Consider the following 57,671-nt stretch of genomic DNA (forward strand, 5'->3'; position numbering starts at 1 on the left):
TCACCCGGATGGGCGCCCAGGACACGAGGCTGACCTGGGAGGAGCGCCGGATGCGCCGCGAGGTCCGGGCCACGGCGAACAGGCTGGCGAACTTCGACGACGCGAACCTGCGGCGGTCGGCGCGGGCAGCGGTCGCGGCGGCGGCTCGGGTGGAGCGGGCGCTGGAGATCCTCGGCGACGACGTGCCCGATCATCTCGCGGCCGCGGGCAGCCTGCGGGTGCAGCACCGGCAGGCCTCGCTCGAGGAACTCGGCCAGCTGGCCGACCCGCCGATGACGAAGGACGCGGTCGCGGGCCGGATCCGTCGCCTGCTCTCGATGGCGGACCGCAAGGCGAAGGACACCGGGATCCCGGACACGGAGTCCGCGGTGACCGCCGACCTGCTGGATGAGGCATAGCGAACCTGGTGTATCGAGGTTCACCTCGGGCCCAGTGGGTGATCCATCCCACTGGGCCACCTGTCTTTGCGTCCCGCGCGGAGCACTAGTGTGGGACACACATCTGATCGATGAACACTGAGAATGGTCAAAGGAGCGAATTGTGACTGTCCGGGTAGGCGTGAACGGCTTCGGTCGTATCGGACGTAACTTCTTCAGGGCGGTCGATGCGCAGAAGGCGCTCGGCACCACCGATATCGAGATCGTGGCGGTCAACGACCTGACCGACAACGCGACCCTCGCCCACCTGCTCAAGTACGACTCGATCCTGGGCCGTCTGCCGTACGACGTCTCCCTCGACGGCGAAGACACCATCGTGGTCGGCGATCAGCGGATCAAGGCGCTTGCGCACCGCGGCCCGCTCGACGAGCTGCCCTGGGGCGACCTGGGCGTCGACGTTGTCGTCGAGTCGACCGGCATCTTCACCGATGCGGCCAAGGCCAAGGGTCACCTCGAGGCCGGCGCCAAGAAGGTCATCATCTCCGCGCCCGCCAAGGGCGAGGACATCACCATCGTGATGGGCGTCAACGACGACAAGTACGACGGCAGCCAGAACATCATCTCCAACGCCTCGTGCACCACCAACTGCCTCGGCCCGATCGCCAAGGTCCTCGATGACGAGTTCGGCATCGTCAAGGGTCTGATGACGACGATCCACGCCTACACCCAGGACCAGAACCTGCAGGATGCCCCGCACAGCGACCTGCGTCGCGCCCGCGCGGCCGCCCTGAACATCGTTCCCACCGGCACCGGTGCGGCCAAGGCCATCGGCCTGGTCCTCCCGCAGCTGCTCGGCAAGCTCGACGGCTACGCGCTGCGGGTTCCGATCCCCACCGGCTCGGTCACCGACCTCACCGCGAACCTGCGCAAGTCGGCCACCGCCGACGAGATCAACGCCGCGATGAAGGCCGCCGCCGAGGGCCCCCTCAAGGGCATCCTCAAGTACACCGATGCGCCGATCGTGTCCTCGGACATCGTCACCGACCCGCACTCGTCGATCTTCGACTCGGGCCTGACCAAGGTGATCGACGACCAGGTCAAGATCGTCTCCTGGTACGACAACGAGTGGGGCTACTCCAACCGTCTGGCGGACCTCATCGGTCTCGTCGCGAAGTCCCTCTGATCCACGTGGCTGTACAGACACTGAAGGATCTGCTGGACGCCGGGGTCGCGGGCCGCACCGTGCTGGTGCGCTCGGACCTCAACGTCCCGCTGGACAACGGCACGATCACCGATCCGGGCCGCATCATCGCGTCCGCGCCGACCATCCGCACGCTGGCCGAGGCAGGCGCCAAGGTCATCGTGATGGCGCACCTGGGTCGCCCCAAGGGCGAGCCCGATGCGGCGCTGTCGCTGGCCCCGGTCGCGGCCCGGCTCGGCGAGGAGCTCGGACGCAACGTGCAGCTCGCGGGCGATGTGGTCGGGCAGGACGCGCTGGCCCGTTCCGAGGGACTCACCGACGGTGACGTGCTCCTGCTGGAGAACATCCGCTTCGATCCCCGTGAGACCAGCAAGGACGACGCCGAGCGGGAATCGCTCGCCAAGGCGCTCGTGGAGCTGGTCGACGGCGACGGCGCGTTCGTCTCCGACGGATTCGGTGTGGTGCACCGCAAGCAGGCGTCGGTCTACGACGTGGCGAAGCTGCTGCCGCACTACGCGGGCACCCTGGTGGCCACCGAGGTCGAGGTGCTCCAGAAGCTGACCGAGGACTCCGAGCGGCCGTACGCGGTCGTGCTCGGCGGCTCGAAGGTCTCCGACAAGTTGGCCGTGATCGAGGCGCTGGCCACCAAGGCCGACACCCTGGTCATCGGTGGCGGCATGTTCTACACCTTCCTTGCCGCGCAGGGGGTGTCCGTCGGTAACTCGCTGTGCGAGGAGTCGATGATCGACACCTGCAAGTCGCTGCTCGAGCGGTATGCCGACGTCATCCACATCCCGCAGGACGTGGTGATCGCCGACTCGTTCTCCGCCGACGCGGAGGCGAAGACGGTGTCGGTGCTCGAGATCCCGGACGGCTGGATGGGCTTGGACATCGGACCGGAGTCGGTGGAGCGCTTCGCGGCGATCCTGTCCGGCGCCAAGACGGTGTTCTGGAACGGGCCGATGGGCGTGTTCGAGTTCGAGAAGTTCTCGGCGGGCACCAAGGGTGTCGCCGAGGCGATCATCGGGGCCACCGGCAAGGGCGCGTTCAGCGTCGTCGGCGGCGGCGATTCCGCGGCCGCGGTGCGGCTGCTCGGCCTGCCCGAGGACGGCTTCTCGCACATCTCGACCGGCGGCGGCGCCTCCCTGGAGTACCTCGAGGGCAAGTCCCTTCCCGGCATCGAAGCGCTGGAGGGCTGAGCGATGGCACGTAAGCCGCTCATCGCGGGCAACTGGAAGATGAACCTCAACCACTTCGAGGCCATCGCCCTGGTGCAGAAGATCGCGTTCTCGCTGCCCGCGAAGTACTTCGACAAGGTCGACGTGACGGTGATCCCGCCGTTCACCGACATCCGCAGCGTGCAGACGCTGGTCGAGGGCGACAAGCTCCTGCTCACCTACGGTGCGCAGGATGTCTCCGCCCACGATTCCGGCGCGTACACCGGTGAGATCAGCGGCGCCATGCTGGCGAAGCTGGGCTGCACCTTCGCGGTGGTCGGCCACTCGGAGCGTCGCACCCTGCACGGGGAGTCGAACGAGACGGTGCTCGCCAAGACCAAGGCGGCGCTGAAGAACGGGCTGACCCCCATCGTGTGCATCGGTGAGGGCCTGGAGATCCGCGAGGCAGGCAACCAGGTGGAGTACAACCTGGAGCAGCTGCGCGGGTCCCTGGCCGGGCTGTCCGCGGACGAGATCGCCAAGGTTGTCGTCGCGTACGAGCCGGTGTGGGCCATCGGCACCGGCCGGGTGGCGACTCCGGCGGACGCGCAGGAGGTCTGCAAGGCGGTTCGTGGGGAACTCGCGACGCTGGCGTCGGCCGAGGTCGCGGCGGGCGTTCGCGTCCTCTACGGCGGCTCCGTGAACGCGAAGAACGTCGGCGAGATCGTCGGCCAGCCGGACGTGGACGGCGCCCTCGTCGGCGGCGCCTCGCTCAAGGCGGACGAGTTCGCGACGCTCTCGGCGATCGCGGCGGGCGGTCCGCTGCCCTGACCGGGGCGGCACTGATCTGCTGAACAGGTGAACGCCGGTGGGCGCGTGGTCTTCGGACCCCGCGCCCATCGGCGTTTTTGTGTGTCACGGAGTAACGTGTACTGCAGTCGAGGAGTGTCCGGTGAAGTTCGAGGAGATCCCCGCGGTGAAGAAGATCGGGGTCCAGGCGTTGAAGGCGCATCAGTGGGTCTACGAGCGCACGAACGGCAGGATCGGCCACCGCATCCTCGGGGTGCCCTGCTTGTTGCTCGACACCGTCGGCGCGAAGACCGGGCAGGCGCGGGTCAACAGCCTCACCTATGTGCGCGACGGCAAGGACTATGTGGTGGTGGCCTCCAACGGAGGCGCGCCCCGATCGCCCGGCTGGTACTTCAACCTGCGGGCACGTCCGGACGCCTCGATCCGGGTCGGCACGACCACCGTGCCGGTCACCGCCAGGCTGATCGGGCCGGACGACGCGGACTACGCGCGGCTGTTCGCCGCCGCCGACGCGAACAACGGTGGACGCTACAGCGGCTACCAGCGGCACACCGAACGCCCGATCCCGCTGGTCGTGCTGGCACCGCGGTAGGGAACGCAGAAACGCCGGTGGGCGCGTGGCTTCGGGCCGCGCGCCCACCGGCGTTTTCGGGTTCAAATCAGCGGAGCAGCTTGGCCTTCAGCTTGCCGAGGGTCGCCTGATCCAGGCCGAGGCCGTCGGTCAGGTACTTGTCCACGGTGCCGTAGTCGGCCTTGAGCTTGTCCAGGCCGGACTGCAGGTAGCTGGCCTCGACGCCGAGCAGCGGCTCGAACAGCAGAGCCACCTGCTCGCCCTGGGTGGAGGCGATGTAGGCGCGGGTCTTGGCGGCCCACTCCTTGTTGTACTCATTGGTGAGCAGGTAATCGCTCATGATGGTCTGATCGCTGGCGCCGCCGATGCTCTGCAGCAGCATCGAGGTCCAGCCGGTGCGGTCCTTGCCTGCGGTGCAGTGGTAGACAGCCGGGCCCTTGGTGTTCGCCAGACCGGTGAGCAGCTGCGCGAAGCCCGCCTTCTCGGCCGCGCCGGTGACGAACGCCTGGTTCATCTCCTGCATCATCCGGCGAGCGTCGTCGGGGGACTTGATCTTCCCGACCATGTCGTTGATGTTGCCCGACAGGATCGGGATGCGGACGTACTCCGCGCCCGCCGGGACGATGTCGGCCTTGTCGTGGACTTCCTGGTCGCTACGCAGGTCGTAGACGGCGGCAAGCTTGAGCCCGGCGAGGGTGGCGACGTCGTCGCCCTTCGGCACGATGGCATCCGCGCGATAGAAGACGCCCTTGTTCAGGTTCTTCCCGTGCGCGCCTGCGTAGCCGGCGCCGGTGCCCGCGACATCGCGGAAGTTCGGGATGCTGGCCATCCGCGGAGCGTCCGGCGCGGTCTTGCCAGCGCCGACGCTACCGAGGCCGGAGTTGGGCAGTTCGGCGAGCGCCGGGGGGACGACCGGGTCGGCCTGTGCGAGGCCGACGCCGCTGAAACCGGCGAGCAGCACTCCGCTCGTCACCAGCAGCGATCCCGCGATCCTGGAACCGTGTCGAGACATGAAGAACCTTCCGATCGGATAAAAGAGGTCTGTCGGGAGGCGAAGGTAGTCACGCGGGCGCTCCGCTGTCTCGAATGACGGCCGTTTCTCCCGCTCAGCGGTCACAATCTTGTTGGACGGCTCACAATCCGGTCCGATACGAGGCCCCGGGGTGTCAAACGGTAGGATTGGGCGACTTGTGGCCGTATCCGTCAGCGAAGGCGTGGAGATTACATGGAACTGTTCCTGGACATCCTGCTGGTGATCACCAGCCTGCTGCTGATCCTGCTGGTGCTGCTGCACCGCGGCAAGGGTGGCGGCCTGTCCAGCCTGTTCGGCGGCGGCGTGCAGTCCAGCCTGTCCGGTTCCACCGTCGTGGAGAAGAACCTCGACCGGCTCACCGTGTTCACGGCCGTGATCTGGCTGATCGCGATCCTCGGTATCGGTCTGCAGATCAAGTACAGCTGACGATTCCTCCGGATCTGGAGGTCGTGATCCTGCCGGGACGGGGCTGAGCACCGATACTGGTTCCATGAACCCGTTGCCCGTGCACGAGGGTCCGCGTCCCGATCACCCGGCAGAGCCTCCCCGGGAGGCCACGGAACCGCTGCGCGAGGACATCCGGCTGCTCGGCGGGATCCTCGGCGAGATCATCCGCGAGCAGGCGGGCGACGAGGTCTTCGATCTGGTCGAGCGCGCGCGGGTCGAGTCGTTCCGGGTGCGCCGATCGGAGATCGATCGCGCCGAGCTTGCCGACCTGTTCTCGAGCGTCGACGTCGGCGTCGCGATCCCGGTCATCCGCGCCTTCAGTCACTTCGCCCTGCTGGCGAACCTCGCGGAGGACCTGCACCGCGAGCGGCGCCGGGCCGTCCACGTTCGGGCGGGCGAGCCGCCGCAGGACAGCAGCCTCGCCGCGACCTATCGGAAACTCGATGTGGCGCAACTCGATCCGGCGACCGTGTGCCATGAGCTCGACGGTGCATCGGTGGTGCCGGTGATCACCGCGCACCCGACCGAGACCCGGCGTCGGACGGTGTTCGAGACCCAGCACCGGATCACCGAGCTGATGCGGTTCCGCGAGCGCACGGAGCTGGACCCCGGCGAGCTGGCGGGGGTCGACCGCGATCTGCACCGGCAGATCCTCACCCTGTGGCAGACCGCCCTGATCCGACTCTCACGGTTGCGGATCCAGGACGAGATCGAGGTGGGCCTGCGGTACTACGACGCGGCCCTGTTCGAGGTGGTGCCGAGGATCAACGCCCAGCTGCGCGCGGAGCTCCGGCGCCGCTGGCCGGAGGCGAACCTGCTCGCCGAGCCGATGCTCACCATGGGGTCCTGGATCGGTGGCGACCGCGACGGGAATCCCTTCGTGACGGCGGAGGTCGTGCGCCGGGCGACCAGTCGGGCCGCGGCGACCGCTCTCGAGCACCATCTCGGTCAGCTCGAACTCCTCGAGCGGGAACTGTCCATGTCGGACCGGCTCGTGGACGCCTCGGCGCCGCTGCGGGCCCTCGCGGACGCGTCGGGAGACGACTCGCCGTTCCGGTCGGACGAGTCGTACCGGCGCGCGCTGCGCGGGATCCGTGGGCGGCTGACGGCGACCGCGGTCCGCATCCTCGGCGGGGCCGAGGTCGCGCTGTCGCGGTCCGCCCTCCATCAGGCTGGCCTGGAGCCGTTCGGCACGGCGGCGGAGCTGCTCGCCGACCTCGATGTCATCGATGCGTCGCTGCGCGCGCACGGGGACGAGCTGCTGGCCGAGGATCGGCTCGCGACGATGCGTGAGTCGGTGCAGGCGTTCGGATTTCACTTGGCCGGGCTGGACATGCGACAGAACTCGGAGGTGCACGAGCAGGTCATCGCGGAGCTGTTCGCCTGGGCGGGTGTGCACCCGGACTACCGGTCGCTGTCCGAGCAGGAGCGCGTCGCCCTGTTGACGGCGGAACTCGGGCTGCGGCGGCCACTGGTGGGGCCGGGGGCCGAGTTCGGCGAGCTGACCACCTCCGAGCTGGCGATCCTGGCCGCAGGGGCGGAGGCCGTGCGGAGCATCGGCGCGGGGGCGATCCCGAACTACATCATCAGCATGTGCACCTCCGTCAGCGACATGCTGGAGGCGGCGGTGCTGCTCAAGGAGGTCGGCCTGCTCGATCCGGGGGCGGACGGGTCCGCGCCGTCCTGCCCGGTCGGGATCGTCCCGCTGTTCGAGACCATCGAGGACCTGCAGGGCGGAGCGACCACCCTGACCGCGGTGTTGGACGTGCCGGTGTACCGCGCCCTGCTGAGCGCTCGAGGAGGGCGGCAGGAGGTGATGCTGGGGTACTCGGACTCCAACAAGGACGGCGGTTACCTCGCGGCGAACTGGGCGCTGTACCGGGCGGAGCTGGACCTGGTTGAGGCGGCCAGGGCGGCGGGGATTCGGCTGCGGCTCTTCCACGGCCGTGGCGGCACCGTCGGCCGGGGCGGGGGACCGAGCTACGAGGCGATCCTGGCGCAGCCGCCCGGCGCGGTGGCGGGGTCGCTCCGGATCACCGAGCAGGGCGAGGTGATCGCGGCGAAGTACGCCGAACCCCGTCTGGCGCACCGCAATCTGGAGACCCTGCTCGCCGCGACCCTCGAGTCCACCTTGCTGGACGTGGAGGGGCTCGGCGCCGACGCGGAGCCGGCCTACGCGGTGCTCGACGAGCTGGCCGCCGCGGCCCGCATCGCCTACGGCGACCTGGTGCACGACACGCCTGGCTTCGTGGAGTACTTCACCACCTCCACGCCGGTCGCCGAGATCGGCGCGCTCAACATCGGCAGTCGACCGGCCTCGCGCAAGGCAACCAAGTCGATCGCCGACCTCCGCGCGATCCCGTGGGTGCTGTCCTGGAGCCAGTCCCGGGTGATGCTGCCGGGCTGGTACGGGACTGGCACGGCGTTCGAGGAGTGGGTCGGCGGCGACCCGGCGCGCCTGGCAAGGCTCACGGAGCTGTACGAGCGGTGGCCGTTCTTCCGCACCGTGCTCTCGAACATGGCGATGGTGATGTCGAAGTCGGACATGGGCCTGGCCGCGCGCTACGCGGAGCTGGTGCCGGATGTCGCGTTGCGGGAGAGGGTGTTCGGCAAGATCACCGCCGAGCACGCGCGGACGATCGCGATGTACAAGGCGATCACCGGCAACGACGACCTGCTCGCCGACAACCCGGGCCTGAGAAGGTCTGTGCACAACCGGTTCCCGTACCTCGAGCCGCTCAACCACCTGCAGGTGGAGTTGCTGCGGCGGTACCGATCCGGCGACGACAGCGACCTGGTGCGTCGGGGTATCCAGCTGACGATGAACGGTTTGGCCACGGCGCTGCGTAACAGCGGGTAGCCCATCGGAATTCGGGTGAGGGAGGGGGCGGTCCGTCGGTGGCGACATTCGACATGGCGGTCGAGGACTACGACGCGCGCGATCTGCTCGCGATGTCAGGAGGCCCAGGGTGGACGGTGGACGTCGAGCGGTCGGCAATGCTCGTGCACGACCGCCAGCCCTACTACACGGACGTGCTGGCGCATGGGGTTCGCTCGCGAGTGGTCGCCGAGACCTCGCGGCTGGTGGACTGGGCAGTCGGTCGGGGGGTGCCCGTGATCGGGAGTGCACCCCGCGCGGCTTCGGATCCGGCGCAGCGGGGCCTGCTCGGGGAACTGTGGGGGATGGGTCCGACGGAGCGTCAATCTGCTGAGACGGCGATCGATTCGCTCGAATTCGGCGTGACGTGGGTGAAGAAGCGCAGCTACAGTGCCTTCTTCGCAACAGATCTCGCCGAGGAGTTGCGCCGCACCGGTCGTGATCAGTTAGTCGTCGCGGGTGTCTTCGCGTCGGCGGGCATCCTCGCGACGACCTTCGACGCGTTCGCGCGAGATGTGCAGTGCTTTGTCGCCGTCGAGGCGACCGCCGACCACACGAAGGATCGGCATGCTGCGGCGCTCGAACTCATTACGGAGCTCACCGGCAGGGTGGTGTCGGTCGCCGAGATCGTCGCGAGGTGAGGGTGCGATCGGGTATCCAGATGCGATGTGCGAGAACCCCGCCCCTCACAGTGGCGACGACCTAGGCAGATTCCTCGAAATCGGTGGAACCGCGAGTGCGGTGCTACGTCCCCGTGAACTCGCGTAGGTGCAGACACACCTCGTCGATCGCCTGTTTCGCCTGCGCGAACGTGCCGATCTCGGTGACGAAACCGTGGAAGACGCCGGCATACCTGGTCAGCGAGACGGGGACGCCGTCGCGCCGCAGCCGTGCCGCGTACGCCTCGGCGTCGTCTCGGATCGGGTCGACCTCCGCGGTCACGATCAGGGCGGGCGGCATGCCGCGCAGCGAATCGGCGCGCATGGGTGCCGCGAGGTGGTCGTCCGCCCGGTGTCCCGGGCCGACGTATTGGTCCCAGAACCAGCGCGCGTCCGCGGCACTCAGCAGTGGTGCATCGGCGAATTCCGACCACGACGCAGTGGTGAATGTCCCGTCGACGGCGGGGTAGGCGAGCACCTGGGTCACGGGAAGGGGGCTGCTCTTGTCGCGTCGGTGCAGGCAGAGCGCAGCGGCGAGATTGCCGCCTGCGGAGTCGCCCCCGATCGCGATCCGTCCCGGATCGATGCCGAGCTCCGGTGCGGTCCGGGTCAGCCACGCGTAGGCGTCGATGCAGTCTTCCAGTGCTGCCGGGTACGGGTTCTCGGGAGCCAGGCGGTAGTCCAGGGACACGACCGCCCACCCGGATCCGGCGGCGATCGCGCGGCACAGCTCGTCGGCGCCGTCCAGGGTTCCCAGGACGAAACCTCCGCCGTGTAGGTAGACGAGCGCGGGACGACAGCCGTCCCGGTCGGCCCTGTCCGCGCGGTAGAGCCGAGCCCGGATCGTGCCGTCGCGGGTCGGCACGGTCAGTTGTTCGACATCGGCGAGCGGCGTGATCGGCTCGGCGGGTGGCGCCGTGTTCAAGAGCGCTCGGGTCTGCTCCGGTCCCAGCTCGCTGATGGGTTTGCGCAGGACGTCGGTGATCATCTGGGCCACGGCTTTGGCCTGGTCGTCGAGCAGATTCCACCAGGCTGGAGCGTCGTCGTTCATCTGAAGAAACCTCACAAGTCGTTGACAGGAAGTGATCTGTGCCTCACTATCATAGTCACGTGACCAAGTCGTTTGACTAGAAACTCACGTTCCACCTGGGATCCGCTGCTGACGGTGTACCGCGCACACGATCTCGTCGAATCGAAAGGACAGAAGGATGACCGAAACCACGATCGGTCCCGCGACACGCGGGGCCGACGCGGTCGGCGGGGTCGACATTCGGATCGAGGACGATGCGAGCCCGATCGTCCGGCTGATCGGGCGGACCATCGCCGATTCCCTCCGCGCGAACGGTGCGGCCTCCGTCGTCGCGGCGGCGGCAGGCACAGTCGCCGTCCGCTCCCACGACACCCCGCAGGCTGCGACGATCGGCATCTCCGACGGTGTCGTCGCGGTATCGGGCGGCGTGTTCGCCGAGCCCGACCTCACCCTGACCGTCGACCTGAACGCTCGACTCGCCCTGGTCGGCGAGCCTGTTGTCGCAGGCGACGATGCTGTCGCCGCCGCGGCGCTGGCACTGCTGTCGCCGCCGCTGCCGGACTGGCAGGTCGCCGCGGAGACGTTCTGGTCCGCGGCGCGGTCGGTACCGGGGATCCCCGACGTCCTCGTCGCGATCGCGGACGGCCCCGACGGGTTGACTCAGCTGGTCGTCGGCGAGGGTGAGACCCACTATGTGATCGCCGGCCCCCCGGAGCTGTTGGCAGGCATCTTCTCGGGCGCCGACGACCTGATCGCCGCCCTCTCCACCGGTCTGATCGGCGTGCGCGGCACGCTCTCTCAGCTGTCGGTGCTGGTCGCCGCATCTTGGAAGGTTCGATACGATGTCTGAAATCACTAGCACCGTAAGGGATCTCGACACCCCCGTGCGCACGGTCCGGCTCGAGTCCACCAACCACGACGGCAGCTTCCTCGGCAAGAATCTGGCGCCCAAGAAGTTCACCGCGGGTGCGGGCTCGGGCTTCGCGATGGCCGATCTCCTGTTCGGCCTCGACCTGGGCAATGCGCCGACCTTCGGCTTCGCCTTCCCCGAGTGGCGTGGGCATGTGTCGGACGTGCAGTTCCGGCCCGACATGTCGACGCTGGTGCAGTGGGAGCCGGGCCTGCAGTCCGTGATCGGTGACTACTGGCAGGCGGACGGCACCCCGGTCGGGACCTGTCCGCGCAACCTGGCCCGCAAGCTGGTCGACCGACTCGCATCGCGCGGTTTCACGGCCACCGTTGCGGTCGAGATCGAGGCAACGCTGTTCCAGGAATCCATCCACGAGGCCCGGGCCAAGGGATACCGCGACCTGACCCCGCTCGGCGGTTCCGCCGGCACCGCGTACCACCTCGCGAAGTCGAAGGACTGGGTCGACTACATGTCGGCGGTGGCTCGTCGTCTCGACGAGATCGGCATCGAGTGGGAGGCGTGGAGCGACGAGGACGCGGCGGGCCAGGTCGAACTCAATCTGGTTCCTGGCGATCCGATCTCGGTGTGCGACAACTGGGCTCGTGCCCGGCAGGTGATGCGTGAGGTGGCCTTCGAGCGCGGGCACACCGTGACCTTCATGGCCAAGCCGACGGCCGGGTACGGCCAGGCCTCGCACGTCAATCTGTCTTTGCAGCGCGACGGTGTCAACGCGTTCTACGCCCCTGACGGGCCGTCGGACACGATGCGGCATGCGGTCGGCGGGCTGCTCGCGACGATGCAGGGGGCTGCGTCGGTCATGCTCCCGCAGATCACCTCGTACCGCCGCCTGGTCGACCTGAGTGGCCCGCCGACGACGATCACATGGGGCATCGGTAACAAGAGCACCGCGGTGCGCGCGGTGTGCGGGCACCCGGCGTACTCCCGACTCGAATATCGCGTGCCAGGCGCCGACGCGAACCTGTACCTCGCGGTAGCGGCCATTCTCGCCGGTGTGATCGCCGGCCTCGATGGTGAGATCGAGCCGCCCGAGCCGGTCAGCGACCTGGCGTGGTGTGTGCCCGACCTCGAACGGCTGCCGGACACCATCACCAAGGCGGCCGCCGCGCTCGAGGCGGACCTGATCCTGCGCGAGCAGCTCGGGGACGAGTTCGTCGACTACTGGGTCGGTACGCGGCGCTGGGAGTGGATGCAGTTCCACACCGCGGGTGGTGATCCGTTCGCCGAGCTCTCCGAATGGGAGTCGGCCCGATACTTCGAGTTCCCGTGACCGCGGGGAAGGCGACGCCGGGCTCCGTCCGGCCATTGATCGGTCTCACCGGCCGACGGTTTCGGCTGGGGTTGGTCGACGGTCTGGACACCCGCTACGGTCACCTGTTCGCGGACGCCTTCATGTCCGATTTCTCGGACCGGATCGCCAGGGCCGGTGGCATTCCGGTGAACCTGCCGTACGACGCCGACCCGGAGGCGCTCTGCCACTGGCTGTCGGGCGTGGTCATCACCGGCGGCCAGGATGTTCATCCCGGGTGCTGGGGTGGCGATCCGTCGGTGGTCCGTGACGTGGATCCGCGGGATGATCCGATGGTCCACGATCCCGATCGGGACCGGTTCGAGATCGCGCTCGTGCGTGCGGCTCTCGCCAGGCACATCCCGGTCCTCGGGGTGTGCCGGGGCCTGCAGGTCCTGAACGTCGCTCGTGGTGGCACGCTGATCGCCGACCTCCCGCCCGGCTCCGTCGAGCACCTCTCGGGTTCGGGTCCGCTCACCGACGGTGCTGACGATCACAAGGTGATGTTCGAGCCCGGTTCGATCGCGGAACGACTGTTCGGCGCCAGCGCTGTGACCAACTCATGGCACCACCAAGCGGTCGACCGCTGTGGTACCGGCCTGGTGGTCACGGGGCGCGCGGGTGACGGCGTCGTCGAAGCGGTCGAGCTGCCCGGGGCGCCGGTGCTCGGTGTCCAGTGGCATCCCGAGTGGATGGAGCGCGACGATCCGGCGCTGAGCTGGATCGTCGCCGAAGGCAACCAACGGATCTGACCAGGGAACGACTGTCGGCCGCCACCGAGGGCGGCGGCCGGCAGTGGTCATTCGCGTAAGCCCGGAATCAATCCACGCTCACCCAGGACACCAGCGAACGCAGGGCTTCCTCGGGGGAGACCTTCGCGGGCTTGGCTGCCGGCTTCGCGGCATCGCCGAGGTTGGCGGCCATCCAGGCGTTGAGCACGCCGAGGGTGGTCTCGATCTGCCTCTCCGCCGCAGTGCGGTCGGTGAACACCAGGTAGTTGAGTGCGAATCCGTCGGACAACGCAGACACGGTGTAGGTCAGCTCGTCCACGGTGTCCGGGTCGACCGCCTGGCCGGCGGCGGTGGCAGCGGACTCGAGGATCGTTCGCATGGTTGCGAATGCCTCGTTGTACACCATCTCGGCCTGCTTGCCCTCCTGGCGCTGGGCCCAGCTGATCAGCTCGATGATCGCCGCGCCGAAGTCCGGATTCGCCATGTACCACTCCATCACGCCGTGCAACAGAGCGCGCGCGCTGGTCTCCACGTCGCCGTGGACATCATTGCGCGTCAACACTTCTCGATACTGCTCGGCGACGTGCTCGAAGACGGCCGCGAACAGCACTTCCTTCGTGGCGAAGCAGTAGTGCAGCGTGGCCAGCGGAGCGTTCGCCTCCTGTGCGATGCGGCGTGTGGTTGCGCCGTCCACCCCGTGGGCGGCGATCATGCGCACGGCCGCCGCCACCAGTTCGGCGCGACGTTCAGCGGCGGGAATGCGAGCCATGCGTTCCTCCTGTGAATCAGATATGGACGATTGATCAAGTCAACTCCAACGCTACCAGTCGGACCTGGGGGCGATGGCACGCGACACTCGTCCATTTCGTCCTATCTTGGTCGTAAGACTTGATCAATTGACCCACTGTCGCTACCGTTATGACTGGCATCACATGCCGACTCGCGTTTGTGGCCGTGCCCCCGCGACGACGGCCCCCCCAATCACCGCCCGAGACACCTCGAAGAGGACGACATGACCGAAGTCGAATCAGTACACCGGGAACCCGCGATCGCACTCGATCGAATGGCCATGGACCCGCCGATCGACACCCTTGTCGACTTGCTCGCGAACCGGGCCGTCAGCTCTCCCGACCGCGAGTTCCTCCGATTCGAGGAAGGGTCGTGGACCTTCGGCGAGATCGACGACTGGACCTCGCGCTTGGCGCAGCGCCTGGTCGCGGAGGACGGAGTCCGCGCAGGCGACCGGGTCGCGATCATGCTGCCCAACGTGGTGCAGTGGCCGGTCGCCTGGCTCGCGATCCTCAAGGCCGGCGGCGTCGCGGTGCCGGTGAACTCGTCATACCAGCGCGCCGACCTCGACTTCGTGCTCCGGGACTCGGGTGCCCGGGTGATGGTCACCGACGCTGCGCACACCCCGCTCGTCGAAGAGGTGCGCGGCGCGAACGGCGATCTGGGGGATATCCGGGTTGTCGAGGCCGCGTCGCGCAGCGAGCTCGCGCAGTATCCGCGGGACCGGCCGGGTATCGCCATCTCCGGCGCGACGCTCGCCAACCTCCAGTACACCTCGGGGACCACCGGATTCCCGAAGGCGTGCATGTTGACCCACGATTATTGGGTTCGGCTGGGGTGGATCTGTGCGAGCGCGGCGGGCCTCGGGGCCGACGACGTGGCACTCACCTCGCAGCCGTTCTCGTACATGGACCCGCAGTGGAACACGGCGCTGTGCCTCACGATCGGCGCGCCGCTGGTGGTGCTGCCGCGGTTCTCCGCCTCGGGTTTCATGGCGGACGTCCGCCGACACCGGGCCACGTTCTGCTACGTGCTCGGCTCCATGCCCACGTTGCTGTTCAAGCAGGCGCCGAGCCCGGAGGACCGGGACAACGACCTGCGCCTCGCGCTGTGCTCGGCGATCCCCGTCGCGCTGCACACGCAGCTCGAACAGCGTTGGGGCGCGCCGTGGCGGGAGATCTTCGGAATGACCGAAAGTGGGGTCGACCTGGTCAGCCTCCCCGGCAGCGCGGCCGACGTCGGCAGCGGGCGGCTGGGGCGGCCTGTTCCGACAAAGCAGGTCCGGGTCGTCGATCCGGAGGGCCGAGACGTTGCCGCGGGAGAACCCGGCGAGCTGATCACGTCGGGCAGACCGATGATGCTCGGCTACTGGAACCGGCCCGAAGAGACCGCACAGGTCTTGCGCGAAGGCTGGCTGCACACCGGCGATGTCGCGGTCCGCGAGGCGGACAGCTACCGCCTGGTCGGCCGGATCAAGGACATGGTCCGCCGCGGTGGGGAGAACATCGCGAGCGCCGAGGTCGAACGCGTCCTCGAGCGTGACGACACCGTCATCGCGACGGCGGTGGTCGGCGTGCCGGATGAGCTGTTCGGCGAGGAGGTCAAGGCCTTCGTGCAGCTGGCCCCAGGCGTCGAGGAGAGCCTCGCGACCGCAGAGCGAATCATCGAGTGTGCGCGAAACCAGCTGGCGCGCTTCAAGGTTCCGCGATACGTCGAGTTCGTCGCCGATTTCCCGCGCACCCCGTCCGAGCGTGTGTCGAAGCCGGCCCTCAAGGGGCGCTCCGCCGAGCATCCCGGCACCACCTACGACCTGCAGCCGCCGCGCACCGTAGGCAACGGCAACGGCAGGAGCCAGGCATGACCGACCATCACCTGGATGTGCACATCGACGACGACGTCGCGGTCCTCACGCTGAACCGACCGGCGAGGCTGAACGCGATGGACGTGGCAACGCGGGTGTTGCTCGCGCAGGCGATCCGCCGGTTCGGAACGGGTGATCTCGTCCGCGGGATCGTACTCACGGGCACCGGTCGGGCCTTCTCGGCAGGGGAGGACCTGCAGACGGTGCCGACCGACTACGACGGGATTCGCGAGGCCTTCGCGACCTTCCACGACATTACCCGGGCGATTCTCGAGACGAAGATCCCCGTGATCGCGGCCGTGAACGGGATCGCGGTCGGCGGCGCCTCGGAGATCACGCTGTGCTGCGACTCGCGGATCGGCACCCCCGAGGCCGAGTACTTCCAGCCCGAGAACCATCGCGGGATCATCATCTCGAACGCCTCGAGCCTCCTGATGGGCCGCCTGGTACGCAACCACGCGATGCGGATCATCTTGGGTTCGAACAGGATCGGAGCGGATGAGGCCCTGCGGATCGGGCTGCTCGACGAGATCGTGGCCCCGCAGGCCCTGCTGGGCCGCGCGACCGAGGTGATCACGCAGTGGAACTCGGATCCCCGCACCACCGCGCTGCACCTGGGTCTGCTGCGGCCGCGACTCGAAGACGTCGAGGCCGCGTTCGCCCGTGAAGACGACGCCGCCCGCCGGTCGTGGGAGTCCGGCGCCTTCACCGAGGGCATCGGGGGCTTCCTGTCATCGAAGAACGCGGCGCCGTCGGCACCCGCGCAGAGCAATTGAGATCGGAGACAAAAGATGATCACCACCGAAGCAGCACTTCTCACCGCGCTGAACGAACCGTTGGAATTCACCGAGATCCAGGTCGACGACCCGGAACCCAACGAGGTCCGCGTCGCGGTCTCGAACGTGGGCCTGTGTCATAGCGATCTGCACTACATGACCGGTACCGTGCACGCCGACCTGCCGGTGGTGGTCGGGCACGAGGTGGCGGGCATCGTCGAGTCGGTCGGCTCCGCGGTGACCTCGTTGCGTCCGGGTGACCGCGTAGTCGGCGCCCTCACGCCCTCGTGCGGGTTGTGCCGCAACTGTCAGGCCGGGCACTCGACACAGTGCCAGCGCGCCTCGCAGATCCGGCAGCGGCCCCGCCCCGCTTTCCAGCTGCCGGGAGGCCGGGTCGTCGAGCGGCTCGGCGACATCGGTGCGTTCTCCCGCCACACCCTGATGCGGGAGAACTCGTTGGTGCAGGTGCCCGACGAGGTGGGGCTGCACGTCGGTTGCCTGCTCTCGTGCTGCATCGTCACCGGCGTCGGGGCCGTCTTCCGTGGCGCGCGGGTACGCCCAGGCGCCACCGTGGCCGTGATCGGCTGTGGCGGTGTCGGATCGGCCATCATCCAGGGGGCGCGGCTCGCCGGTGCGTCGGCGATCGTCGCCGTCGATCTCGACGATGCCAGGCTCGCGGCGGCGCGGACCTACGGTGCCACGCACGTCGTGAACGGCGCGACCGATGTCCCCGCCGAGGTCCGGTCGCTGCTCGGTGATGGCGTGGACTACTCGTTCGAGGCAGTCGGTTCCGCGCGTACCGCGGCCACCGCGCTGTCGGTCCTGCGTGCCACGGGTACGGCCTGCCTGGTGGGCATCGCGCCCGACGGCACCGAGCTCACCCTGCCGGCATCGGACTTCTTCTTCGGGGAGAAGCGACTCATCGGCTCCTACATGGGCTCGGGGCAGGCACACGCGGACATCACCCAGTTCGCACGCCTTTACCTGCAGGGGGGCCTGCTGCTCGACGAGATGGTCAGCGATGTCATCCCGTTCCGCGAGGTCAACAAGGGCTTCGAGGCGATGAAGTCGGGCGAGGTGACCCGCATCGTCGCCGACCTCACCGTCTGAGCACACCTCCTCCATCCCTACTCACGCACCGAAGGACGCCGCAGATGTCGAACCCGCAACTGCCCCAGCCGATCAACTACATCGCAGACGAGTGGTCCGAGTGTCGGACGATCCCCGAAGCGTGGAATCTGGACCCCAACACGGGCCAACCGGTCCACCGCGCCGTCACCACCAGCCCGGACGACGTGGAGCGTGCCCTTCGGCATGCCGAGCGGTCCTACGGCTTCGAACGCTGGGACGACGGGGCGAGCGAGGAACGTGCGGCGGTCATCGAGCGCGCGGCCGACATCGTCGAGGCCCGGATCGAGGACATCGCCCGGACCGATGCCCTCACCAGCGGTGTCCCGATCGCGAAGGCTCGGATGGTCGCGCAGTTCCTTCCGCACCGGATCCGTTCGGCGGCTGCGGAGTTGCGCGCCATCCCGCGTCGCACGGCGCTCGCAGCCGGTGGCCGCGACGTGCGGCTGTACAAGGTGCCGTGGGGCCCCGCGGCCATCCTCACTCCGTGGAACGGCCCCAGTTTCATCCCCGCGGCGAAGATGGTGAGCGCGCTCGCCGCCGGCTGCCCCGTCATCCTCAAGCCTTCGGAGCACGCGCCGAGCAGCGCCCAGATCATCGTCGAGTGCTTCGTCAAGGCGGGGCTGCCCGAAGGTGCGCTGCAACTCGTGCACGGCGCGGGTGACGTCGGCGCGGCGATCACCGGTGATCACCGGGTGAAGATCGTCTCGTTCACCGGCGGCCCGAACGCGGGTCGCGCGATCGCCCGCGCGGCCGCGGAGGACTTCAAGGTGCTCCAGTTGGAGCTCGGCGGCAACAACCCCGCCCTCGTGCTGGACGACGCCGACATCGACGTGACCGCCGACGGGATCCTCGACGGGATGACCAAGCTCAACGGTCAGTGGTGCGAGGGACCAGGAAAGGTGTTGGCACACAAGAGCCTCGTCGAGCCGCTCCTGGATGCGCTGCTCGATCGCATCTCCCGCATCGAGATCGGGCATTCGCTCGACGAGGGCACCCAGCTCGGCCCGATTTCGAACGCCCCGCACTTCGCCACGCTGCGCAGCCGCATCGATGGGCTGCGGGCCAAGGGCGCGACGATCCATCAGCCCGCGAAGCTCCCCGCGCTCGGCGGGTTCTTCCTTTCGCCCACCGTCGCTTCGGGAGTCGATGCGTCGGTGGCGACCGCCGAGCTGTTCGGGCCACTCGTCAGCCTGCACGCCGTCGAGTCCGACGAGGACGCGCTGCGCGTTGCCAACGCCAACCCGTCGGGTCTCGACGCGTACGTGTTCGGCGGCGACCTGGACCGCGCCATCGAGGTCGGATCCAGGGTGCTGTCGGGAGAGGTGCGCGTGAACGGTGCCAAGGTCGCCGACCTCGGCGACGATTCGGCGCAGAGCTTCTGGGGCACCTCCGGAATCGGTGGGCACGCGCCCGGCGAGTCCTTCCGGGTGTTCTGCGGCGACCGCGTGGTCGGCGTCGATTCCCCCGACCTTCCCATGTAGCGATCGCGACTGGTTTCGCGTCTCCCCTTGACTGTGACGGGGACCACTGGTCTACTCGACTAGATCGTTTGATCCAGTCAAACGATCAACTCAACGAAAGCGGCAATGCCATGAACTTCCCCTCCACCCCCGAGACCGGGGTCGTCGACGTCATCGGCGTCGGCGCCGGCTTCACCGGCCTCTACCTCTCACACCGGCTCACCAATGCCGGATGGACCTTCGCGGGCTTCGAGGCCGGACCGAGCGTCGGCGGCACCTGGTTCTGGAACACCTACCCGGGCGCCCGCTGCGACGTCGAGAGCATCTACTACTCGTACTCGTTCGACGAGGCGCTCCAGCAGGAGTGGACGTGGAGTCAGCGGTTCGCGCCGCAGGCCGAGATCCTCAGCTACATCGAACACGTCGCCGACCGCTTCGACCTGCGCAAGCACTTCACGTTCGACACCCGCGTGGTCGGCGCGGCGTGGAACGCGACGGACCGGCTGTGGGAGGTGCGGCTGGACAACGGCGAAACGCGCCGCGGCCGCTACCTGATCTCGGGCGCGGGCGGGCTGTCCACGCCCAAGGACTTCGACGTGCCGGGCCTGGAGAACTTCACCGGTCTCCAGGTGTCGACCAGCAGGTGGAACATCTCGCTCGACGACCTCGCGGGCAAGCGCGTCGCCGTGATCGGCACCGGATCCTCGGGCGTGCAGGCTATCCCGCTGATCGCGCAGGTCGCCGAGCACGTCACGGTGTTCCAGCGCACCCCGAACTACGTGATGCCCGCCCGCAACGCCGAACTCTCCCCGGAACAGGTCGAATCCATCAAGGGTGACTACCAGGCGATCCGAGAGGAGTGCAGGCACTCTCTCGGCGGCATCCCCGAGCGCCCCGTGGCCGACAAGGCCTTCGACGTATCGGCCGAGGAGCGTCAGCGGCGCTACGAGGCGGCCTACCAGCTCAGTGGATTCAACGGCGTCGGCGCCGAGTTCGTCGACCTGCTCACCGACGTCGAGGCGAACCGCACCGCCTCGGAATTCATCCACGACAAGATCCGCGAGATCGTGAAGGATCCGGCCACCGCCGAGCTGCTGGTGCCCAAGTACCACCCGCTGGGAGCCAAGCGCAGCTGTTTCGGAACGGACTACTACGAGACCTTCAACCGGCCCAACGTGTCGCTGGTGTCGCTGCGCGACGAACCGATCGAGACGATGAGCGCGAACGCGATCGTCACCTCGAAGGGCACCTACGAGGCGGATGCCGTGGTGCTCGCCATCGGGTTCGACGCCTTCACCGGTCCGCTGTACGGGCTCGGTCTCACCGGCGCATCCGGCCAGAAGCTGCAGGATGCCTGGCAGGACGGCGTTCGCACCTATCTCGGGATCATGACCGCGGACTTCCCCAACTTCTTCATGGTTGCAGGCCCGCAGAGCCCCGCACTCGCCAGCAACGTGGTGATGTCAATCGAGCAGTCGGTGGACTGGATCGCCGACCTCATCGAGCACGCCTGCGACTCCGGCGCGACGCGCATCGAGGCCACCGTCGAGGGCCAGAACGACTGGGTGGACATCACCGAGGAGACCGTCGCCGCCACCCTGTACGCCACCACCGATTCCTGGTACCGCGGCTCCAACGTCGAGGGCAAGCCGAACACCTTCATGGGCTACCTGGGCGGTGTCGGCAAGTACCGCCGGATGTGTACCGAGATCGCTAAGCGCGGCTATCCCGGCGTCGAGATCGACGGCGAAGTGCAGTCCCGCAACCTCGGCCCGATCCACCAGGAGATCTCATGAGTAAGGCAGTCCATCGGCGCTACGTGGCCTTCTCCGACGCGCACTACGCGGGCAATCTTGTCGACGGCGCCTACGCCCTGAAGCTCTTCGGAGACGTCGGCACGAACCTGTCGATCGAGTTGGACGGCCACGAGGGCCTGTTCGCCGGCTACTCGTCCGTCGAGTTCCTCGCCCCGGTGCGCGGCGGTGATGTCGTGGAGGCCGAGGCCCAGCTGGTGAAGAAGGGAAACCGCAGCCGCACCGTCGACTTCGAGCTCCGCGTGGTCTGCCGCGGCTCCGACGACACCGGACGATCGCAGGTTCTGGAGCGTCCCTTGGTCGCGGTGCGCGCCCGCGGCACCGCCGTCATCCCCGCAGAGAAGTAGTGAGTGATCGCCATGCAATTGATCCACGAAACCGGGTGGGCCGCAACGCCCGCCACCGTCGAGCAGCCGCTGACCGGTGACATCGACTGCGACGTGGTCGTCATCGGTGGCGGTGGGGGCGGCATGTCGGCCGCTCTCCGTCTCGCCGAGAAGGGCGTCGACGTGGTGCTCCTCGAGGCGCAGACCCTCGGCTGGGGTGCCACCTCCCGCAATGCCGGGTACATCACGAACTCGATCGCCGCTGATCCGGAGCTGCTGGGTCTGCTGCTCAAGCACGAGCGCCTGCGCGAGCTGTATCGGTACGCCGAGAACGCGGTGCACTTCGCTGAGGACGCGATCGCCCACCACGGGATCGACTGCGGTTACCAACAGGCCGGCATCGTGATGGCCGCCGTCTCCAAGGGGCAGTTGCGGCACGCGCGCCGCAACGCGAAGGTACTGGCCGAGGCCGGATCGTCGGCCGAATTCGTCGAGGGCCCTGAGGCGGGCCTGCCGGAAGGTTTCCTGGGCGGAATGCGTGAGGGCGTCGGCGGCACGCTCAACCCCGGTGAGTTCGTTCTCGGCCTGCGGGCCGCGACGATCGCGTCCGGCGTGCGCGTCTACGAACGCACCCCTGCCCTTGATGTCACCGACACCGGCGACGGTGTCACCGTCGAAACACCGGATGGAACGATCCGGGCTCGCAAGGCACTGCTGACGACCAACGCCTACAGCGCGGGTCTTTCCATCGCGCCGAAGAACCTCGCCACCCCGGTGTGGACCTCCCTGGTCGAGACCGAACCCATCGCACCCGAGCGACTCGACGAGATCGGCTGGACCAGCCGTGCCCCGATGGTCACGCTGCACATGATCATCGAGAGCTACCGCGTGACCCCTCGGGGCACCATCGTGTTCGGCACCCGCCGCGTACAGACTGGGCGGAACCCACTACCGAGCCGCACTCCCGCGCGGAAGGTCGCCGACGACCTCGTCCGTGGTTTCCGCGACCGCTTCCCTGGCCTGCGGGACATCAAGCCGCAGCAGGCCTGGGGCGGCTGGATCGGGATGAGCTCCACCTGGCTCCCCGTGGCCGGCGAGGCCTCCGACAACGTGCTCTACTCGCTCGCTTGCAATGGCCACGGCTTCGCCCAGACACAGTACGTGGGCCACCTGCTGGCGGACCGCATCGGTGGCGCGCCGCTGCACGACGACCTGGCGGCGATCTGGCACGGCCGCAAGCGCTTCTGGCCCAGCCTCGTCGGCGCCCCCGCGCTGTACGCGGCTTGGCTCGCCGACCGCGCCTCCGACCGCCTGGCGGCCCTCACGAATTGACCATCGCCGCCGCGCTGCGCCGATGTCACCACCCAAGGAGGAACCATGTCCATCAAAGAACTGCTCTTCGCGGTCGCGGACGTCTGGATGATCGCCGTCGGATTCACCTGCGGGATCAAGTTCATCCGGAACCACAAGAACTACCTGCTCGGCATCGAGTGGATCGTTGTCGCGACCTCGGGTTCGAACTTCCTGATCTACGGCCTCGTCAAGGCCGGCCACGACAGCCCGATGTACGCCGCCGCGTCCTTCCTGGATGCCTTTTCCCGGTCGATCGGTATCACCCTGATCCTGGTCCTCGGGCTGATGAGGGTCACCCACCGGTACAAGCCGTCCCTGGCGGTGGACATCGGCGTGTTCGCTCTCGCGGCGGTGGTGGGCTTCGCCCTCGTCGGGTACGCCGAGACGATCGGGACCCCCGCCAAGATCTTCTTCATCGTCGTCAACGTGCTCACCACGATCTTCCTGCTCTACTTCGTCAAGCGACTGTGGGGCATCGACGAGCGCGGGCACGCCGTGTGGACCTCTCTGGCCACCGCCTGCGGATTCGTCATCGCATCGATCTACGACTTCGTCCACATTCCGGGCGACGACTCGGAGCACACGATCTTCTACATTCTCGCGCTGTCCACGTGGGGCCTGCAGATGTTCGTGTACTACCGCGCCTACCGGGCATTCGACACCTACAACAAGCGCGTCGACGCCGAGACGATCAGCGGCGCCGCAGTCACGGTGTGACCGGCGGAATTCCCAGAAACCTATGGGGTAGTGCCGATTTGACGCGATTCCCTGTGGTTGATCCAGAGTCAGGAAACGAGAATGACAACGCACGAAGTACATGAAGAGACCACTGAGGTGGTCGTCGTCGGTGCCGGAATGGCGGGGCTGATGGCGGCGACCACCCTGGCGCCGACAACCGACGTGGTGGTGCTCGAATCCGCCGATCGCACCGGTGGACGAGTCGAGACCGTCCGGCAGGGCGACTACTGGATCAACGTCGGCACCCAGTTCACCGAGGGCACCGGCACGCTGATCGATGCCCTTCACCGAAACGACATCGAAATGGGCTCGCTCGCGGCCAAGAGCGTCGCCCTGTACCTGAACGGCAGGTTGGTCGACACCTCGAACCCTGTCGCGCTCATGTTCCGCACACGGATGACCATGATGGACCGCCTCGGCATGGCCATAGTCGGTGCGCGGATCCTCTCGGTCATGCCGTTCCTGGAGTCGCAGAGCCGTGTCGCGCAACGGGTTCGCGCCAAACTCGACACCAAGTTGGCGTCGTACCTGCTCAAGGGCGTCCGGTCGGAGCTGGCCGACGCCGTAGTCCGGTCGTGGTCGGCGCAGTGGATGGGATGCGATGTGGAGGAGACAGCCGCCACCCAGTTCGTCACGTCGGTGGGCATCGCGCTGGCCGACCCGGAGAAGGTCCCGAACTTCTCGCTGCCCGTGGGCGGCAACCAGACGTTGACCGACGTTCTGACGGGGGATCTCGGTGGCCGGATCCGGCTGAACGCGACGGTGCACTCGGTGCGGCAGGACGGTGACGGCGTGGTCGTCGACTACCACGACGGTGACCGTCCGGTGCGGCTGCGGGCCAAGCGTGCGATCGTGACTGTGCCGGGCGATATCGCCGAGCGGATCCTCCCGGATCTACCGGAGCAGCACCGGAACGCTTTCGACGACATCGCATACGGCCGGTACGTGGTGGTCGGGTTCTTCACCGACGAAGCCGGGCCGCAGCGCTGGGACGACTATTTCGCCGTCTCGACGCCGCAGTTGTCGTTCCAGGCGATGTTCAACCACGCCGCAGCGATGCGGAACGGCGGCGAGCGTAGGCCGGGTGGAGCACTGGCCTGTTTCGCCGGCGGCAGTCAGGCCGACGCGTTGTTCGACCTGTCCGACGAGGAGATCGTGTCGCGGTTCACGAAGGACCTGGTCGCCGTGTTCCCCGAGATGGAGGGGAAGCTGGGCGAGGGCATCGTGCGGCGGCACCGTCGGGTCGTGCCGTTTTGGGCGCCCGGGGGGAGGAACTCGCTTCCGACGCTGCGTGATCCGCTCGGATCCGTCTACCTCGCCGGCGACTATCAACTCGATATGCCGTCGCTCGCCGACGCGGCCACGTCGGGCGAGCGAGCGGCGAAGGCGGTACTGGCGAGCCTGGGCGAGGCCGCGATGGACGGGGACCCGACGGTCCAGCGTGTTCGTCGTCGAGAACACCGAGAGGAAGACAATGCGGAACTCGTGGTCCGACCGCCCCTGTGATCAACGACTACGCGAAGCGCGGGAGCTCACGGCTTTCGCTGAGAAATGGCACCCCTTCGGGAGAATCGACGTAGAGGAAGTGATGCCGACCTTCGGATTGACTCCGGCGCGCTTTCACGCCCGGCTCGGGTATGTTCTCGACCTCTTCAGCAGTGATCAACTCGATCTATCTCCTGAAGTCCACCGCCGTCTGCGGACATACTGCCTGAACGTGGCCCGCAATCAGCGGCTGGCACGAATCGACGGGTAGGCGACCGGGGTGATGCGGGTCAGTCCTGTCTCGACGCCGGTGCGTGGCGACTACGACGATTGTCCTTCGTCGACGACCCAGGCCGCGACCTGTGCTCGTGAGGTGAAGCCGAGTTTGCTGAGTATGTGCTCGACGTGGCCTTCAGCGGTGCGCTGTGAGATGACGAGGCGGGAGGCGATGTCCTTGTTGGTGAGGCCCTCGGCGATCAGTGCTGCGACCTGCTGTTCGCGTTTCGTCAACCGGCCGGACCCCGGGGGTGTCGGTGCCGGGGGGCTCTCGCCGAGTGCATAGGAGACGGCGGAAGCGAGATCCATGGCCCTGCCGCGCTCCCAGGCCTTCTCGAAGGCGAGTTCGGTGAGCGTCCGGCGGGCGGCCCGCTCGCACTCTTGGTGATGGACGAGCAGATCGGGAACGAACACCGGGGGGCTCCCGGCGGCACGACCCAGCACTTCGGCGGCTCCCATCAGTGTGCTGGCACGGGTCGCGTCACCGCTTCCGGCGATCCAGGCCAATACTTCGATGCAATTCGCGCAACTGACCGGGTCGTCGATCAATCGGGAAAGTCGCAGGCCCTCCTGGATCAGTTCGACTGCGCAACTCTGTTCACCCAGTCTCCATCGGGCGACGGCCATTGCCCACAGAATGTAGGACCGATAGACGGATTCACCGTGGGCTTTCGTGATCGCGAGAGCTTCCTCGTAGCATTCGATCGCCCGGTGGGGTTCCGTGTCGAGCAGCTGATACGTCAATCCCAGCATGGTCAGGGACTCGATCCGGAGGGCGAGGTCGTTCTCTGTCCTCCGGAACACTGATTGTGCTCGCCCCAGACCCGAAGCAGCTCTGGTGAGGTCACCGGTGAACAACCCGAACAGGCCGTCCGTGTGGTCGACGATTGCGTGGGCTACCGGGGCGGTGATCTGATCGGCGAGGGTGTGCGCTTGCGCGACCAGAGCGGCGCCCCTTCGATGGTCGCGCTGTTGTTCGGTCATCAGGCAGTCGGCGTACAGCGCTCTGATGGTGTCGACGGTCGGGTGTTCTCCCTGGCGTGACAGTAATTGGTCGAGCCAGCGCCTCGCCTCGGTGAGCTGGCCGCGTGACCCCCACAGCTGCGACACGGGCACGGCGATCTGCAGACCGGCCTCGGCCTCGTTCTCGGCGAGGCAGAAGTCCATGGCGTTCCGAAGATTCGGCTGGTCACCACTGAGTCGCGTCATCCACTCGATCTGCCGGGGACCTATGAACTCGTCTTCTGTTCGGCGGGCGAGTTGCCGAAACCAATCTCGGTGTCGACGACGCAATTCGTGGTCGTCGCCCTGTTGCCGTGCCTTCTCGCGACCGTAGGTGCGCAGGGTCTCGAGCAATCTGAAGCGGACCGCCGCACTGTGCTCTTCACGGATCAGGATCGACTTGTCGACGAGGGAGGCCACTGAGTCCAGCAACTCTTCCGGCTGTATGTCTTTGTTGCACACGAATTCTGCGGCATCCAGATCGAAGCCGCCGGTGAACACCGACAGTCGCGCCCAGGTCAGTTGCTCGATCGGGGTGCACAGGTCGTGACTCCAGTCGACACATGCCCGGAGCGTCTGTTGGCGCGAAGGTGCGCCTCGGCTCCCGCGGGTCAACAGCCCGTAACGGTCAGAAAGCCGTTGCAGGATCTGTTCGGGTGACATCGCACGTACCCGCGCCGCCGCCAGTTCGATCGGCAGCGGCAACCCGTCCAGCATGTGACAGATTCGGGTAACCGCGGATTTGTTTGTGTCGGTCAATCTGAAGGTCGGTACCGCGGTGGTGGCACGCTGGGTGAACAGTGACACGGCGTCGTACCGGGGGAGACCCAGGAGTGACGGCTCGCGATCGGGGTCGGGGGCGGGGAGTGGGGGAACGCGCAGTGTCGACTCTCCGGCTACCGTCAGTGGCTCGCGGCTCGTCGCGAAGATGCGCAGATCGGGGCTGTGTTTCAGCAAAGTTGTGGCGAGGTCGGCCACAGCATCGACCACCTGCTCGCAATTGTCCAGAACCAGCAACAGTTTTCGTGAGGACACGAAGTCCAGCAGTGTCTCGCGCAGCGACCGGTCCGTTCGGTCCCGTAGCCCGAGGGTGGCAGCCACCACGTCGATCAAGCGAGACGAAGTGCGGACCTCGTCGAGCTCGACCAGCCATACCCCGTCGGTGAACTCGCGCTGAATACTCGTCGCGAGTCGTAGTGCGAGACGTGTCTTCCCCACGCCGCCGATCCCGACCAATGTCAACAGTCGTGACGATGCGAGCAGATTCCTCGCTTCGGCGATTTCGTTCCTGCGACCGACGAAGCTGGACAATTCCAGTGGCAGGTTTCCCTGCTCATGATGGGAAGAGTCGGGTTGAAACTGGCCATGCGATACCGGTTCTGGTTCCGGTGTGGCTCGCGCATCGAGCGCCATGTCGTCTGCGGGTCGTCCGCTGTCGTGTTGGATTTTGCGTAGGTGCTCGCCCAGCGCGGCGGCAGAGGGTTGCCGGTCCTCCGGGCGACCGGACATCGCCCGCTCGATCACGGTCGCAACATCATCCGAGAGGCCTTGATCCCGCAGGTTCGGAATGGATTCCGTTGTGATTCGGATGAATTGGGCTACCAACTGTTCGCCGCTGTGGCGTTCGAATGCGGCGTGTCCGGTGAGTGCGCAGAACAAGGTGGCTCCGAGTCCGTAGATGTCCGAGGCGGGGCTCGAGGCAGCGCCGCCGAGGACCTCGGGCGCGGTGAACGCGGGTGAACCGGTGACGAGTCCGGTGGCAGTCTCGAACCCGCCGGAGATATGGGCGATCCCGAAGTCCGTGAGCGCCGGCTCGCCATAATCGGTGAGGAGTATGTTCGCCGGCTTGACGTCGCGGTGGACGATGCCCTGGCCGTGAGCGGCCTCCAATGCGCCGGCAAGCTTCACACCGAGCCGCAACACTTCCTCCACGGGCAGCGGGCCGTGCTGCCTGATCCGGGTGTCAAGGGAGCCTTGCGAGTGGTACGGCATCACGATGAATGGTTGGCCGCTGTCTGTGACACCGACCTGAAGCACATTGACGATGTTCGGGTGGCCGGTGAGACGACCCATTGCGCGCTGTTCCCGAAGAAATCGTTCCCGGTTCTCCTCCGAGAAGTCGTTGGTGAGCACCTTTACCGCAACGGTCCGGTCGAGCGAGGTCTGTGTGCACCGATACACGACACCGAAACCACCACGCCCGATCTCGCGGGCGTTGTCGAATCCGTCAGCCCTCAGCTCGGACGTGACGGACGGGGTGACGTCGCGTTGGGTCTCGAACGGACCGGTATCGGGCATTGTCCAGGTCGATTCATCCGGTCCGCGATACATTCGATGGAATCCGCACGATCAGCCTCTCGACGACGTATTCCCAGGATATCGCTCTCGGCTGGTCGCGGGCTGCGGGCAAATTCGCCAGCCGAACGGGACCAGCCGGTCGCTTCGTCTCGGTGAACACCCTCGGTCTGCTTCACCGGTGCAGACGGAACGTGAGGCGACCGGAGCTCTCGGTCCAACTCCATAGCCGACCTAACGGTGGAACCGCGGCGCCCGCCCTCGCGTCAAACTCCCCAACGGCCGCAACAGGCCGAGGAGGGAGTCCCGTGATGACCGACTGTGCAGGAGCGGCAGCGTGGCGCGGGGGTATCGACAAGCGGTCGCGGCGGCGGCCCGCGATCAGATCCGGCTGCAGACCGACCGGATCGTGCGAGGCATGGGGAACCCCCGAGGCGTACCCGGTCCGTCCTCCCGTGACCGAGGACGAACCGGATGAGGGCTGAGCGTCAGCTCGCGGACAGGTTCGCCGCCGCGGCCTTGTCGAGCATCCAGATGGTCGACTCGGAACCGACGGCACCGGCAGCCGGGATGTCCACGGGCCTCGCGCCGGTCAGCGCAGCGGACACGGCCTCGGCCTTGTCCGCGCCTGCGACCAGCAGCCACACGCGTTTGGCCCGCCGCACACCCGGCAGCGTCAGGGTCACCCGCTGGGCGGGCGGCTTGGGGGAGTCGGTGACCCCCACGACGAACCGCTTGTCCTCGCGGACGGCGTCGGTGTCCGGGAACAGCGAATTGATGTGGCCCTCGCCGCCCATGCCGAGCAGGTGGACGTCGAACTCGGGGATCGAGTTCGACCCGGCGTGCGCGCTGAGCAGGTGGCTGTAGGCGACGGCCGCGGCATCGGGGTCGCCCGCGTACAGCCCGTCGCCGTACGGCATCGGGTGCAGGCGCGCAGGGGTCACCGGTACGTGGTCGAGCAGCGCCTCGTGCGCCTGCACCTCGTTGCGGTCCGGATGGCCCCGGGGCAGGAATCGCTCGTCGCCCCAGTAGAAGTCGACCTTGGACCAGTCGACTGCGCCGGGGTTCTCCCGAACCTTGCGCAGCAGCCCGATGCCGTTCCCGCCACCGGTGAGCACCACCGCTGCTTCGCCGCGTTCGGCCTGCGCGGCGACGATCACGTCGACGAACTGGGCGGCAGCGGCCGTCACCAGTTCTTCGGAATCGCCGTAGGTCTGCACGCTCACTTTGTCACTCATAGTTCACCTTCGTCAGGCCGGCGAGCGCCGCGTGGTAGATCTCGTCCGGGTCGAGGCGGCGCAGCTCCTCGGCCAGGCAGTCACGGGTTTCACGACGAGCAAGTGAGACAAGGGAATCCGGTGCGCCCAGTCGGCTCAGGGTCGCGGTCTTACCGGTCTGCGGCCTGCTGAGGGTCACCGACCCGCTCTCACGCTCCAGCACGACCGTCAGCGGGCCTGCCACCCGGCGGACCGGTCCGTCGATGCGACTGGCCAGCCACCCGGCGATCATGTCGACGGCGGGTTCCTCCGCGAGGCCGGACACCGTCGCCGAGACGATCCGCTCGTACGGCGGTTGATCGAGCGCGGAGGTGAGCAGCGCCCGCCAGTAGGTGATGCGACTCCATGCGAGGTCGGTGTCGCCCGCGGTGTACGACTGCAGCCGGGACTTGATCGTGGCCTGCGGGTCAGGCGCCCCGGTCGCATCGGTGATGCGACGGATCGCCAACCGCCCCACCGGATCCTGCGCGGGGAAGGGCGGACTCTTGTCGGGCCACCACGCCACCACCGGGGTGTCGGGGAGCAGGAACGGCACGACCACGCTGCTCTCGTGGTCGGCCAGCTCTCCGTGGAGCCGCAGCACCACGACCTCCGACGCGCCCGCGTCGCCGCCGACCCGGATCTGGGCGTCGAGCCGGGTCTCGCCGGATCGGTCGCCACGCGCGACCACGATCACCCGACACGGGTGCTCGCGGCTCGCCTCGTTGGCCGCGTCGATCACGTCCTCGGCGTTCTCGCTGTCGAGGGTGCAGACGACCAGGGTCAGCACCCGGCCGAGGGTTACCGCGCCGCCGGTCTCGCGAACCTCGACGAGCTTCTTGTTGATCTTCTCGGTGGTCGTCGAGGGGATGTCGATGATCACGGCCTTCTCCATTCACGTCCGGTGCGACGGAGCATCTCCTGCGCCGACTCCGGACCCCAGGTGCCGGCCTCGTACGGTTCGGGCTTGCCGGACTCGGCCCAGTGCTCGAGCACCGGGTCGAGGATCTTCCAGGACAGCTCGACCTCGGCGTTGACGGGGAACAGCGACGGTTCGCCGAGCAGCACATCGAGGATCAGACGCTCGTAGGCCTCGGGGGAGGACTCGGTGAACGCCTGGCCGTAGCTGAAGTCCATGTTGACGTCGCGGACCTCCATGGAGGACCCGGGCACCTTGGAGCCGAACCGCATCGTGACGCCCTCGTCCGGCTGCACCCGGATCACCAGCGCGTTCTGGCCGAGTTCCTCGGTCATGGTCTTGTCGAACGGCAGGTGCGGTGCCCGCTTGAACACCACGGCGATCTCGGTGACCCTGCGGCCCAACCGCTTTCCGGTGCGGAGGTAGAACGGGACACCGGCCCATCTGCGGGTGTCCACCTCGAGGGTGATCGCGGCGAAGGTCTCGGTGGTGGAGTCCTTTGAGAAGCCCTCCTCGTCGAGCAGGCCGACCACCTGCTGGCCGCCCTGCCACCCGCCCGCGTACTGACCGCGCGCGGTGGTCTCGTCGAGGGGCTCCGCGAGCCTGGTCGCGGAGAGCACCTTGATCTTCTCGGATTGCAGCTCCGAGGGCTCGAAGCTGACCGGCTCCTCCATGGCGGTGAAGGCGAGCAGCTGCAGCAGGTGGTTCTGGATGACGTCGCGCGCGGCACCGATGCCGTCGTAGTAGCCGGCCCGGCCGCCGAGCCCGATGTCCTCGGCCATGGTGATCTGCACGTGGTCGACGTAGTGCGCGTTCCAGATCGGGTCGAACAGCTGGTTCGCGAACCGCAGCGCCAGGATGTTCTGCACCGTCTCCTTGCCGAGGTAGTGGTCGATGCGGAACACCGAGTCCTCGGGGAAGACCGTGTTGACGACCGCGTTGAGCTCCTTGGCGCTCTCCAGGTCGTGCCCGAACGGCTTCTCGATGACCACCCGCCGCCACTGGTCCTCCACCGGCTGCGCCAGCCCGGACTTGGACAGCTGTTCGCACACGGTGGGGAACGCGGCGGGCGGGATGGCGAGGTAGAACGCGTGGTTGCCGCCGGTGCCGCGTTCCTCGTCGAGCTCTTTGAGGGTCTTGGTCAGCTCGACGAACGCCGCGTCGTCGTCGAAACTGCCCTGCACGAAACGGATTCCCTCGGCGAGCCGCTCCCATATCTCCTCACGGAAGGGGGTGCGGGAGTGCTGCTTGACCGCGTCGTGGACGACCTTGCCGAAGTCCTCGGCCGCCCAGTCCCGGCGGGCGAACCCGACCAGGGCGAAACCGGGCGGCAGCAGGCCCCGGTTCGCCAGGTCGTACACCGCCGGCATCAGCTTCTTGCGTGCGAGATCGCCGGTGACCCCGAAGATCACCAGTGCGCACGGGCCCGCGATACGCGGTAGTCGTTTGTCCCTCTCGTCCCGGAGTGGGTTGTCCCACCGCGGCGCGGAGCCCGTGCCCGGCACCGGCTCAGCCCTTGTCGGACGCGGCCGCGAGCTCCCCGGAAATGGCTTCGAGCAGCTCATTCCAGGAGACCTCGAACTTGTCGACTCCTTCGGTTTCCAGCTTCTCGAAGACCTCGGGAAGCGAGACGCCGGCCGCGGCGAGTGCATCGAAGACCTGCTGCGAGGCGGCGGCGGTACCGGTGATGGTGTCGCCGGTGATGACGCCGTGATCGGCCACCGCCTCCATCGTCTTCTCCGGCATGGTGTTCACCGTGTTCGGTGCGACCAACTCCGTCACGTAGAGCGTGTCGGAGTACTCGGGGTTCTTCACGCCGGTCGAGGCCCACAGCGGACGCTGCACACGGGCACCCGCGGCAGCCAGCGCCGCGTAGGTGCTGCCGCCCTCGAAGACCTCCTGGTAGGCGGCGTAGGCGAGGCGCGCGTTCGCGAGCCCGGCCTTGCCGCGCAGCGCCAGCGCCTCCTCGGTGCCGATGGCCTCGAGGCGGGCGTCGATCTCCGAGTCCACGCGGGAGACGAAGAATGAGGCGACGGAGTGGATCTGGGAGAGGTCGTGGCCCGCTGCCTTCGCGGCCTCGAGGCCGGCCAGGTACGCGTCCATCACCGCCCGGTGCCGCTCCACCGAGAAGATCAGCGTGACGTTGACGCTGATACCCTCCGCGATCACCCGGGTGATCGCGGGCAGCCCGGCCAGGGTGGCCGGGATCTTGATGAGCAGGTTCGGGCGGTCGACGATCTTCCACAGCTCGATCGCCTGCGCGACGGTCGCGTCCGTCTCGTGGGCCAGACGCGGATCGACCTCGATGGACACTCGGCCGTCCACCCCGGCGCTGGCCTCGAACTGCGGGGCCAGCACGTCGCAGGCGTCGCGGACGTCGTCGGTGGTCAGCGCGCGAACCGTGTCGTCCACGTTGGCGCCCCGGCCGGCGAGCTCCTTGAGCTGGATCGTGTACTCGTGACCCTTGGTGATGGCGCCCTGGAAGATCGTCGGGTTGGTGGTGACACCGACGACGCTCTTCTCCCGGACCAGTGCCGCGAGGTTGCCGGACTCGAGGCGGCCGCGGGACAGGTCGTCGAGCCACACCGACACCCCGGCCTGCGACAGCGCGGCGAGGTTGGCGTTCTGTACTGATTCGCTCATCGAGGTCATCCCTTCACTCGGTCGAGGGTGCGGCGGGCCGCGGCGGTGATGGCCTCGGCCGTGAATCCGAACTCGCGGAACAGGGTCTTGTGGTCGGCGGACGCACCGAAGTGCTCGATGGAGACGGCCTCACCGGCGTCGCCGATGATCCGGTACCACGGCATCGCGATGCCGGCCTCGACCGAGACGCGGGCGCGGACCGCGGGCGGCAGCACCGAGTCGCGGTACTCCTGGTCCTGCTCCTGGAACCAGTCGAGGCAGGGGACCGAGACGACCCGGGTACCGATGCCCTCGGCCTCGAGCGCCTCCCTTGCCTCGACGGCCAGGTACAGCTCGGAGCCGCTGGCCAGCAGGATGACCTCCGGGGTACCGGTGGAGGCCTCCGCGAGGACGTACGCGCCGCGGGCGACGCCGTCGACGGATCCGGCCTTGGTGCCCTCGAGCACCGGGATGTCCTGGCGGGTCAGGGCGAGCGCGGTCGGCCCGGTCTTGTTCTCCAGGGCGGTCTTCCATGCGTGCGCCGTCTCGTTGGCGTCACCCGGACGGATCACCGCGAGGTTCGGGATCGCGCGCAGCGCGGCGAGGTGCTCGATCGGCTGGTGGGTCGGGCCGTCCTCGCCGAGGCCGATGGAATCGTGCGTCCAGACGTAGATCGCGGGCGTCTTCATCAGCGCGGCCAGCCGGACGGCCGGACGCATGTAGTCGCTGAACACCATGAAGGTGCCGCCGTACGGGCGGGTCGGGCCGTGCAGCGCGATGCCGTTGAGGATCGAGCCCATCGCGTGCTCGCGGATGCCGAAGTGCAGGGTGCGGCCGTAGGGCTGCGCGGTCCAGTCCTTCGTCGAGATCGACGCCGGGCCGAAGGAATCCGAGCCGTCGATGGTGGTGTTGTTGCTGCCCGCGAGGTCGGCGGAACCGCCCCACAGCTCGGGCAGGATCGGGCCGAGCGCGTTGAGCACCTTGGCCGAGGCCTTGCGGGTGGCGGCGCCCTTGGCGTCGGGCTCCCAGGTCGGCAGGATGTCGGTCCAGCCCGCGGGGAACTCGCCCGCGTGCAGGCGGTCGAAGAGCGCCTTGCGCTCGGGCTCGCGACCGGCCCACGCCGCGAACTCGGCCTCCCAGGCCGCACGCGCGGCGGCGCCGCGGACCGCGACCTCGCGGGCGTGCGCCAGCGCGGCGGGATCGACCTCGAACGACTTCTCGGGATCGAAGCCGAGCGCGACCTTGACGCCCGCGACCTCGTCCGCGCCGAGCGCCGCGCCGTGCACGTCGCCGGTGTTCATCTTGGTCGGGGCGGGGTAGCCGATGATGGTGCGCAGCACGATGATCGACGGCTTGTCGGTCACGGCCTGCGCGGCGGCGACGGCGTCGAGCATCGCGGAGACGTTCTCGCCGCCCTCCACGCGCTGCACGTGCCAGCCGTACGCCTCGTAGCGCTTGGCGACGTCCTCGCCGAACGCGATCGCGGTGTCGTGCTCGATGGAGATCTCGTTGTCGTCGTAGAAGACGATGAGGTTGCCGAGCTGCTGGACGCCGGCGAGCGAGGAGGCCTCGGAGGTGACGCCCTCCTGCAGGTCACCGTCGGAGGCGATGACGTAGATGTTGTGGTCGAACGGGCTGGCGCCCGCGGCGGTGTCCGGGTCGAACAGGCCGCGCTCGCGGCGCGCCGCCATCGCCATGCCGACGGCCGAGGCCAGGCCCTGGCCGAGCGGTCCGGTGGTCATCTCGACGCCGACCGTGTGGCCGTACTCGGGGTGGCCGGGGGTCAGCGAGCCCCAGGTGCGCAGAGCTTCGATGTCGGACAGCTCGAGGCCGTAGCCCGACAAGTAGAGCTGCAGGTACAGCGTGAGGCTGCTGTGGCCACAGGACAGCACGAACCGGTCGCGGCCGACCCACTCGGCGTCCGACGGGTCGTGCCGCATCACACGCTGGAACAGCGTGTACGCGAGCGGCGCGAGGCTCATCGCGGTGCCGGGGTGGCCGTTCCCCACCTTCTGCACGGCGTCGGCGGCGAGGACACGGGCGGTGTCCACGGCCTTGGTGTCTAGCTCCGTCCAGTCGGTGGGGTGCACCGGCTGGGTGAGGACGCGGATCTCGTCTGTGATCGACACGAGCAGAAGTCTCCTGACAGTGGGGTACGGCGACGCGGTAACGCCAAGGGTAGTTCCGCGACAACACTAGTGCTCGGGCGCATCCCGGTCGATTGGACGACGGGTCGTGTCGAGACCGGCCGGTATGTGCTGGAACCGGCTAAGTGCGACCTGCGGTTCGGATCTGTTCGCCGTGCCGTCTACCATCTTGTGTAGTAGTGCGAAGTCAGGCGCGCAGCGGTGCGCGACAGGATCAGGTGGTCACTCGCGTGTCGCAAGGAGAAATGGTGCGGATTGTGGAGCATGGCGGACACGGTCTCGCTGGTGGCTCCGAGCCCGCCCAGGTGAACAGGCCCGACACCCTCTTGGGTCGGGCGATCGGGAAGGTTCTCGCCTATCTCGCCCTGACCAAGCCGCGGGTGATCGAGCTGCTGCTGGTCGCGACGATCCCGGCGATGCTGCTCGCGGATCGCGGCAACGTGAACTTCCCGCTCATCCTGAGCACGCTGTTCGGCGGCTGGATGGGTGCGGCCAGCGCCAACACGCTCAACTGCGTGGTCGACGCGGACATCGACAAGATGATGAAGCGCACCGCCCGCAGGCCGCTGGCCCGCCTCGCGGTGCCGACCTCGCACGCGCTCGTCTTCGGGCTGCTCCTCGGCGCCGGCTCCTTCGCGTGGCTGTGGTGGGCGACGAACCTGCTGGCGGCCGTGCTGATCGTGCTGACCATCGCGTTCTACGTGCTCGTGTACACGATGGTGCTCAAGCGCCGGACCTGGCAGAACGTGATCTGGGGCGGTGCAGCGGGCTGCATGCCGGTCATGGTCGGGTGGGCCGCGGTCACCGGCTCGATCAGCTGGGAGCCGATCGTGCTGTTCCTGGTGATCTTCTTCTGGACGCCGCCGCACACCTGGGCGCTCGCCATGCGCTACAAGGAGGACTACAAGGCGGCGGGCGTGCCGATGCTCCCGGTCATCGCGACCGAGGAACGCGTCACCAAGCAGATCCTCGTCTACACCTGGCTGACCGTCCTGACCACGCTGGCCCTCGTGCCAGCGGCCGGTGTCGTCTACGCCGCCATCACCCTGGTCGCAGGCGCCTGGTTCCTGCTGATGGCGCACCAGCTGTACGCGGGCGTGCGCCGCGGCGAGCCGGTGAAGCCGCTGCGCCTGTTCCTGCAGTCGAACAACTACCTCGCCGTGGTGTTCTGCGGGCTCGCGGTGGACTCGGTGCTCGGCATGAACACGATCGGCTCCTTCTTCAGCTGATCGCGGGACGCTCGCTTCGTCCCTTCACTCACCTTTCCCGGGTCCCGTTGACTCGGTGAACTGGCGTGCCTCCCGTTGCGCCGGTTGTCGACGCCGTTCCGAGTTCGGCGGCCCCGACCAGCAGGCCGTCCTGCCGAAGGTAGATCGCCCACAGGCACTCGGCCCACGAGGTCACCGTCGCGCACCCCAGCCCGCACCCAGCCCTGGGTCGGCGGGCGGTTCGGCCTGCGCCCGGTCGTATAGGTCCACCAGCCCGCACCTGCTCGGGACGTCGGTGGCTGGCGTCCGCCGTTGCGGCGCGATCGAGCGAGCAGAATCGCTCTGACCTGCAAATACGCTCTCCGGCAATGATTGCTATACGGCGTATAGGCGATCACTTTACGTCGTATGGAGATAGCGGGGCCCTGTGTCGCGGCGATGCTCGACGGGTCTCGCGGGTGCGGCGCGGCGTCAATCTTTGAGAGGGTTCATTGACAATTGCACTCCCGTGGCCGAAAGATGACGTCGTCGATGTAACGCAGATAACACTCGGGAGGAAATGTGACGCACGCGGTGCCGCCGGACGACATGAAGATGCAGCGAACGAGCCGGGACATGACCGTCGTTCCGGCCGCCCTGGCCGGATGGCTGGGCGCGTTGCTCCCCGCGGGGGCGGAGCCAACCGTCTCCCTGCACTCCGGGATCGACGCCAACGGCATGTCCTCCGAGACCCTCGTCTTCGACGCGTCCTGGCGGGAGGACGGCGAGGAGCGCACCGCCGAGTACGTGGCCCGAGTGGTGCCGTCGGCCCGGGACTTCCCGGTCCTGGAGAACTACGCGCTGCAGGACCAGTACGACACGATGCGGATCATCGGCGAGCTGAGCGACGTCCCCGTACCGCGGGTGGGTTTCATGGAGCCGTCGGGTGACGTGCTGGGAACGCCGTTCTTCCTGATGGATCGCCTCGCCGGTGTCGTCCCGCCCGACGTGATGCCGTACAACTTCGGCGGCAACTGGCTCTTCGACGCGTCGCCAGAGGATCAGCGGCGCCTGCAGGACAGCACGGTGAAGGCTCTCGCGGGTCTGCATGCGATCCCGGCTGCGGACGAGACCTTTGCCTTCCTCGACCCGAAGTACCCCGGCGCCACCGCGTTGCAGCGCAACCTCGCCCGCACCCGCGCCTGGTACGAGTTCGCCGTCCGCGACCTCGAGCGCTCGCCGCTGATCGAGCGCGGCCTGAGCTGGCTCGAGTCCAACCTGCCCGACACCGCCGAGGCTGTGCTGACCTGGGGGGACGCCCGCCTCGGCAACGTGATGTACGTCGACTTCGAGCCGGTCGGGGTCCTGGACTGGGAGATGGCGAGCATCGGCCCGCGCGAGCTGGACCTGTCCTGGCTGATCTTCGCGCACCGGGTCTTCGAGTCGATGACCACCCGCTTCGGCATGCCCGGCATGCCGGACTTCATGCGGGAGGAGGACATCGTCGCCCGGTACACCGAGCTCACCGGCGCCCCGGTCGGCGACCTGCTCTGGTACCACGTCCACAGCGCGGTCAGCTGGGGAATCCTGTTCCTGCGCACCGGCGCGCGAGCCATTCACTTCGGGGAGGCCGAACGCCCCGACGACATCGAGTCGTTGCTGCACCACAGGCCGCTGTTCGAGAGCCTCCTCGACAGCCTGGAGGTGGCGGCCCCGTGAGTGAGCAACTGAACGAGCTCGGCTACTACGCCGTGACCCGGCACCCGGCGGACGCGCGGGTGGTCCTGCCCGAGGCCCGCGCGGCGGAGGAGCTCGGTCTGGGCTCCTGCCACATCGGCGAGCGGTTCACGGTCAAGGACGCCGGGGTCCTGTCCGGCGCGGTGGCGGGTGCCACGACCAGCCTGGGTATCGCCCCGTCGACCAACCACCACACCCGGCACCCCACCGTCACCGCGACCATCGGATCGACGATGCACGCGCTGACCGAAGGGCGTTTCTCCATGGCGTTCGGCCGGGGGATGGCCGCCTACTGGCAGGCCGTCGGCCTTCCCGTGGTGACCGAGGCCCGGCTGCGCGACTTCATCGGCATCCTGCGTCGGCTGTGGGACGGCGAGACGATCCTGAATCACGACGGGCCCGCGGGGAAGTGGCCGGTGCTGCGCCACGTGAACGGGTTGGCGGACGCGCCGCCGATCGGCATGGTCGCGGTCGGCCCCAAGACGATGGAACTCGCGGGCGAGATCTGCGACTACGTCATCCTGCACACCTTCTTCTCGGACGAGGCGACGGTCGCCTCGGTCGAGGCCGTGCGTCGCGGTGCCGAGCGGGCGGGCAAGGATCCCGACAGCGTCCGGATCTGGGCCTGCCTGGCGACGGTCAGCGACACCCTGGCCGAGGAGGACCGCCTGCGCCGCCGGGCCGGGCGGCTCGTGACCTACCTGCAGGCCTATGCGGACGTCCTGATCAACGCCAACGGCTGGGACCCCGCCGTGTGGGAGCGGATCCGCCAGACCGAGCTGTTCACGAACGCGGCGGCCGTTGGTCCCATCGACGCCAGCGCATCGGTCGAGACCCTGGAGCAGCTCGACGCCATGATGCCGGCCGAATGGCTGGCCTCGGCGGCCTCGGGATCGCCCGAGGACTGTGCGAAGACCATCGCCAGGCAGTTCGACCTGGGCGTGCACTCGGTCATCATGCACGGGGCGAGCCCCCAGGAGCTCGCGCCGGTCGTGGCGGCCTACCGCGCCGATCGGCCGACGCTGCGCCGGGCCGTCGCGGCGAATGCGGGACGGTTCGCCTGAGCGGCCGCCGGTAAACTGCGCGCGAGACCGGGGCGCCGAGCCCGGTCTCGCGCGCACCCTTCACGTAGGACGGACCTGGTCATGACGAGCGAGTCTCCCCAGGCGGCCCGTGCGCTGGAGCAGTGGCGGGTGGCGGTTCCGTCCCAGGTCACGCTGTCGGCCGCTGGGACGCGGCTGAACAAGCGCGGACTCGAGACCAGGGCGCGGCTGCTCGATGTGGCCATCGCCTGCCTGGCCGACGGCGGCAGCGAGCCGGTCTCCGCGAATCGCGTCGCCAAGGAGGCAGGCGTCACCTGGGGCACGGTCCAGCACCAGTTCGGGGACCTGGACGGCCTGTGGGTCGCCGTCGTCACCGAGATCCATGCACGCAGCTGGGCCAAGCTCCCTGGTCCGTGGCCCGCACGGAGCGGTTCGCTGCGTGAGCGTGTCGTGGGAGCCATCGACTCCGTGTGGACCTACCTCGACACGACAGAGGGGCGGGCGCTCACCGCGCTGCGCACCCTGCTGCCCCCGCGACGCTCGGACATCGCCGCCGAGTACCCGAGGACGGCGGCGGCCCTCGCCGCCCGCGAGCACGACTGGATTCAGGGCTTCGACTACCTGATGGAGGGCCTCGACCTCGATCCGGACAAGCTGTACCAGGTGCGCTGCCTGCTCCCGGCGGCCGTGCGAGGCCTGAGCAGCGAGCGCCAGCTCGGCTTCACGTCGGAGCTCGATGTCGCCCGTCGGGCGCTGGCCGAGACCCTCGTGGCCTTCTTGGCCCGAGGCTAGGGGACCAGCACGATCGACCCTGTGGTGCGGCGGGCCTGCAGGTCGCCGTGCGCCTGCTCGGCCTGATCGAGTGGGTACTGCGCGCCGACCCGGATCTTCACGGAGCCGTCCCGGATCGCCTCGAACACCTCGCCCGAGCGCCACAGCAGTTCGTCGCGGTCGCGGGTGTAGTGCGCGAGGGTCGGGCGGGTCAGGAACAGCGAGCCCGCCGGGTTGAGCCGCTGCGGATCGAACGGCGGCACCGGTCCGCTGGCCGCCCCGAACAGTGCGAGCGTGCCCCGGATCCGGACCGACGCGAGGCTGGCCTCGAAGGTGTCCGCGCCGACGCCGTCGAACGCCGCGGCCACGCCCTCCCCGTCGGTGAGCGCCCTGACCCGCTCCGCGAGGTCGTCGGTGTAGCGCAGCACCTCCGTCGCGCCTGCCTCCCGAGACAGCAGCTCCTTCTCGTCCGAGGACACGGTGGTGATCACGCGCGCGCCCCGCGCGACCGCGAGCTGCGTCAGCACCAGGCCGACCCCGCCCGCGCCCGCGTGCACCAGCACGGTGTCGCCGGGCTCGACGTAGTAGACCGAGTTCATCAGGTAGTGCGCCGTCATGCCCTGCAGGAGCACCGAGGCGGCGACGGGGGCGTCGACGCCGTCGGGCACCGGCACCGCCACCGCGGCGGGCACCACGACCTTCTCCGCGTAGCTGCCCGGTGCGGAGGACCATGCCACCCGGTCGCCGACGCGGACGCCAGCGACGTCGGAGCCGACGGCCTCGACGACGCCGCTGCCCTCGAGCCCGGGGACGTACGGCAGGTCGACGGCGTAGGCGCCGGTCCGGTAGTAGGTGTCGATGTAATTCACACCGATCGCGTCCGTGCGGACCAGCAGGTCGGCATCGCCCGGTACCGGGTCGGGGATCTCGGACATTCGGAGTACCTCGGGGCCGCCGAACTCGGTCACGGTGATTGCGCGCATGACCCTATTTCTACTCTCCAGTATTCTGACGCCATGACTGTGGACACCCAGGACTCCGGCGCGAGCGCTCCGGCCGTATCGCTGCCGCCGCGGACCCTCGCCGCGGTGAAGAAGTTCGTCGCCGAGCACGGCGGATCGGCCTCGGCGGTGATCCAGCCGGTCGGCCTCGACGGCGTGCGCATCACCCTCGTCGGCGCCGACGGCGTCCTCGGCGATCAGGTGGTCGACGACCTCGCGACCGCGAACGCCGTGGTGGCCGCTGTCGACAACGTGACCGCAGCCGAGTGGGAGCGCTCCATCACCAGCATCGCCACCCCGCGCGCCGGGCACTGGCGGAAGATGGCCGGCTGGGTGGCGAACCAGACGCGCTTCCCGAAGGCGCGCAACGGCCTCGGCTGAGCCAGACACAAACGAACGCGGGCGTCCCGGTCACTTGACCGGGACGTCCGCGTTGTCGTCTGGGGTCTGTCGACGGGTAGACCTACCAGATCAGGGAACGAAGAAGGTCCCGAAGCCTGGCGACGCGATCGCCTGTGGGTCGACGATGGCAACCACCTGACCTGCACCCGGATGGATGGTCACGGGCGCGGCGTTCAATGTCGGAAACGACGCGGATCCGGATGCGCCGGTGGCGAGACTGACCCAGTGGACAACCGCGCTGTGTGGGTTTCCGGATTCGGGAGTCCTGAGCACACTCAAGGTGGCGACGCCCGGTTGTTCGCCCACTGTCGCGGCGAGCCTGGGAGTGGGCAGCTCGACCAGCGGGATGAAGGGACTGACCTGGAACGGAATGGTGCTCGGCGCAGCTGCCGCGGGAGCAACCGCCAGCAAACCGACGGTCGAGAGGGACAAGGCTCCTGTGACAAGGACGCGTCTGACTCTTCTGGATGCGGTCATGCGGATTGACGCTACCCGCGGGACCGCCTCCCGTCGTGACCTACAACGGGTCCGTTGTTTCCTCGCTTCACCGTTCCTTCGGCCGTGATCAGCTGGATCTCGACTTCAGGGGCTCCCGCTCGACCGGGGCGAGCTCGCGGACCCGGCCCGCGGCATAGAGCGCGGCGGTCGCGGCCGTGCAGGCGCCCGCCAGCGCGACGTGCACCGTCACCAGCACGGCGGGGACGTGGGTCCAGAACTGGACCAGGCCGACGCAGGCCTGCGCCACCACCACTGCCACGACGACCTTGAGCCGAAGGGTCACCGCGGCCCTCGCGCCGACCGCGTACAGCCCGAACCCGAGCCCCACCAGCAGGGCGAGGTAGGCGACCAGCAGTTCGGCGTGCAGGTGCACCAGATTGGTGATGTCGAGGTCGAGCCGCTCGACCGTGCGCTCGGGGTTCTTGTCGCCCGCGTGCGGGCCCGCGCCCGTCACCATGGTGCCCGCGACCAGCGTCCCGGCCAGCGCGACGCCGGTCAGCGCGGTGAGCCAGCGCAGCTGCTTCGGCACGGTGATCACCTCGACGCCGTCGTCGGGCTGGTCGATCTTGTGGTACAGGATCACCGACAGCCAGACCATCGCCATCGACACCAGCAGGTGCACCGCGACGGTCCACCAGAGCAGTCCGGTCAGCACGGTGATGCCGCCGATCACCGCCTGCGCGACCGTCGAGAGCGGCATCAGCCAGGCGTAGGCGAGCACCTCGCGGCGCCGCGCGGCGCGGGTCACCGCGAGCACGACGGCCGCGGCCGTCGCCACCACCAGGAACGTCAGCAGCCGATTGCCGAACTCGATGGCCTGGTGGAACCACGGTGCGGTCGCCGTCCCGGTGGGCACGAAGCTGCCGGGGTGGCATTGCGGCCAGGTGGTGCAGCCGAGGCCGGACGCGGTCACCCGGACGACGGCGCCGGTCACGGCGATACCGCCCTGGGTCAGGATCACCGCGACGGCGATCCATTTCTGCACCGCCAAAGAGGGGAGCGGCAGACGGTTGACCAGGCTCAGGAACCCTCGATACAGCACGCCCCCGATGGTAGATGCCCGTCAACTACAGAGCGTCGTTGGGTCTGGCCGCGCCCGGCCGGCCTCAGCTGCCGGAACTCCCCGAACTGCCGAGGCTGCCGGAGCCGTTCGCCCCGACCTTGAGGATGCCGGTGATCGTGCCCTGCAGGTAGTCGCCCTGCGCGGTGATGAGCGCCGACATCTGCAGGGTGTCGTTCGCCGTGGTGCCGGGAAGTCCGGTGCGGCGCAGGATCGAGCCGGTGTTCGGGTCGACGACGGCGAACGCGTAGCCGTCGAGGGGTCCGCCGGTGCCGTCCCGCAGCACGGTGTAGAGGTGGCCGTCCGCGGTCGACAGGTGCGGCACCGCGGAGCTGCGCAGCGTGTTGTCCCACACCTGATGGCAGCCGGCGCCGTCGAGGTCGACGCGCGTCATGCCGCCGGTGAACGGTGCGGACGCGGGCACGGCCGGTCCGGCGCCCTCGGGCACCTTCGGGTAGGGGTAGCCGTAGGTGCTCGCGACGAAGACCGAGTTGCCGACGCCGATCGGGGAGTTCTCGCTGCCGGGTCCGCCCGAGCCGAGCACGGGGATCTTGCAGACCTCCTGGCCCGTGTCGGTGCGGTGCACGAGCAGGTTCACCCTGGTGTCGGCGCTGTCCACGATCGCGACGTACTCGTAGCCGCTGGTGGGGCCGAAGTAGGTCGGTGTTGACCCGGTGCCCCAGCTCAGCTGGCCCGGCTTGCGGGCCGATCCGCGGTCGTAGGTGCGGCGCCAGTCGATCTTCGGGGTGCCGTCCGCGGCGAGGCTGAGCTGGTACAGGGCGTGGGTGGTGGCCACCGAGGTGCCTGCCGGGGAGGTGGAGATGCTGTTCTGCACCTGCTCGCTGGCTGGGACCGCGACGGTCCTGGCGACCCCGGCCGAGTCGACGGAGCCGATCACCCCGCCGCCGGTCGCGAACCAGACGTTGCCCTGCCAGTCCGGCGTCAGCCCGGTCACCGCGTCGCCGTCGGGGATGGCTCCAGACAGGTCGACGGTGGAGTCTATGAACAGCGTGTTGTTCGTGTGGCCGACCCGCCGGAGCTTGCGTTCACCGTCGACCGCGACGAGCCGGTTCTGGTTGTCCAGGAACGCGTACACCCCGCCGAGGAGGCTGCCCTTGGCCAGCTTGAGCTGGGCGAGCGAGCCGCCGACCGGGACCGCGGGGGCGGCCGGATCGATCAGGTGCACCGTCGGGTCCTGGCCCAGCACGGAGGTGCAGAGCGCGACCACCAGTCCGTCGGAGCCCTGCAACACGGTCGGGCACGCGGCGAGGAGGGGGTACGAGGTCACGCCGACCGCTCCGGCGCCTGGCCCTGCCAGCGGCGTCGCGTCCGAGGAACCCGCGTCGCCGTGCATCGTCGCGGTGCCCGTCGGCCCGAGGAACGGATTGGGCTGTGCGAGCGGGCCCCATGCGGGCTGCGCGGAGGCGAGTCCGCCGCCGAGGGTGATCGCGGAGACGGCGGCCAAGGAGGCGAGGACGCGGAGTGTTTTCGGCACGGTTCCGCATACTGCCGGTTTTCGACGGAAATGAATACGTTTTGGAACTGATCCGTATCAGGTGAACTTGAACAGCCTGGTCGCGAGCCATGCCGCGACCGAACCCCAGACCACCAGCACCGCGACAGCGAACAGGTCGATCGACCCGCCGATCGCCTGCTGCAGGGCCTCGGCGAGGGCGCCGGAGGGGATCATCCGGGCGGCCGTGTGCAACGGTCCCGGGATGTCCTCGGCGAACACCACCGAGCCGATGCCAGCCATCACGAACCAGAGGACGTTCGCCAGCGCGAGCACGATCTCCGCCCGGAGGGTGCCGCCGAGCAACAGCCCCAACGAGGCGAACGTGACGGTTCCGAGCGCGATGATCAGCGCGCCGAGCAGCAGGCCGGTCGGCTCGGGCCGCCAGCCGAGCGCGTAGGCGATGCCGCCGAGCAGGACCGACTGCATCGCGACCACGATGATGACCGCGGCGCTCTTGCCCGCGATGATTCCCCAGCGCGGCAGCGGGGTCGCACCGAGCCGCTTGAGGGCGCCGTAGCGCCGGTCGAAACCGACAGCGATGGCCTGCCCGGTGAACGCGGTGGACATGATCGCCACCATCATCACGGCGGGCAGCACCGTGTCGACCCGGGGGTCGCCGAGGTCGCCGAACGGCAGCAGGCACAGCCCGATCAGGAGGGTGATCGGGATGAACATGGTGAGCAGCAGTTGCTCACCGTTGCGCAGCAGCAGCGTGAGCTCGAGCCGGGTCTGGGCCGCCAGCATGGGCAGTGGGGCACTCGGCCTCGGATCGGGGGTGAAGGTCCCCGCCTCGAACCTGTTGTCGGCGAGCCGGTCTTGCACGTTCATCCCCTCAGATCCCGTCCCGTGAGGTCGAGGAAGACGTCCTCGAGCCTGCGCTGATCGACCCGCAGTTCGGTGGCGAGCACGTCGAGCTCGGCACACCACGCGGTCACCGTCGCCAGCACCTTCGGGTCGACGACACCCTCGACCAGATACGAGCCGGGGGAGACCTCCCGTGGGGTGAAACCGGAGGGCAGTGCGGCGCGCAGCCCGCTCAGGTCCAGGTTTTCGGGCGCGAGGAACCGCAGCTGTCCGGCCGAACCGTGTCGCGTCAGTTCCGTCGGCGTGCCCTCGGCGACGATCCGGCCGTGGTCGATGATGATCAGGCGGTCGGCAAGTGCCTCCGCCTCGTCCATCAGGTGCGTGGTCAGCAACACCGCGACGCCGTCCCGGCGCAGCGCGTCGATGAGTTCCCAGACCAGGAGCCTGGCCTGTGCGTCGAGACCCGCGGTCGGTTCGTCCAGGAACACCAGCTCGGGCCTGCCGACGAGCGCGCAGGCCAGCGCGAGGCGCTGCTGCTGGCCGCCCGAGAGCCGGCGGTACGGGGTTCGGGCGGCGTCGGTGAGGCCGAGGGTCCGCAGCAGCCACGCCGGGTCGAGGGGATCGGCCGAGTACGCCGCCACCAGGTCCAGCATCTCGCCCGCCCGTGACCCCGGGTAGGCCCCGCCGCCCTGCAGCATGACGCCGACGCGGGCCCGGACCGCTCCGGAATCCGCGATCGGGTCGAGGCCGAAGACGCGCACGGTGCCGCTGTCGGGGCCGAGGAAGCCCTCGCACATCTCGACGGTGGTGGTCTTGCCGGCGCCGTTGGGGCCGAGCAACGCCAGCACCTCGCCGCGGTGCAGGGACAGATCGAGGCCGTCGACGGCCGTGACGCTGCCGAAGGACTTGACCACGCCGTCGAGGCGAAGAACCGGATGCGCCGTGGCGGACGCGGAAGAGCTCACGGGGTCCCAGCGTATTCGGCGGCCGATCCACTGCCGTTCGGTGCCCCGGTCCCGGCCCGCCACGGCAGCCGGTCGCGGGTGAGGAACATCGCCAGTCCCACCACGAGGATGGTGGCGACGGCGGCCTGGACGATCATGAACGGCTGGTATTCGCCGCCGTTGGGCATCACGATCAGACTCACCGCCGACGAGAAGACGATGGCCGGGATGCGGAAGACCGGCCGGGTCGCCCATGCGGCCAGCGGGATCACCGCCCACAGCAGGTACCACGGCTGGACCACGGGGAAGAGCAGCACCAGGACGCCGAGGGAGACGCCCAGCGCGCCCACCGGGTGCACCCGCCCGACGAGAACGGCGACGAGCATGCGCAGCGCGACGAAGGCCGCCGCGAGCGAGGCGATCGGCCGGGTCAGGTTGAGGACGGCGGTGGTGTGGTCGCCGAGTCCGAGGAACACCCCGGCCAGGCCGGTGCCGAGCCCGAGCAGCGTCGGCAGCGACATCCAGCTCCGCACCTCGTTCGCGGTGCCGAGGGTGCCGGGGGAGAGCCAGCCGAAGCCGAGGCCGCTGGCCAGGCTCACCACGAGGATGACAACCGCGGTCACCGCCATCAGTAGTCCGGCGGCCGCCAGCACGGACCGGACGGTGCCACCCCAGCGCCGCGCCAGGGCCATGCCGATGAACCCGAGCGCCAGCAGCGACGGGATCTTGACCGTCGCGGACAGCGCGATCAGGCCCGATCCGGCCAGCAGATACAGCAGGTTCCTGCCGCCCGCGGTGGCGCCGCGGGGGTCGAAGCGGATCGGGTCGGCGCTCTCGACGGCGCGCAGCGCCAGCTCCATGCCCGCCAGCATCAGGCCGAGCATCAGTGCCTCGTTGTGGATCCCGGCGACCAGGTGGAACAGCAGCAATGGGTTGGCGGCGCCGAGCCAGAGCGCGGTCACGCTCGCGACGCCGCACCGACGCGCCAGCCGGGGCAGCGCCCAGACGATCAGCGCGACGCCCACGAGTGCGAGCAACCGGTGCAGGAAGATGCCCGCGACGATGTTCTCGCCGGTGAGGGCGGAGATGCCGCGACCGATCCAGAGGAACAGCGGTCCGTACGGCGCTGGTGTGTCACGCCAGATGGTCGGCACGGTCCTGGTCAGGACGTGGTCGACGCCGAGGGCCTGTGCCGGCCCGATCGCATACGGGTCGAGTCCGCGCGCGGTGATCTCGCTCTGCGCGAGGTACGAGTAGACGTCCTTGCTGAACATCGGTGGCGCGACCGTGAGCGGGATCACCCACAGCAGCAGGGTGCGGTCCAGTTGGGAGCGGGTCAGCCGTCGGGGCGCGGTGCCCTCCCCGCGGTACCGGCCGATCGCGAACCTGCCCAGCAGCAGCCACGCGAGCACCACCATCACGCTGCCGGTCATGGTGAGTGTGAGCGCTGTCGCGCCGAGGCGCGCGGGCAGCCCGAGGATCCGCAGGCCCTGGACCGGGTTCTGCAGCACCGGCTGCGCGCCTGCCCCGAGTGCGCCGATCGCCATCAGGACGGCCCCTGTCGCGCCGAAACGCCTGATCCCGCGGAGCTGACCGGTCTCGCGCTTGTTGAGTCCGGGGGCCTCGGTCTCGTCGCCGTGCAGGCTCGACACCTCGAAGCCGTGGTGCGGGCCGTCGACGCCCAGCCCTCGCTTGGCGAGCGTCACCGCCCGTTCGCGGAATCGGGTCGCCGGGCCGGCGCTGGGGGTGTCACCGGAGTCCGGTGCGTCGTCGGTCTGCGGCACATGGGGCAGCGTAGCGGTGTAATACAGGGCACCCTTGGTGGACCAGCTCCGATAATTCCGTCACACTTGTGTTGTGAAATCGGCACCGGCTCGGGACGCGCGAAGTGAAGGCGCAGGTCATGCACCTGTTTCGCCTGCACTCAGCGGTGCCCCGACCGCGACCGTGGTGAGCCATGACGGGCACACCAGGGCCGCCGTCGTCCAGCTTCTCCTCGAACAGGGCCCGATCACGGCCCCCGAGGTCGGCGCGAAGCTCGGTCTGAGCGCCGCGGGTGTCCGACGTCACCTCGAGGCGCTGATCGACGCGGGCGAGGCACGTTCCTCGAACGCCGCGAGCTGGCAGCACAAGGGCCGCGGTCGCCCGGCGAAGCAGTTCCAGCTGACCGCCGCAGGCCGTTCGCGTCTCGGTCACTCCTACGACGATCTCGCCGGTGCGGCCATGCGGCACCTCCGCGAGGTCGGCGGTGAGGAGGCGATCGTCGAGTTCGCGCGGCGCCGGGTCCAGACGATCGTCGCCGACATCGATCCCGTCGCACCGCACACCCCAGGCGAGGTGGTGGACACCGCCGACGCCATCGCGGATGCGTTCACCTCGGCTGGCTTCGCGGCCACCACCCGGCCGGTGGGCAACGGCGTCCAGATCTGCCAGCACCACTGCCCGGTCTCGCACGTCGCCTCGGAGTTCCCCGAGCTGTGCGAGGCGGAGACGCAGGCCTTCGCCGAGTTGCTCGGCACCCACGTGCAGCGCCTGGCGACCATCGCCAACGGTGACTGCGCCTGCACCACCCACATACCGATAGCTCCACCAGACGAGCCTCGCTCGTCGTCAGACGCATCCCCGAAGTAAGCACCACCCACGCCGATGCCCAGCCCGCACCGGTACGCAACAAGACTCCGGAAGGAGCTCGCATGACAGTCACCCAAGATCAGGCAGCCGGCAGCACGGAGAAGTCGCCCGCACTGACGCAGGACGAGGCCATCGCCTCGCTCGGCCATTACGGCTACGGCTGGTCTGATTCCGACGTCGCGGGCGCCAGCGCGCAGCGCGGGCTGTCCGAGGCCGTCGTGCGGGACATCTCCGCGAAGAAGAACGAGCCCGAGTGGATGCTCGACATCCGGCTCAAGGCGCTCAAGACCTTCGACAAGAAGCCGATGCCGCACTGGGGCTCCAACCTCGAGGGCATCCACTTCGACAACATCAAGTACTTCGTGCGGTCCAGCGAGAAGCAGGCGGAGTCCTGGGAGGACCTGCCCGAGGACATCAAGAACACCTACGACAAGCTCGGCATCCCGGAGGCGGAGAAGCAGCGCCTGGTCGCCGGTGTCGCCGCGCAGTACGAGTCCGAGGTCGTCTACCACTCGATCCGTGAGGATCTCGAGAAGCAGGGCGTGATCTTCCTCGACACGGACACCGGGCTCAAGCAGCACCCGGAGCTGTTCAAGGAGTACTTCGGCTCCGTGATCCCCGCGGGCGACAACAAGTTCTCCGCGCTCAACACCGCGGTCTGGTCGGGCGGCTCCTTCATCTACGTGCCGCCGGGCGTGCACGTGGACATCCCGCTGCAGGCCTACTTCCGGATCAACACCGAGAACATGGGCCAGTTCGAGCGCACCCTGATCATCGTCGACGAGGGCGCCTCGGTGCACTACGTCGAGGGTTGCACCGCGCCGATCTACAAGTCCGATTCGCTGCACTCCGCGGTCGTGGAGATCATCGTGAAGAAGGGCGGCCACTGCCGCTACACGACCATCCAGAACTGGTCGAACAACGTCTACAACCTGGTGACCAAGCGCACCAAGGTGGACGCGGGCGGCTCGATGGAGTGGATCGACGGCAACATCGGATCCAAGGTCACCATGAAGTACCCGGCCGTGTGGATGATGGGCGAGCACGCTCGCGGCGAGGTCCTCTCGGTCGCGTTCGCCGGCGAGGGCCAGCACCAGGACACCGGCGCGAAGATGCTGCACCTGGCGCCGCACACCTCCTCGACCATCGTCAGCAAGTCGGTGGCCCGCGGCGGCGGCCGTGCCTCCTACCGTGGCCTGGTCCAGGTCAACAAGGGCGCGCACGGCTCCAAGTCGACCGTCAAGTGTGACGCCCTGCTGGTCGACCAGATCAGCCGTTCCGACACCTACCCCTACGTGGACATCCGCGAGGACGACGTGTCGATGGGTCACGAGGCGACCGTGTCGAAGGTCAGCGAAGACCAGTTGTTCTACCTGATGAGCCGCGGCCTCACCGAGGACGAGGCAATGGCCATGGTGGTGCGCGGGTTCGTCGAGCCCATCGCCAAGGAGCTGCCGATGGAATACGCCCTCGAGCTCAACCGCCTGATCGAACTGCAGATGGAAGGGGCCGTGGGTTAGTGGCCAACGCAAACGAGGCGACGACCGGGGTCAAGGCCGCCGTCGCCGGTGAGAACATCGTGCCCGCCACCAACAAGGGCGAGGTGTTCACCTCATACGACGTCAACGCCTTCGAGGTCCCCGCGGGACGCGACGAGGCGTGGCGCTTCACGCCGCTGCGCAGGCTGCGCGGCCTGCACGACGGCACCGCGGTCCGCTCCGGCGCCGCGACCGTCGAGGTCCAGGCGGTCGAGGGTGTCAGCGTCGAGACCGTCGGCCGTGACGATGCCCGTCTCGGTCAGGCCGGTGTGCCCGCCGACCGCATCGCCGCGCAGGCGTACTCCGGCTTCGAGTCGGCCACGGTGATCACCGTGGCCAAGGAGCACGAGGTCGCCGACGCCGTCAACGTCGTCGTGACCGGTCCCGGCGTGGACGAGGTGGCCTACGGCCACATCCAGGTCCGGCTCGAGGCCTTCGCGAAGGCCACGGTCGTGCTCGACCAGCGCGGCAGCGGCACCTACGCGGAGAACGTCGAGTTCATCGTCGGCGACAGCGCGAAGCTGACCGTGGTCGCCGTGCAGGACTGGGCGGACGACGCCGTGCACGTCGCGGCGCACCACTCCCGGCTCGGCCGCGACGCGGTCCTCCGCTACACCTCGGTGAGCCTGGGCGGCGACCTGGTGCGGCTGACCCCGATCGTGAAGTACGACGGACCCGGCGGCGACGCCGAGCTGCTCGGCCTGTACTTCGCCGATGCGGGCCAGTTCTTCGAGCAGCGCCTGCTGGTGGATCACTCGCAGCCGCACTGCAAGTCGAATGTCGTCTACAAGGGCGCGCTGCAGGGCGATCCGCACTCCGGCAAGCCGGACGCGCACACCGTCTGGGTTGGCGACGTGCTCATCCGCGCCGCGGCCGAGGGCACCGACACCTTCGAGCTCAACCGGAACCTGGTGCTCACCGACGGCGCCCGCGCCGACTCGGTGCCGAACCTCGAGATCGAGACCGGCGAGATCGTCGGTGCGGGCCACGCCAGCGCCACCGGCCGGTTCGACGACGAGCAGCTGTTCTACCTGCGTTCGCGGGGCATCCCGGAGGACCAGGCCCGTCGCCTGGTGGTCCGCGGGTTCTTCCACGAGATCATCAACCGCATTGCCGTCCCGGAGGTGCGCGAGCGCCTCGAAGCAGCCATCGAGGTCGAGCTCGCCGCGGTCGGCGTCTGAGATCGCCGCCGACAACACACTTCTCTAAGGAACATTGAATGACTACCGCTGAAAACTCCGTTCTCGAAATCAAGGACCTGCACGTCAACGTCGCGACCACCGACGAGAACGCCGAGCCGATCAACATCCTCAAGGGCGTGAACCTCACGGTCCGCTCGGGGGAGACCCACGCGATCATGGGCCCCAACGGCTCCGGCAAGTCGACCCTGTCGTACGCCATCGCCGGCCACCCCAAGTACGAGGTGACCTCCGGCAGCATCACCCTCAACGGCGAGAACGTGCTCGAGATGAGTGTCGACGAGCGGGCCCGCGCCGGCCTGTTCCTGGCCATGCAGTACCCGGTCGAGGTGCCCGGCGTCTCGATGTCGAACTTCCTGCGCACCGCAGCGACCGCGGTCCGCGGCGAGGCCCCCAAGCTCCGGCACTGGGTCAAGGAGGTCAAGGAGTCCCTGACCGAGCTCGAGATCGATCCGTCGTTCAGCGAGCGCAGCGTCAACGAGGGCTTCTCCGGCGGCGAGAAGAAGCGCCACGAGATCCTGCAGCTGGGGCTGCTCAAGCCGAAGATCGCGATCCTCGACGAGACCGACTCCGGCCTCGACGTGGACGCGCTGCGCATCGTCTCCGAGGGCGTCAACCGCTACAAGGAGCGCGAGCACGGCGGCGTCTTGCTGATCACGCACTACACCCGGATCCTGCGGTACATCACCCCGGAGTTCGTGCACGTCTTCGTCGGCGGCCAGATCGTCGAGTCCGGCGGCGCCGAGCTCGCCGACGAGCTCGAGGAGAACGGCTACGTCCGGTTCACGCAGGCTGCAGCGACAGGAGCCTAGTTCCATGACCACCTCGGTGAAGGAACTCGACATCACCAGGATCCGGAAGGACTTCCCGATCCTCGGCCGTACGGTGCGCGACGGTAAACCGTTGGTGTACCTGGATTCCGGGGCGACCTCGCAGCGCCCCGTCCAGGTGCTCGATGCCGAACGGGAGTTCCTCACCACCTGTAATGCGGCCGTGCACCGCGGGGCGCACCAGCTCGCGGAGGAGGCGACCGACGCGTACGAGGGTGCGCGCGCGGCGATCGCCGACTTCGTTGGGGCCGACGCCGACGAGCTGACGTTCACCAAGAACGCCACCGAGGCGCTCAACCTGGTGACCTATGTGCTCGGCGACCAGCGATTCGAGCGGCACCTGCGCCCTGGCGACGAGATCGTGATCACCGAGCTCGAGCACCACGCGAACCTGGTGCCGTGGCAGGAGCTGGCCCGGCGGACCGGTGCGACGCTGCGCTGGTACGGGGTGACCGACGACGGCCGCATCGACCTGGAGTCGCTGGAGCTGACCGACGCGGTGAAGGTGGTCTCCTTCACCCACCAGTCGAACGTGACGGGCGCCGTGGCGCCGGTGGCCGAGCTGGTCCGCCGGGCCAGGGCCGTCGGCGCGCTGGTCGTGCTGGACGCGTGCCAATCGGTGCCGCACATGCCGGTCGACTTCCACGCGCTGGACGTTGACTACGCGGCGTTCTCCGGGCACAAGATGCTCGGTCCGTCGGGTGTCGGCGTGCTCTACGGCAAGCGCGAGCTGCTCGCGTCGATGCCGCCGTTCATCACCGGCGGCTCGATGATCGAGACCGTCACGATGGAGGCGACCACCTACGCCGCCCCGCCGCAGCGTTTCGAGGCGGGCGTGCCGATGACCTCGCAGGTCGTCGCGCTCGGTGCGGCCGTGCACTACCTGAACGAGCTCGGCATGGACTCCGTCGCCGCGCACGAGCACGAGCTCACGGCGCTGGCGCTCGAACAGCTCGGTGCCATCGACGGCGTGCGGATCATCGGTCCGACCACCCCGGTGGACCGCGGCGGCGCGGTGTCCTTTGTGGTGGACGGCATCCACGCGCACGACCTCGGCCAGATCCTCGACGACGAGGGCATCGCGATCCGGGTCGGGCACCACTGCGCCTGGCCGTTGCATCGGCACTTCGGGGTTGCGGCGACCGCCCGTGCATCGTTTGCCCTCTACAACACCACCGACGAAGTGCACGCCCTGGCGGCGGCCATCCGTCGCGCGCAGGAGTTCTTCGGGGTGACGCCTGCCGCCGAGCCGGTCGTCGACGAGCCGGAGACCGCACCGATCGACGGGGCGTCGTAGACCATGCGGATGGAGCAGATGTACCAGGAGGTCATCCTGGATCACTACAAGCACCCGCACGGTCGGGGGCTGCGGGAGCCGTTCGGTGCCGAGGTGCACCACGTGAACCCGACCTGTGGTGACGAGGTGACGCTGCGGGTGGCACTGACCGACGACGGCCGGGTTGGCGACATCTCGTACGACGGGCAGGGCTGCTCGATCAGCCAGGCGTCGACCTCGGTGCTCACCGACCAGGTCGTCGGGTTGAGCGTGACCGAGGCGCTCGCGACGGTCGACGCTTTCGACGCGATGATCACCAGCCGCGGCAACATCGAGGGCGACGAAGACGTGCTCGGCGACGGGATCGCGTTTGTCGGCGTATCGAAGTACCCGGCCCGCGTGAAGTGCGCGTTGCTGGGATGGATGGCATTCAAGGATGCCGTTGTTCAAATAGTCGACGGCGCCGACGCTGCGCCGACGAAGAATGTCATCGGCACCGCAGTGCCGGTTCAGACCGGAGGATCGTCATCATGACCGAGACCCAGGCAAACGCCGAGTCCACCGAGGGCCAGGCCGTCCCGGAGTCCGCGCCCGCCGCCGATGAGCAGGCCGTGCTCGAGTTGACGCCCGAGCAGCAGGCCGTGATCGACGAGCTCGAGGAAGCGATGCGCGATGTCGTCGACCCCGAGCTCGGGATCAACGTGGTCGACCTCGGGCTGGTCTACGGCATTGCCGTGGACGACGAGGACATCGCCACCGTTGACATGACCCTCACCTCCGCCGCCTGCCCGCTGACCGATGTGATCGAGGAGCAGGCGCGCGGCGCGCTCGTCAAGAGCGGCCTCGTGAACGACCTGAAGATCAACTGGGTCTGGATGCCGCCGTGGGGCCCGGACAAGATCACCGAGGACGGCCGCGAGCAGCTGCGGGCGCTCGGCTTCACCGTCTGACCCGAACGTGACAGAGAAGGCGCCAGACCCGAGTGATCGGGTCTGGCGCCTTTGTCATGCGGTCACGCGGATCAGTTGACGTGCACCGTACCGGTGCAGGACGTGGTCGGGATGGCCCACAGCGCATTGCGGTTGACGGCGCTCCTGGTGATCTCGACGTCACCGGGGCCGCTGTTGAGCCGCAGGTTGACGGCGCTTCCCATGCCGATCGGCGTGGTGGCGGTGAGCGTGCCGGCCGCTCCGGTTGTCTTGTTGCGCCAGTCGAGGCGGGTGTCGGACAGGTAGGCGGGGGCGAAGAACCAGAGGCTCGACACGTCGGCGAGGGTGACGGTGCCGGTGCCCGGTCCGTCCTGATTGAAGAATGCCCTGCTGGCGATATAGGGCTGGTCGACGATGTACGGGCTCAGGCCGAAGCACGTGCTCATGGGTACAACCTGTGTCTCCGCTGCTGCGGAACCCGCGCCCGCGACGAGGCCCCCCGCGATGCCGGCCGATACGACGGCCGTGGTCGCCATGCGTCGAAAGGTGTTGCCGTTCATATGCGTTTCTCCCCTGTTTGTTGAAACTAAACGTTTCCGATCATGTCAGTCCTCCGATTCGATCCGGGGCGCCGACACCTGAAAGTCGAAAGAAACCGACAATTCGTTACGTGGAAGGCCGGAAAGGTATGCGGGGCCGGGACCGCGATGGGCGCGGCCCTCAGCCCCTGATCAGCAGGTACGCGGCCACGACGGACCCGACCGCGGCGCCCCCGTAGCACGCCACGGTGACGGCACCCCTGGCCCTCTGGAGCCGGAGTCCGTGCCAGAGGGTGAAGCGGAGCCGGTGCGCGGCGTGGAACAGCGCCAGTACGCAGAGGCCGATCAGCACGACGACGGTGATCGGGTGGCGCAGCACCGAGTGCAGGTGCGTGTACTCGGGGGCTGCGATCCAGCCCAGCGGAATCGCGATCCCGAACAGCAGGATGAGTACCGGGATCAGCAGGGCCGCGGCCATCCCGCCTGCGCTGAACGCCAGCCACGCCAGCGGTTCCGCAGTCGGCCTGCGGCTTTCGCGCCTGCTGGTCGTCATCGCAGGATCACCCACGCCGCGATCGCCGAGCACGCGGCCCACAGCGCGTAGTGCGCGGCGAGCACCGCGGCAGGCGGAACGGACCGCTTCCCCAACCGGACCACGATTGCCTTGGGCGCCAGGTTGAACCAGGTCACGGCGTGGAGCAGGACGAACGCCGTCGCAATCACGTTGAGCGCGATCACCCAGGGGCGCGCGCTCCAGTCGAGGAAGTCCCGGTAGGCGCCAGGGCCGTCGCCGACCGCCACCACCAGCAGGAGCGCCAACATGACGAACCACGCCACGAACAGGCACGACAGCTCGCGCAGCATGAACAGGAGGTACGACCTGCGCCGCAGCCACCACAGCCGGGGCACCGGCGGTCGGTAGGGACGCGCCGCCACAGTGCCTGCGGAACTCATCGCGCACCCCTCGGGAGCAGGAACTCCTTCAACGACCTCGACGCCGCCGTCAGCTTGTAGCGCTGGATGGCGCCTGCGGGGTCGACGCCCTTGGGGCACGCCACGCTGCATTCGCCGACGAAGGTGCAGGCCCACGCGCCCTCCGCCGAGGCCAGCACATCACGCCGGTCCTCGGCGCCCTCGTCCCGCGAGTCCAGGTTGTAGCGCTGGCCCAGTGCGATCACCGCGGGGCCGAGGAAGGTGGGCTCGAGCGCGTACACCGGGCAGGCCGAGTAGCACAGCATGCAGTTGATGCACATGCTGTACCGCTTGTACGCCTCCATCTCCTCCGGCGTCTGCGGGTACGCGCCCTCCTCGGGCTCGGACTCGTCCGAGCGGATCAGCCACGGTTTGACCTTGGGCAGCTTGGACATGAAGTCGCTGATGTCGACGACGAGGTCGCGGATCACCGGGAAGTTCCGCAGGGGCTCGACCCGAATCGATTCGGGCGCATAGTCGGTCAGGAACGTCGAGCAGGCCAGCTTCGGCTCGCCGTTGACCGTCATGCCGCAGCTGCCGCAGATCCCCATTCGGCAGGACCACCGATAGGAGAGCGTTCCGTCCAGCTGGTCCTTGATGTGGTTGAGGCCGTCGAGGACGGTCCACTCCTTGCGCAGCGGGACCCGATAGCACTGCGGTGCGGGCGTGGACTCCTGCTCCGGCCGGTACCGCATGACCTCGACGGCGATGGTGTCGTGCTCGGGCATCGCTCACCTCCCGTAGACCCGTTGGCCGGGTGGCCAGCGGGTGATCGTCACCGGCAGGTAGGTGATCCGGGCCTCGCCGCCCGGTTGCCTGTGGACCAGTGAATGAGCCAGGTACCTGTCGTCGTCGCGGTCGGGGAAGTCGGTGCGCTGATGCGCGCCGCGGGACTCCTCCCGCCGCAACGCGCTGCCGACGATGCACTCTGCGACGTCCAACATCCCCGAGAGCTCGAGAGTGGCGATCAGCTCGGTGTTGAACGTCCGGCTGTGGTCATCGATGACGGCGGCCGCGTAGCGCTGCTTCAGTTCTCGGATCCGATCGATCGCCGTGCGCAGGGTGCGCTCGTCCCGGTAGATGCCGGCACCGGCCTCCATCGCCTCCTGCATCCCGGTCCGGATGTCGGCGATGCGGTCCGGCCGTGCCCCGCCTGCGCCGTCGTGACGGGCGAGTTCCCGTTCGAGCCGGCGTTGCTCGTCGCGTCCCTGTGCCTCGATCGCCGCGGTGGGGCCGGAGGAGTGAGCTGTCGCGGCGTAGGTGGCGGCGGCCTGTCCGGCGCGGGCGCCGAAGACGAGCAGTTCCGGCAGCGAGTTCGAACCGAGACGGTTGGCGCCGTTGATGCTGACGCAGGCGACCTCGCCCGCGGCGTACAGCCCGTCCAGATCGGTGGCTCCGTGTAGATCGGTGTGGATCCCTCCCATCATGTAGTGC

53 protein-coding genes (2 of these 53 running past the window's edge) are annotated in these 57,671 nt (G+C 68.4%); 32 read left to right on the forward strand and 21 right to left on the reverse strand.

Annotated elements, in window-relative coordinates; translation table 11 throughout:
- The 5 genes from whiA to BR31_RS0103275 all read left to right on the forward strand — a co-directional run.
- A protein-coding gene (whiA, locus tag BR31_RS0103255; RefSeq protein ID WP_027499697.1) for a DNA-binding protein WhiA crosses the window boundary here: on the forward strand, positions 1–398 show its 3' end. 586 nt of this gene lie to the left of the window's left edge; the window shows 398 of its 984 coding nt (coding positions 587–984); its start codon lies beyond the left edge, outside the window; the stop codon is at positions 396–398.
- Between the two features lie 142 nt (positions 399–540).
- Positions 541–1,560: a type I glyceraldehyde-3-phosphate dehydrogenase gene (gene gap / locus BR31_RS0103260; RefSeq protein ID WP_027499698.1), complete on the forward strand. Its 1,020-nt coding sequence runs from the start codon at positions 541–543 to the stop codon at positions 1,558–1,560.
- 5 nt (positions 1,561–1,565) lie between these two features.
- Positions 1,566–2,777: a phosphoglycerate kinase gene (locus tag BR31_RS0103265; protein WP_027499699.1), complete on the forward strand. Its 1,212-nt coding sequence runs from the start codon at positions 1,566–1,568 to the stop codon at positions 2,775–2,777.
- A gap of 3 nt (positions 2,778–2,780) precedes the next feature.
- The gene (gene tpiA, locus BR31_RS0103270) at positions 2,781–3,566 is read left to right on the forward strand and encodes a triose-phosphate isomerase (protein WP_027499700.1); all 786 of its coding nucleotides are present in this window, start codon (positions 2,781–2,783) and stop codon (positions 3,564–3,566) included.
- A 121-nt stretch (positions 3,567–3,687) separates the two neighbouring features.
- On the forward strand, positions 3,688–4,137 hold the full coding sequence (locus BR31_RS0103275; protein ID WP_231496349.1) for a nitroreductase family deazaflavin-dependent oxidoreductase: 450 nt from the start codon (positions 3,688–3,690) through the stop codon (positions 4,135–4,137).
- 67 nt (positions 4,138–4,204) lie between these two features.
- Here BR31_RS0103275 and BR31_RS0103280 read toward each other — a convergent pair whose 3' ends face one another.
- Complete coding sequence (locus BR31_RS0103280) at positions 4,205–5,128, reverse strand: tyrosine-protein phosphatase (RefSeq protein WP_027499702.1); 924 nt, start codon at positions 5,126–5,128, stop codon at positions 4,205–4,207.
- 213 nt (positions 5,129–5,341) lie between these two features.
- Between BR31_RS0103280 and secG the strand changes: the two genes are divergently transcribed.
- The 3 genes from secG to BR31_RS27315 all read left to right on the forward strand — a co-directional run bounded on the left by secG (position 5,342) and on the right by BR31_RS27315 (position 9,115).
- Positions 5,342–5,575 (forward strand): preprotein translocase subunit SecG, encoded by a 234-nt coding sequence (secG, locus tag BR31_RS0103285; protein ID WP_027499703.1) that lies wholly within the window; start codon positions 5,342–5,344, stop codon positions 5,573–5,575.
- A 64-nt stretch (positions 5,576–5,639) separates the two neighbouring features.
- Positions 5,640–8,456 (forward strand): phosphoenolpyruvate carboxylase, encoded by a 2,817-nt coding sequence (gene ppc, locus BR31_RS0103290; protein ID WP_051636908.1) that lies wholly within the window; start codon positions 5,640–5,642, stop codon positions 8,454–8,456.
- A gap of 116 nt (positions 8,457–8,572) precedes the next feature.
- Positions 8,573–9,115, forward strand: coding sequence for an isochorismatase family protein (locus tag BR31_RS27315; protein WP_197023532.1), 543 nt, complete (start codon positions 8,573–8,575; stop codon positions 9,113–9,115).
- Between the two features lie 103 nt (positions 9,116–9,218).
- On the opposite strand, the gene BR31_RS0103300 is transcribed toward BR31_RS27315, so the two are convergent.
- The gene (locus BR31_RS0103300; RefSeq protein WP_027499705.1) at positions 9,219–10,184 is read right to left on the reverse strand and encodes an alpha/beta hydrolase; all 966 of its coding nucleotides are present in this window, start codon (positions 10,182–10,184) and stop codon (positions 9,219–9,221) included.
- Positions 10,185–10,341: 157 nt separating this feature from the next.
- Here BR31_RS0103300 and BR31_RS0103305 point away from each other — a divergent pair, with 157 nt between their 5' ends.
- From BR31_RS0103305 to BR31_RS0103315, 3 genes are read left to right on the forward strand one after another with little or no spacing between them, the layout of a single operon-like run.
- Entirely contained in the window at positions 10,342–11,013 is a 672-nt protein-coding gene (locus BR31_RS0103305; protein WP_027499706.1) for a hypothetical protein, read from the forward strand.
- Positions 11,006–12,361, forward strand: coding sequence for a glutamine synthetase family protein (locus BR31_RS0103310; protein WP_027499707.1), 1,356 nt, complete (start codon positions 11,006–11,008; stop codon positions 12,359–12,361). Before BR31_RS0103305 ends, BR31_RS0103310 begins: the two co-directional genes overlap by 8 nt.
- Positions 12,358–13,131, forward strand: a complete 774-nt coding sequence (locus BR31_RS0103315) for a gamma-glutamyl-gamma-aminobutyrate hydrolase family protein (RefSeq protein WP_027499708.1) — start codon at positions 12,358–12,360, stop codon at positions 13,129–13,131. Before BR31_RS0103310 ends, BR31_RS0103315 begins: the two co-directional genes overlap by 4 nt.
- Before the next feature lie 67 nt (positions 13,132–13,198).
- Here BR31_RS0103315 and BR31_RS0103320 read toward each other — a convergent pair whose 3' ends face one another.
- Complete coding sequence (locus tag BR31_RS0103320) at positions 13,199–13,879, reverse strand: TetR/AcrR family transcriptional regulator (protein WP_027499709.1); 681 nt, start codon at positions 13,877–13,879, stop codon at positions 13,199–13,201.
- A gap of 243 nt (positions 13,880–14,122) precedes the next feature.
- Between BR31_RS0103320 and BR31_RS0103325 the strand changes: the two genes are divergently transcribed.
- The 9 genes from BR31_RS0103325 (at position 14,123) to BR31_RS27320 (ending at position 24,864) form a co-directional block, all read left to right on the forward strand.
- Positions 14,123–15,760 (forward strand): class I adenylate-forming enzyme family protein, encoded by a 1,638-nt coding sequence (locus tag BR31_RS0103325; protein ID WP_027499710.1) that lies wholly within the window; start codon positions 14,123–14,125, stop codon positions 15,758–15,760.
- Positions 15,757–16,536: an enoyl-CoA hydratase/isomerase family protein gene (locus BR31_RS0103330; protein ID WP_027499711.1), complete on the forward strand. Its 780-nt coding sequence runs from the start codon at positions 15,757–15,759 to the stop codon at positions 16,534–16,536. The genes BR31_RS0103325 and BR31_RS0103330 overlap by 4 nt, the downstream gene beginning before the upstream one ends.
- 15 nt (positions 16,537–16,551) lie before the next feature.
- A complete protein-coding gene (locus BR31_RS0103335) occupies positions 16,552–17,646 on the forward strand; it encodes a Zn-dependent alcohol dehydrogenase (RefSeq protein WP_027499712.1) in 1,095 nt (364 codons plus the stop codon).
- A gap of 44 nt (positions 17,647–17,690) precedes the next feature.
- Entirely contained in the window at positions 17,691–19,148 is a 1,458-nt protein-coding gene (locus BR31_RS0103340) for an aldehyde dehydrogenase family protein (protein WP_027499713.1), read from the forward strand.
- A 110-nt stretch (positions 19,149–19,258) separates the two neighbouring features.
- Positions 19,259–20,923 (forward strand): flavin-containing monooxygenase, encoded by a 1,665-nt coding sequence (locus BR31_RS0103345; protein ID WP_027499714.1) that lies wholly within the window; start codon positions 19,259–19,261, stop codon positions 20,921–20,923.
- Complete coding sequence (locus BR31_RS0103350; protein WP_027499715.1) at positions 20,920–21,288, forward strand: hotdog fold domain-containing protein; 369 nt, start codon at positions 20,920–20,922, stop codon at positions 21,286–21,288. Before BR31_RS0103345 ends, BR31_RS0103350 begins: the two co-directional genes overlap by 4 nt.
- A gap of 12 nt (positions 21,289–21,300) precedes the next feature.
- A complete protein-coding gene (locus BR31_RS0103355; RefSeq protein ID WP_027499716.1) occupies positions 21,301–22,599 on the forward strand; it encodes an NAD(P)/FAD-dependent oxidoreductase in 1,299 nt (432 codons plus the stop codon).
- A gap of 45 nt (positions 22,600–22,644) precedes the next feature.
- Positions 22,645–23,337, forward strand: a complete 693-nt coding sequence (locus BR31_RS0103360; RefSeq protein ID WP_027499717.1) for a hypothetical protein — start codon at positions 22,645–22,647, stop codon at positions 23,335–23,337.
- A gap of 81 nt (positions 23,338–23,418) precedes the next feature.
- Positions 23,419–24,864 carry a flavin monoamine oxidase family protein gene (locus BR31_RS27320; protein WP_051636910.1) on the forward strand — a complete coding sequence of 482 codons (1,446 nt, stop codon included), beginning with the start codon at positions 23,419–23,421 and terminating at the stop codon, positions 24,862–24,864.
- A gap of 300 nt (positions 24,865–25,164) precedes the next feature.
- Here the strand turns inward: BR31_RS27320 and BR31_RS0103370 are convergent, their stop codons facing one another.
- From BR31_RS0103370 to tkt, 6 genes are all read right to left on the reverse strand, one after another.
- The gene (locus tag BR31_RS0103370; protein ID WP_027499718.1) at positions 25,165–28,419 is read right to left on the reverse strand and encodes a protein kinase domain-containing protein; all 3,255 of its coding nucleotides are present in this window, start codon (positions 28,417–28,419) and stop codon (positions 25,165–25,167) included.
- Positions 28,420–28,904: 485 nt separating this feature from the next.
- A complete protein-coding gene (gene pgl / locus BR31_RS0103375; RefSeq protein ID WP_027499719.1) occupies positions 28,905–29,654 on the reverse strand; it encodes a 6-phosphogluconolactonase in 750 nt (249 codons plus the stop codon).
- Entirely contained in the window at positions 29,647–30,555 is a 909-nt protein-coding gene (gene opcA, locus BR31_RS0103380; protein WP_027499720.1) for a glucose-6-phosphate dehydrogenase assembly protein OpcA, read from the reverse strand. The genes pgl and opcA overlap by 8 nt, the downstream gene beginning before the upstream one ends.
- Positions 30,552–32,156 carry a glucose-6-phosphate dehydrogenase gene (zwf, locus tag BR31_RS0103385; RefSeq protein WP_442970181.1) on the reverse strand — a complete coding sequence of 535 codons (1,605 nt, stop codon included), beginning with the start codon at positions 32,154–32,156 and terminating at the stop codon, positions 30,552–30,554. Before zwf ends, opcA begins: the two co-directional genes overlap by 4 nt.
- On the reverse strand, positions 32,101–33,234 hold the full coding sequence (gene tal / locus BR31_RS0103390) for a transaldolase (RefSeq protein ID WP_037175484.1): 1,134 nt from the start codon (positions 33,232–33,234) through the stop codon (positions 32,101–32,103). The genes zwf and tal overlap by 56 nt, the downstream gene beginning before the upstream one ends.
- 5 nt (positions 33,235–33,239) lie before the next feature.
- Positions 33,240–35,342: a transketolase gene (gene tkt / locus BR31_RS0103395; protein ID WP_027499723.1), complete on the reverse strand. Its 2,103-nt coding sequence runs from the start codon at positions 35,340–35,342 to the stop codon at positions 33,240–33,242.
- A gap of 263 nt (positions 35,343–35,605) precedes the next feature.
- On the opposite strand from tkt, the gene BR31_RS0103400 reads away from it, so the two are divergent.
- The 4 genes from BR31_RS0103400 (at position 35,606) to BR31_RS0103415 (ending at position 40,119) form a co-directional block, all read left to right on the forward strand.
- Positions 35,606–36,589, forward strand: a complete 984-nt coding sequence (locus BR31_RS0103400; protein WP_037175270.1) for a heme o synthase — start codon at positions 35,606–35,608, stop codon at positions 36,587–36,589.
- A 594-nt stretch (positions 36,590–37,183) separates the two neighbouring features.
- A complete protein-coding gene (locus BR31_RS0103405) occupies positions 37,184–38,266 on the forward strand; it encodes a phosphotransferase family protein (protein ID WP_231496350.1) in 1,083 nt (360 codons plus the stop codon).
- A complete protein-coding gene (locus tag BR31_RS0103410) occupies positions 38,263–39,348 on the forward strand; it encodes a TIGR03857 family LLM class F420-dependent oxidoreductase (protein WP_027499726.1) in 1,086 nt (361 codons plus the stop codon). Before BR31_RS0103405 ends, BR31_RS0103410 begins: the two co-directional genes overlap by 4 nt.
- An 81-nt stretch (positions 39,349–39,429) precedes the next feature.
- Complete coding sequence (locus BR31_RS0103415; protein ID WP_051636911.1) at positions 39,430–40,119, forward strand: TetR/AcrR family transcriptional regulator; 690 nt, start codon at positions 39,430–39,432, stop codon at positions 40,117–40,119.
- Here BR31_RS0103415 and BR31_RS0103420 read toward each other — a convergent pair.
- A complete protein-coding gene (locus BR31_RS0103420) occupies positions 40,116–41,081 on the reverse strand; it encodes a quinone oxidoreductase family protein (protein WP_027499728.1) in 966 nt (321 codons plus the stop codon). The two genes, BR31_RS0103415 and BR31_RS0103420, sit on opposite strands and share 4 nt — an antisense overlap.
- A gap of 33 nt (positions 41,082–41,114) precedes the next feature.
- On the opposite strand from BR31_RS0103420, the gene BR31_RS0103425 reads away from it, so the two are divergent.
- On the forward strand, positions 41,115–41,480 hold the full coding sequence (locus BR31_RS0103425; RefSeq protein ID WP_027499729.1) for a hypothetical protein: 366 nt from the start codon (positions 41,115–41,117) through the stop codon (positions 41,478–41,480).
- A 90-nt stretch (positions 41,481–41,570) separates the two neighbouring features.
- On the opposite strand, the gene BR31_RS0103430 is transcribed toward BR31_RS0103425, so the two are convergent.
- The 6 genes from BR31_RS0103430 to mptB form a co-directional block, all read right to left on the reverse strand.
- Positions 41,571–41,933 (reverse strand): hypothetical protein, encoded by a 363-nt coding sequence (locus tag BR31_RS0103430; RefSeq protein WP_231496351.1) that lies wholly within the window; start codon positions 41,931–41,933, stop codon positions 41,571–41,573.
- A gap of 133 nt (positions 41,934–42,066) precedes the next feature.
- Positions 42,067–43,041: a COX15/CtaA family protein gene (locus tag BR31_RS0103435; protein WP_027499731.1), complete on the reverse strand. Its 975-nt coding sequence runs from the start codon at positions 43,039–43,041 to the stop codon at positions 42,067–42,069.
- Between the two features lie 64 nt (positions 43,042–43,105).
- Complete coding sequence (locus BR31_RS0103440) at positions 43,106–44,554, reverse strand: hypothetical protein (RefSeq protein WP_027499732.1); 1,449 nt, start codon at positions 44,552–44,554, stop codon at positions 43,106–43,108.
- Between the two features lie 57 nt (positions 44,555–44,611).
- Entirely contained in the window at positions 44,612–45,403 is a 792-nt protein-coding gene (locus BR31_RS0103445) for an ABC transporter permease (protein ID WP_027499733.1), read from the reverse strand.
- Positions 45,400–46,344, reverse strand: a complete 945-nt coding sequence (locus tag BR31_RS0103450) for an ABC transporter ATP-binding protein (protein WP_027499734.1) — start codon at positions 46,342–46,344, stop codon at positions 45,400–45,402. The genes BR31_RS0103445 and BR31_RS0103450 overlap by 4 nt, the downstream gene beginning before the upstream one ends.
- Positions 46,341–48,107 (reverse strand): polyprenol phosphomannose-dependent alpha 1,6 mannosyltransferase MptB, encoded by a 1,767-nt coding sequence (mptB, locus tag BR31_RS27325; RefSeq protein WP_197023533.1) that lies wholly within the window; start codon positions 48,105–48,107, stop codon positions 46,341–46,343. Before mptB ends, BR31_RS0103450 begins: the two co-directional genes overlap by 4 nt.
- Positions 48,108–48,273: 166 nt before the next feature.
- On the opposite strand from mptB, the gene BR31_RS0103460 reads away from it, so the two are divergent.
- The 7 genes from BR31_RS0103460 to BR31_RS0103490 all read left to right on the forward strand — a co-directional run bounded on the left by BR31_RS0103460 (position 48,274) and on the right by BR31_RS0103490 (position 54,747).
- Entirely contained in the window at positions 48,274–48,954 is a 681-nt protein-coding gene (locus BR31_RS0103460) for a helix-turn-helix transcriptional regulator (protein ID WP_037175271.1), read from the forward strand.
- A 62-nt stretch (positions 48,955–49,016) separates the two neighbouring features.
- Positions 49,017–50,474: a Fe-S cluster assembly protein SufB gene (gene sufB, locus BR31_RS0103465; RefSeq protein ID WP_027499736.1), complete on the forward strand. Its 1,458-nt coding sequence runs from the start codon at positions 49,017–49,019 to the stop codon at positions 50,472–50,474.
- Complete coding sequence (gene sufD / locus BR31_RS0103470) at positions 50,474–51,673, forward strand: Fe-S cluster assembly protein SufD (protein WP_027499737.1); 1,200 nt, start codon at positions 50,474–50,476, stop codon at positions 51,671–51,673. Before sufB ends, sufD begins: the two co-directional genes overlap by 1 nt.
- A gap of 38 nt (positions 51,674–51,711) precedes the next feature.
- Positions 51,712–52,503, forward strand: a complete 792-nt coding sequence (gene sufC / locus BR31_RS0103475) for a Fe-S cluster assembly ATPase SufC (RefSeq protein ID WP_027499738.1) — start codon at positions 51,712–51,714, stop codon at positions 52,501–52,503.
- Positions 52,504–52,507: 4 nt separating this feature from the next.
- Positions 52,508–53,818: a cysteine desulfurase gene (locus BR31_RS27330; RefSeq protein WP_037175272.1), complete on the forward strand. Its 1,311-nt coding sequence runs from the start codon at positions 52,508–52,510 to the stop codon at positions 53,816–53,818.
- Between the two features lie 3 nt (positions 53,819–53,821).
- A complete protein-coding gene (gene sufU, locus BR31_RS0103485) occupies positions 53,822–54,331 on the forward strand; it encodes a Fe-S cluster assembly sulfur transfer protein SufU (protein ID WP_027499739.1) in 510 nt (169 codons plus the stop codon).
- Positions 54,328–54,747 carry a metal-sulfur cluster assembly factor gene (locus BR31_RS0103490; RefSeq protein WP_027499740.1) on the forward strand — a complete coding sequence of 140 codons (420 nt, stop codon included), beginning with the start codon at positions 54,328–54,330 and terminating at the stop codon, positions 54,745–54,747. The genes sufU and BR31_RS0103490 overlap by 4 nt, the downstream gene beginning before the upstream one ends.
- Before the next feature lie 71 nt (positions 54,748–54,818).
- Here BR31_RS0103490 and BR31_RS0103495 read toward each other — a convergent pair whose 3' ends face one another.
- From BR31_RS0103495 to frdA, 5 genes are all read right to left on the reverse strand, one after another.
- Positions 54,819–55,172 (reverse strand): hypothetical protein, encoded by a 354-nt coding sequence (locus BR31_RS0103495; RefSeq protein ID WP_231496352.1) that lies wholly within the window; start codon positions 55,170–55,172, stop codon positions 54,819–54,821.
- Between the two features lie 274 nt (positions 55,173–55,446).
- On the reverse strand, positions 55,447–55,818 hold the full coding sequence (gene frdD, locus BR31_RS0103500; RefSeq protein ID WP_027499742.1) for a fumarate reductase subunit FrdD: 372 nt from the start codon (positions 55,816–55,818) through the stop codon (positions 55,447–55,449).
- Positions 55,815–56,219 (reverse strand): fumarate reductase subunit C, encoded by a 405-nt coding sequence (locus BR31_RS0103505; RefSeq protein WP_037175273.1) that lies wholly within the window; start codon positions 56,217–56,219, stop codon positions 55,815–55,817. Before BR31_RS0103505 ends, frdD begins: the two co-directional genes overlap by 4 nt.
- Positions 56,216–56,965 (reverse strand): succinate dehydrogenase/fumarate reductase iron-sulfur subunit, encoded by a 750-nt coding sequence (locus BR31_RS0103510; RefSeq protein WP_027499744.1) that lies wholly within the window; start codon positions 56,963–56,965, stop codon positions 56,216–56,218. Before BR31_RS0103510 ends, BR31_RS0103505 begins: the two co-directional genes overlap by 4 nt.
- A 3-nt stretch (positions 56,966–56,968) precedes the next feature.
- Positions 56,969–57,671, reverse strand: partial view of a fumarate reductase (quinol) flavoprotein subunit gene (frdA, locus tag BR31_RS0103515; RefSeq protein WP_027499745.1) — the 3' portion only. 1,055 nt of this gene lie beyond the right edge of the window; 703 of the gene's 1,758 nt are visible here — the last part of the coding sequence; the start codon falls outside the window, past its right edge — the gene reads right to left on this strand; its stop codon occupies positions 56,969–56,971.

It is taken from the genome of Rhodococcus sp. UNC363MFTsu5.1, from assembly GCF_000686785.1.
Classification (GTDB): domain Bacteria; phylum Actinomycetota; class Actinomycetes; order Mycobacteriales; family Mycobacteriaceae; genus Rhodococcus_G; species Rhodococcus_G maanshanensis.

Bases quoted from the DNA above. Each gene is read 5' to 3' on its own strand.
- BR31_RS0103345 (WP_027499714.1), top strand. From the start codon at position 19,259: ATGAACTTCCCCTCCACCCCCGAGACCGGGGTCGTCGACGTCATCGGC.
- BR31_RS0103415 (WP_051636911.1), top strand. From the start codon at position 39,430: ATGACGAGCGAGTCTCCCCAGGCGGCCCGTGCGCTGGAGCAGTGGCGG.
- BR31_RS27330 (WP_037175272.1), top strand. From the start codon at position 52,508: ATGACCACCTCGGTGAAGGAACTCGACATCACCAGGATCCGGAAGGAC.
- BR31_RS0103510 (WP_027499744.1), bottom strand. From the start codon at position 56,965: ATGCCCGAGCACGACACCATCGCCGTCGAGGTCATGCGGTACCGGCCG.
- sufC (WP_027499738.1), top strand. From the start codon at position 51,712: ATGACTACCGCTGAAAACTCCGTTCTCGAAATCAAGGACCTGCACGTC.
- secG (WP_027499703.1), top strand. From the start codon at position 5,342: ATGGAACTGTTCCTGGACATCCTGCTGGTGATCACCAGCCTGCTGCTG.
- pgl (WP_027499719.1), bottom strand. From the start codon at position 29,654: ATGAGTGACAAAGTGAGCGTGCAGACCTACGGCGATTCCGAAGAACTG.
- BR31_RS0103330 (WP_027499711.1), top strand. From the start codon at position 15,757: ATGACCGACCATCACCTGGATGTGCACATCGACGACGACGTCGCGGTC.
- tal (WP_037175484.1), bottom strand. From the start codon at position 33,234: ATGAGCGAATCAGTACAGAACGCCAACCTCGCCGCGCTGTCGCAGGCC.
- BR31_RS0103340 (WP_027499713.1), top strand. From the start codon at position 17,691: ATGTCGAACCCGCAACTGCCCCAGCCGATCAACTACATCGCAGACGAG.
- tpiA (WP_027499700.1), top strand. From the start codon at position 2,781: ATGGCACGTAAGCCGCTCATCGCGGGCAACTGGAAGATGAACCTCAAC.
- BR31_RS0103305 (WP_027499706.1), top strand. From the start codon at position 10,342: ATGACCGAAACCACGATCGGTCCCGCGACACGCGGGGCCGACGCGGTC.
- BR31_RS0103335 (WP_027499712.1), top strand. From the start codon at position 16,552: ATGATCACCACCGAAGCAGCACTTCTCACCGCGCTGAACGAACCGTTG.
- BR31_RS0103360 (WP_027499717.1), top strand. From the start codon at position 22,645: ATGTCCATCAAAGAACTGCTCTTCGCGGTCGCGGACGTCTGGATGATC.
- BR31_RS0103325 (WP_027499710.1), top strand. From the start codon at position 14,123: ATGACCGAAGTCGAATCAGTACACCGGGAACCCGCGATCGCACTCGAT.
- BR31_RS0103445 (WP_027499733.1), bottom strand. From the start codon at position 45,403: ATGAACGTGCAAGACCGGCTCGCCGACAACAGGTTCGAGGCGGGGACC.
- BR31_RS0103405 (WP_231496350.1), top strand. From the start codon at position 37,184: ATGACCGTCGTTCCGGCCGCCCTGGCCGGATGGCTGGGCGCGTTGCTC.
- BR31_RS0103370 (WP_027499718.1), bottom strand. From the start codon at position 28,419: ATGCCCGATACCGGTCCGTTCGAGACCCAACGCGACGTCACCCCGTCC.
- sufU (WP_027499739.1), top strand. From the start codon at position 53,822: ATGCGGATGGAGCAGATGTACCAGGAGGTCATCCTGGATCACTACAAG.
- BR31_RS0103420 (WP_027499728.1), bottom strand. From the start codon at position 41,081: ATGCGCGCAATCACCGTGACCGAGTTCGGCGGCCCCGAGGTACTCCGA.
- BR31_RS0103495 (WP_231496352.1), bottom strand. From the start codon at position 55,172: ATGAGCACGTGCTTCGGCCTGAGCCCGTACATCGTCGACCAGCCCTAT.
- BR31_RS0103505 (WP_037175273.1), bottom strand. From the start codon at position 56,219: ATGAGTTCCGCAGGCACTGTGGCGGCGCGTCCCTACCGACCGCCGGTG.
- BR31_RS0103425 (WP_027499729.1), top strand. From the start codon at position 41,115: ATGACTGTGGACACCCAGGACTCCGGCGCGAGCGCTCCGGCCGTATCG.
- BR31_RS0103300 (WP_027499705.1), bottom strand. From the start codon at position 10,184: ATGAACGACGACGCTCCAGCCTGGTGGAATCTGCTCGACGACCAGGCC.
- BR31_RS27320 (WP_051636910.1), top strand. From the start codon at position 23,419: ATGACAACGCACGAAGTACATGAAGAGACCACTGAGGTGGTCGTCGTC.
- BR31_RS0103400 (WP_037175270.1), top strand. From the start codon at position 35,606: ATGGTGCGGATTGTGGAGCATGGCGGACACGGTCTCGCTGGTGGCTCC.
- BR31_RS0103310 (WP_027499707.1), top strand. From the start codon at position 11,006: ATGTCTGAAATCACTAGCACCGTAAGGGATCTCGACACCCCCGTGCGC.
- ppc (WP_051636908.1), top strand. From the start codon at position 5,640: ATGAACCCGTTGCCCGTGCACGAGGGTCCGCGTCCCGATCACCCGGCA.
- BR31_RS0103350 (WP_027499715.1), top strand. From the start codon at position 20,920: ATGAGTAAGGCAGTCCATCGGCGCTACGTGGCCTTCTCCGACGCGCAC.
- zwf (WP_442970181.1), bottom strand. From the start codon at position 32,156: ATGAGCTGCTCGAAGCCATTTCCGGGGAGCTCGCGGCCGCGTCCGACA.
- frdD (WP_027499742.1), bottom strand. From the start codon at position 55,818: ATGACGACCAGCAGGCGCGAAAGCCGCAGGCCGACTGCGGAACCGCTG.
- BR31_RS0103320 (WP_027499709.1), bottom strand. From the start codon at position 13,879: ATGGCTCGCATTCCCGCCGCTGAACGTCGCGCCGAACTGGTGGCGGCG.
- sufB (WP_027499736.1), top strand. From the start codon at position 49,017: ATGACAGTCACCCAAGATCAGGCAGCCGGCAGCACGGAGAAGTCGCCC.
- BR31_RS0103355 (WP_027499716.1), top strand. From the start codon at position 21,301: ATGCAATTGATCCACGAAACCGGGTGGGCCGCAACGCCCGCCACCGTC.
- BR31_RS0103280 (WP_027499702.1), bottom strand. From the start codon at position 5,128: ATGTCTCGACACGGTTCCAGGATCGCGGGATCGCTGCTGGTGACGAGC.
- BR31_RS0103490 (WP_027499740.1), top strand. From the start codon at position 54,328: ATGACCGAGACCCAGGCAAACGCCGAGTCCACCGAGGGCCAGGCCGTC.